Source organism: Herbiconiux sp. (assembly GCF_023264855.1).
GTDB lineage: Bacteria > Actinomycetota > Actinomycetes > Actinomycetales > Microbacteriaceae > Herbiconiux.
On record NZ_JAHFUW010000013.1, the window covers coordinates 1 to 55,894 of the forward strand.

At 69.6% G+C, this 55,894-nt stretch carries 56 protein-coding genes and 1 tRNA gene (1 of these 57 cut by a window edge); 18 read left to right on the forward strand and 39 right to left on the reverse strand.

What is annotated here, in order from left to right; translation table 11 throughout:
* On the reverse strand, positions 1-461 hold a 461-nt coding region (locus Q0D75_RS07185; protein WP_291051060.1), incomplete at its 3' end, for a PucR family transcriptional regulator ligand-binding domain-containing protein.
* Positions 462-621: 160 nt separating this feature from the next.
* On the opposite strand from Q0D75_RS07185, the gene gabT reads away from it, so the two are divergent.
* Complete coding sequence (gene gabT, locus Q0D75_RS07190) at positions 622-2,004, forward strand: 4-aminobutyrate--2-oxoglutarate transaminase (protein WP_291051065.1); 1,383 nt, start codon at positions 622-624, stop codon at positions 2,002-2,004.
* Between the two features lie 90 nt (positions 2,005-2,094).
* Entirely contained in the window at positions 2,095-3,873 is a 1,779-nt protein-coding gene (locus Q0D75_RS07195; RefSeq protein ID WP_291051073.1) for a M1 family metallopeptidase, read from the forward strand.
* 1 nt (position 3,874) lies between these two features.
* On the opposite strand, the gene Q0D75_RS07200 is transcribed toward Q0D75_RS07195, so the two are convergent.
* The 4 genes from Q0D75_RS07200 to Q0D75_RS07215 all read right to left on the reverse strand — a co-directional run bounded on the left by Q0D75_RS07200 (position 3,875) and on the right by Q0D75_RS07215 (position 10,188).
* Positions 3,875-5,035: a cystathionine gamma-synthase gene (locus Q0D75_RS07200; RefSeq protein WP_291051076.1), complete on the reverse strand. Its 1,161-nt coding sequence runs from the start codon at positions 5,033-5,035 to the stop codon at positions 3,875-3,877.
* 50 nt (positions 5,036-5,085) lie between these two features.
* Positions 5,086-6,453, reverse strand: coding sequence for a cystathionine beta-synthase (locus Q0D75_RS07205; RefSeq protein ID WP_291051079.1), 1,368 nt, complete (start codon positions 6,451-6,453; stop codon positions 5,086-5,088).
* 157 nt (positions 6,454-6,610) lie between these two features.
* Entirely contained in the window at positions 6,611-8,056 is a 1,446-nt protein-coding gene (locus Q0D75_RS07210; RefSeq protein ID WP_291051082.1) for a mechanosensitive ion channel domain-containing protein, read from the reverse strand.
* Positions 8,057-8,070: 14 nt separating this feature from the next.
* The gene (locus Q0D75_RS07215) at positions 8,071-10,188 is read right to left on the reverse strand and encodes an adenylate/guanylate cyclase domain-containing protein (RefSeq protein ID WP_291051083.1); all 2,118 of its coding nucleotides are present in this window, start codon (positions 10,186-10,188) and stop codon (positions 8,071-8,073) included.
* A 213-nt stretch (positions 10,189-10,401) separates the two neighbouring features.
* Between Q0D75_RS07215 and Q0D75_RS07220 the strand changes: the two genes are divergently transcribed.
* Positions 10,402-12,147, forward strand: coding sequence for an Ig-like domain-containing protein (locus Q0D75_RS07220; protein ID WP_291051085.1), 1,746 nt, complete (start codon positions 10,402-10,404; stop codon positions 12,145-12,147).
* 49 nt (positions 12,148-12,196) lie between these two features.
* Here the strand turns inward: Q0D75_RS07220 and Q0D75_RS07225 are convergent, their stop codons facing one another.
* Complete coding sequence (locus Q0D75_RS07225) at positions 12,197-14,893, reverse strand: LuxR family transcriptional regulator (protein WP_291051086.1); 2,697 nt, start codon at positions 14,891-14,893, stop codon at positions 12,197-12,199.
* A 4-nt stretch (positions 14,894-14,897) separates the two neighbouring features.
* Positions 14,898-15,284 (reverse strand): group 1 truncated hemoglobin, encoded by a 387-nt coding sequence (locus Q0D75_RS07230; protein ID WP_291051089.1) that lies wholly within the window; start codon positions 15,282-15,284, stop codon positions 14,898-14,900.
* A gap of 134 nt (positions 15,285-15,418) precedes the next feature.
* Here Q0D75_RS07230 and mgrA point away from each other — a divergent pair, with 134 nt between their 5' ends.
* Positions 15,419-16,459: an L-glyceraldehyde 3-phosphate reductase gene (gene mgrA / locus Q0D75_RS07235; protein WP_291051092.1), complete on the forward strand. Its 1,041-nt coding sequence runs from the start codon at positions 15,419-15,421 to the stop codon at positions 16,457-16,459.
* 6 nt (positions 16,460-16,465) lie between these two features.
* Here the strand turns inward: mgrA and Q0D75_RS07240 are convergent, their stop codons facing one another.
* The gene (locus tag Q0D75_RS07240; RefSeq protein WP_291051095.1) at positions 16,466-17,680 is read right to left on the reverse strand and encodes an MFS transporter; all 1,215 of its coding nucleotides are present in this window, start codon (positions 17,678-17,680) and stop codon (positions 16,466-16,468) included.
* Positions 17,681-17,704: 24 nt separating this feature from the next.
* Complete coding sequence (locus Q0D75_RS07245) at positions 17,705-19,570, reverse strand: ABC transporter ATP-binding protein (RefSeq protein ID WP_291051296.1); 1,866 nt, start codon at positions 19,568-19,570, stop codon at positions 17,705-17,707.
* Between the two features lie 267 nt (positions 19,571-19,837).
* Here Q0D75_RS07245 and Q0D75_RS07250 point away from each other — a divergent pair, with 267 nt between their 5' ends.
* From Q0D75_RS07250 to Q0D75_RS07265, 4 genes are read left to right on the forward strand one after another with little or no spacing between them, the layout of a single operon-like run.
* Positions 19,838-20,956 carry a glycosyltransferase family 1 protein gene (locus tag Q0D75_RS07250; protein ID WP_291051098.1) on the forward strand — a complete coding sequence of 373 codons (1,119 nt, stop codon included), beginning with the start codon at positions 19,838-19,840 and terminating at the stop codon, positions 20,954-20,956.
* On the forward strand, positions 20,953-22,029 hold the full coding sequence (locus tag Q0D75_RS07255; RefSeq protein ID WP_291051100.1) for a glycosyltransferase: 1,077 nt from the start codon (positions 20,953-20,955) through the stop codon (positions 22,027-22,029). Before Q0D75_RS07250 ends, Q0D75_RS07255 begins: the two co-directional genes overlap by 4 nt.
* A gap of 46 nt (positions 22,030-22,075) precedes the next feature.
* Complete coding sequence (locus tag Q0D75_RS07260; RefSeq protein WP_291051102.1) at positions 22,076-23,146, forward strand: glycosyltransferase; 1,071 nt, start codon at positions 22,076-22,078, stop codon at positions 23,144-23,146.
* Positions 23,143-23,997: a galactosyltransferase-related protein gene (locus Q0D75_RS07265; RefSeq protein ID WP_291051105.1), complete on the forward strand. Its 855-nt coding sequence runs from the start codon at positions 23,143-23,145 to the stop codon at positions 23,995-23,997. The genes Q0D75_RS07260 and Q0D75_RS07265 overlap by 4 nt, the downstream gene beginning before the upstream one ends.
* Before the next feature lie 126 nt (positions 23,998-24,123).
* Here Q0D75_RS07265 and Q0D75_RS07270 read toward each other — a convergent pair whose 3' ends face one another.
* From Q0D75_RS07270 to Q0D75_RS07280, 3 genes are all read right to left on the reverse strand, one after another.
* A complete protein-coding gene (locus tag Q0D75_RS07270) occupies positions 24,124-25,107 on the reverse strand; it encodes a carbohydrate ABC transporter permease (RefSeq protein WP_291051108.1) in 984 nt (327 codons plus the stop codon).
* Positions 25,104-26,234 carry a sugar ABC transporter permease gene (locus Q0D75_RS07275; protein WP_291051111.1) on the reverse strand — a complete coding sequence of 377 codons (1,131 nt, stop codon included), beginning with the start codon at positions 26,232-26,234 and terminating at the stop codon, positions 25,104-25,106. Before Q0D75_RS07275 ends, Q0D75_RS07270 begins: the two co-directional genes overlap by 4 nt.
* 151 nt (positions 26,235-26,385) lie before the next feature.
* Positions 26,386-27,711 carry an extracellular solute-binding protein gene (locus tag Q0D75_RS07280; protein ID WP_291051113.1) on the reverse strand — a complete coding sequence of 442 codons (1,326 nt, stop codon included), beginning with the start codon at positions 27,709-27,711 and terminating at the stop codon, positions 26,386-26,388.
* Between the two features lie 299 nt (positions 27,712-28,010).
* Between Q0D75_RS07280 and Q0D75_RS07285 the strand changes: the two genes are divergently transcribed.
* A complete protein-coding gene (locus Q0D75_RS07285) occupies positions 28,011-29,036 on the forward strand; it encodes a LacI family DNA-binding transcriptional regulator (RefSeq protein ID WP_291051116.1) in 1,026 nt (341 codons plus the stop codon).
* Here the strand turns inward: Q0D75_RS07285 and Q0D75_RS07290 are convergent.
* Entirely contained in the window at positions 28,993-29,385 is a 393-nt protein-coding gene (locus Q0D75_RS07290) for a DUF952 domain-containing protein (RefSeq protein ID WP_291051118.1), read from the reverse strand. The genes Q0D75_RS07285 and Q0D75_RS07290 overlap by 44 nt on opposite strands.
* 70 nt (positions 29,386-29,455) lie before the next feature.
* On the opposite strand from Q0D75_RS07290, the gene Q0D75_RS07295 reads away from it, so the two are divergent.
* Positions 29,456-30,076, forward strand: a complete 621-nt coding sequence (locus tag Q0D75_RS07295) for a TetR/AcrR family transcriptional regulator (RefSeq protein ID WP_291051121.1) — start codon at positions 29,456-29,458, stop codon at positions 30,074-30,076.
* 103 nt (positions 30,077-30,179) lie between these two features.
* Here Q0D75_RS07295 and rplL read toward each other — a convergent pair whose 3' ends face one another.
* From rplL to Q0D75_RS07320, 5 genes are all read right to left on the reverse strand, one after another.
* Positions 30,180-30,563: a 50S ribosomal protein L7/L12 gene (gene rplL, locus Q0D75_RS07300; protein WP_291051124.1), complete on the reverse strand. Its 384-nt coding sequence runs from the start codon at positions 30,561-30,563 to the stop codon at positions 30,180-30,182.
* A 51-nt stretch (positions 30,564-30,614) separates the two neighbouring features.
* Positions 30,615-31,130 (reverse strand): 50S ribosomal protein L10, encoded by a 516-nt coding sequence (rplJ, locus tag Q0D75_RS07305; RefSeq protein ID WP_291051127.1) that lies wholly within the window; start codon positions 31,128-31,130, stop codon positions 30,615-30,617.
* Between the two features lie 277 nt (positions 31,131-31,407).
* Positions 31,408-31,572 carry a hypothetical protein gene (locus Q0D75_RS07310; RefSeq protein ID WP_291051130.1) on the reverse strand — a complete coding sequence of 55 codons (165 nt, stop codon included), beginning with the start codon at positions 31,570-31,572 and terminating at the stop codon, positions 31,408-31,410.
* 79 nt (positions 31,573-31,651) lie between these two features.
* On the reverse strand, positions 31,652-33,085 hold the full coding sequence (locus tag Q0D75_RS07315; protein WP_291051133.1) for a HAMP domain-containing sensor histidine kinase: 1,434 nt from the start codon (positions 33,083-33,085) through the stop codon (positions 31,652-31,654).
* A 31-nt stretch (positions 33,086-33,116) separates the two neighbouring features.
* Complete coding sequence (locus Q0D75_RS07320) at positions 33,117-33,884, reverse strand: response regulator transcription factor (RefSeq protein ID WP_291051298.1); 768 nt, start codon at positions 33,882-33,884, stop codon at positions 33,117-33,119.
* Positions 33,885-34,019: 135 nt separating this feature from the next.
* Here Q0D75_RS07320 and Q0D75_RS07325 point away from each other — a divergent pair, with 135 nt between their 5' ends.
* Both Q0D75_RS07325 and Q0D75_RS07330 read left to right on the forward strand, forming a co-directional pair.
* Entirely contained in the window at positions 34,020-34,646 is a 627-nt protein-coding gene (locus Q0D75_RS07325) for a YqaJ viral recombinase family protein (protein ID WP_291051300.1), read from the forward strand.
* A 58-nt stretch (positions 34,647-34,704) separates the two neighbouring features.
* A complete protein-coding gene (locus Q0D75_RS07330) occupies positions 34,705-35,478 on the forward strand; it encodes an alpha/beta fold hydrolase (RefSeq protein ID WP_291051136.1) in 774 nt (257 codons plus the stop codon).
* On the opposite strand, the gene Q0D75_RS07335 is transcribed toward Q0D75_RS07330, so the two are convergent.
* Positions 35,418-36,185 (reverse strand): DUF998 domain-containing protein, encoded by a 768-nt coding sequence (locus Q0D75_RS07335; protein ID WP_291051139.1) that lies wholly within the window; start codon positions 36,183-36,185, stop codon positions 35,418-35,420. The genes Q0D75_RS07330 and Q0D75_RS07335 overlap by 61 nt on opposite strands.
* A gap of 291 nt (positions 36,186-36,476) precedes the next feature.
* Between Q0D75_RS07335 and Q0D75_RS07340 the strand changes: the two genes are divergently transcribed.
* Complete coding sequence (locus tag Q0D75_RS07340) at positions 36,477-37,439, forward strand: NADP-dependent oxidoreductase (RefSeq protein ID WP_291051303.1); 963 nt, start codon at positions 36,477-36,479, stop codon at positions 37,437-37,439.
* Between the two features lie 54 nt (positions 37,440-37,493).
* Here the strand turns inward: Q0D75_RS07340 and Q0D75_RS07345 are convergent, their stop codons facing one another.
* From Q0D75_RS07345 to Q0D75_RS07380, 8 genes are all read right to left on the reverse strand, one after another.
* Entirely contained in the window at positions 37,494-38,552 is a 1,059-nt protein-coding gene (locus Q0D75_RS07345) for a cell wall-binding repeat-containing protein (RefSeq protein WP_291051141.1), read from the reverse strand.
* A gap of 74 nt (positions 38,553-38,626) precedes the next feature.
* Positions 38,627-39,199 carry a GNAT family N-acetyltransferase gene (locus Q0D75_RS07350; protein WP_291051144.1) on the reverse strand — a complete coding sequence of 191 codons (573 nt, stop codon included), beginning with the start codon at positions 39,197-39,199 and terminating at the stop codon, positions 38,627-38,629.
* An 83-nt stretch (positions 39,200-39,282) separates the two neighbouring features.
* A complete protein-coding gene (locus Q0D75_RS07355) occupies positions 39,283-40,554 on the reverse strand; it encodes a cell wall-binding repeat-containing protein (protein WP_291051146.1) in 1,272 nt (423 codons plus the stop codon).
* Between the two features lie 151 nt (positions 40,555-40,705).
* Positions 40,706-41,395, reverse strand: coding sequence for a 50S ribosomal protein L1 (rplA, locus tag Q0D75_RS07360; protein ID WP_291051149.1), 690 nt, complete (start codon positions 41,393-41,395; stop codon positions 40,706-40,708).
* 14 nt (positions 41,396-41,409) lie between these two features.
* Positions 41,410-41,841, reverse strand: coding sequence for a 50S ribosomal protein L11 (gene rplK, locus Q0D75_RS07365; RefSeq protein WP_137837775.1), 432 nt, complete (start codon positions 41,839-41,841; stop codon positions 41,410-41,412).
* Positions 41,842-41,966: 125 nt separating this feature from the next.
* Positions 41,967-42,875 carry a transcription termination/antitermination protein NusG gene (nusG, locus tag Q0D75_RS07370; protein WP_291051156.1) on the reverse strand — a complete coding sequence of 303 codons (909 nt, stop codon included), beginning with the start codon at positions 42,873-42,875 and terminating at the stop codon, positions 41,967-41,969.
* 86 nt (positions 42,876-42,961) lie between these two features.
* The gene (gene secE, locus Q0D75_RS07375) at positions 42,962-43,234 is read right to left on the reverse strand and encodes a preprotein translocase subunit SecE (protein WP_291051159.1); all 273 of its coding nucleotides are present in this window, start codon (positions 43,232-43,234) and stop codon (positions 42,962-42,964) included.
* Between the two features lie 27 nt (positions 43,235-43,261).
* Positions 43,262-43,334 (reverse strand) — tRNA-Trp (locus Q0D75_RS07380).
* Positions 43,335-43,498: 164 nt separating this feature from the next.
* Between Q0D75_RS07380 and Q0D75_RS07385 the strand changes: the two genes are divergently transcribed.
* Both Q0D75_RS07385 and Q0D75_RS07390 read left to right on the forward strand, forming a co-directional pair.
* Entirely contained in the window at positions 43,499-44,533 is a 1,035-nt protein-coding gene (locus Q0D75_RS07385; RefSeq protein WP_291051161.1) for an AI-2E family transporter, read from the forward strand.
* A gap of 46 nt (positions 44,534-44,579) precedes the next feature.
* Positions 44,580-45,785 (forward strand): pyridoxal phosphate-dependent aminotransferase, encoded by a 1,206-nt coding sequence (locus Q0D75_RS07390; RefSeq protein WP_291051163.1) that lies wholly within the window; start codon positions 44,580-44,582, stop codon positions 45,783-45,785.
* Positions 45,786-45,895: 110 nt separating this feature from the next.
* On the opposite strand, the gene Q0D75_RS07395 is transcribed toward Q0D75_RS07390, so the two are convergent.
* From Q0D75_RS07395 to Q0D75_RS07435, 9 genes are all read right to left on the reverse strand, one after another.
* On the reverse strand, positions 45,896-46,069 hold the full coding sequence (locus tag Q0D75_RS07395) for a CsbD family protein (RefSeq protein WP_291048524.1): 174 nt from the start codon (positions 46,067-46,069) through the stop codon (positions 45,896-45,898).
* A gap of 222 nt (positions 46,070-46,291) precedes the next feature.
* Positions 46,292-46,897: a hypothetical protein gene (locus Q0D75_RS07400; protein WP_291051166.1), complete on the reverse strand. Its 606-nt coding sequence runs from the start codon at positions 46,895-46,897 to the stop codon at positions 46,292-46,294.
* A complete protein-coding gene (locus Q0D75_RS07405) occupies positions 46,894-47,472 on the reverse strand; it encodes a DUF6286 domain-containing protein (RefSeq protein ID WP_291051168.1) in 579 nt (192 codons plus the stop codon). The genes Q0D75_RS07400 and Q0D75_RS07405 overlap by 4 nt, the downstream gene beginning before the upstream one ends.
* Positions 47,469-47,864 (reverse strand): hypothetical protein, encoded by a 396-nt coding sequence (locus Q0D75_RS07410; RefSeq protein ID WP_291051170.1) that lies wholly within the window; start codon positions 47,862-47,864, stop codon positions 47,469-47,471. The genes Q0D75_RS07405 and Q0D75_RS07410 overlap by 4 nt, the downstream gene beginning before the upstream one ends.
* Positions 47,861-48,058, reverse strand: a complete 198-nt coding sequence (locus Q0D75_RS07415) for a DUF2273 domain-containing protein (RefSeq protein ID WP_291051173.1) — start codon at positions 48,056-48,058, stop codon at positions 47,861-47,863. Before Q0D75_RS07415 ends, Q0D75_RS07410 begins: the two co-directional genes overlap by 4 nt.
* Positions 48,055-48,492: an Asp23/Gls24 family envelope stress response protein gene (locus tag Q0D75_RS07420; protein ID WP_291051176.1), complete on the reverse strand. Its 438-nt coding sequence runs from the start codon at positions 48,490-48,492 to the stop codon at positions 48,055-48,057. The genes Q0D75_RS07415 and Q0D75_RS07420 overlap by 4 nt, the downstream gene beginning before the upstream one ends.
* Before the next feature lie 157 nt (positions 48,493-48,649).
* Positions 48,650-49,414, reverse strand: coding sequence for a hypothetical protein (locus tag Q0D75_RS07425; RefSeq protein ID WP_291051179.1), 765 nt, complete (start codon positions 49,412-49,414; stop codon positions 48,650-48,652).
* Positions 49,411-50,442 carry a hypothetical protein gene (locus Q0D75_RS07430; RefSeq protein WP_291051181.1) on the reverse strand — a complete coding sequence of 344 codons (1,032 nt, stop codon included), beginning with the start codon at positions 50,440-50,442 and terminating at the stop codon, positions 49,411-49,413. Before Q0D75_RS07430 ends, Q0D75_RS07425 begins: the two co-directional genes overlap by 4 nt.
* The gene (locus Q0D75_RS07435; protein WP_291051184.1) at positions 50,426-51,097 is read right to left on the reverse strand and encodes a sigma-70 family RNA polymerase sigma factor; all 672 of its coding nucleotides are present in this window, start codon (positions 51,095-51,097) and stop codon (positions 50,426-50,428) included. Before Q0D75_RS07435 ends, Q0D75_RS07430 begins: the two co-directional genes overlap by 17 nt.
* A gap of 146 nt (positions 51,098-51,243) precedes the next feature.
* Between Q0D75_RS07435 and Q0D75_RS07440 the strand changes: the two genes are divergently transcribed.
* Both Q0D75_RS07440 and Q0D75_RS07445 read left to right on the forward strand, forming a co-directional pair.
* Positions 51,244-52,140 carry an ABC transporter ATP-binding protein gene (locus Q0D75_RS07440; protein WP_291051187.1) on the forward strand — a complete coding sequence of 299 codons (897 nt, stop codon included), beginning with the start codon at positions 51,244-51,246 and terminating at the stop codon, positions 52,138-52,140.
* Positions 52,137-53,009, forward strand: coding sequence for an ABC transporter permease (locus Q0D75_RS07445; protein ID WP_291051189.1), 873 nt, complete (start codon positions 52,137-52,139; stop codon positions 53,007-53,009). Before Q0D75_RS07440 ends, Q0D75_RS07445 begins: the two co-directional genes overlap by 4 nt.
* Before the next feature lie 24 nt (positions 53,010-53,033).
* On the opposite strand, the gene Q0D75_RS07450 is transcribed toward Q0D75_RS07445, so the two are convergent.
* Both Q0D75_RS07450 and Q0D75_RS07455 read right to left on the reverse strand, forming a co-directional pair.
* The gene (locus Q0D75_RS07450) at positions 53,034-53,795 is read right to left on the reverse strand and encodes an ABC transporter permease (protein ID WP_291051192.1); all 762 of its coding nucleotides are present in this window, start codon (positions 53,793-53,795) and stop codon (positions 53,034-53,036) included.
* Between the two features lie 2 nt (positions 53,796-53,797).
* Positions 53,798-54,763 (reverse strand): ATP-binding cassette domain-containing protein, encoded by a 966-nt coding sequence (locus Q0D75_RS07455; protein WP_291051195.1) that lies wholly within the window; start codon positions 54,761-54,763, stop codon positions 53,798-53,800.
* 112 nt (positions 54,764-54,875) lie between these two features.
* On the opposite strand from Q0D75_RS07455, the gene Q0D75_RS07460 reads away from it, so the two are divergent.
* Positions 54,876-55,583 (forward strand): PadR family transcriptional regulator, encoded by a 708-nt coding sequence (locus Q0D75_RS07460; RefSeq protein ID WP_291051198.1) that lies wholly within the window; start codon positions 54,876-54,878, stop codon positions 55,581-55,583.
* A 66-nt stretch (positions 55,584-55,649) separates the two neighbouring features.
* Here Q0D75_RS07460 and Q0D75_RS07465 read toward each other — a convergent pair whose 3' ends face one another.
* On the reverse strand, positions 55,650-55,894 hold the final stretch of the coding sequence (locus tag Q0D75_RS07465) for a UDP-N-acetylmuramate dehydrogenase (RefSeq protein ID WP_291051201.1). Its footprint extends 934 nt past the window's final position; 245 of the gene's 1,179 nt are visible here — the last part of the coding sequence; the start codon falls outside the window, past its right edge; its stop codon occupies positions 55,650-55,652.

A 55,894-nucleotide genomic window follows, 5' to 3' on the forward strand; every position in this document is an offset into this window, starting at 1 on the left:
CGCGAGACGGCCTCCTGCGAGACCAGGGTCCACTCCAGCTGCTGCCGGGCCTCCGCGGCGAGGCGGTCGGCGATCTGGCGGCTCACCGCGATGAACGGGGTCGCGTAGGGCACCTCCAGCAGCGGCATCCCGGCCCGGCCGCAGGCGTCGACGAGTTCGGGCGGCGTCACCCGCAGCACCTCGGTGCCGAAGCCCAGCGCCACGACACCGGCTCGCTGCAGCCGCCCGACGTAGTCGCGGTATTCGTCGGCGTCGTGGAACTCGGAGAACTGGCGTCCCGTGGTCAGCAGCAGCTGCCCCGGTTCGAGGAAGGGGCTGGGGTCGTCGAGGTCGGAGGAGTGCGACCAGAGCAGCTCCGGATCGGCCTGCGCCTCGACGGGCGCCGGCGTGGGCGCCGGCTCCGTGAGCAGTGCCAGGTTCAGCGCGGGGGTCGCGAGGAGTTCGCTCAGTGTGACCGGCATCCGTTCTCCTCTTCTTCTGCACCCAGCTTCGCCGTGAACACCCACCCGACCACGGTGCCACTCCGGCAGCCCCACCTGAGCATAGCGCCGATCTGGCAACCGGCAGGCGGATGCCCCGGCCCTACCGTGAGAGCACCTGACCGTGCCTCTGGAGACCGCCATGACATCCTCACCCGCCCCTGCCACCGACTCGATCACGCCGGCCACGACCGCCCGCATCGCCGGTGGGCCGGGTCTCCCCCAGCGCCGCGAGCTCGTGACCGCCATCCCCGGCCCCAAGTCGCAGGCGATGCACGCCCGCAAGACCGCGGCCGTGGCCGACGGCGTCGGCGTGATGCTGCCCGTGTACGTCGAGTCGGCCGGGGGCGGCGTCATCCGCGACATCGACGGCAACACCCTGATCGACCTCGGATCGGGCATCGCGGTCACGGGCGTCGGCAACTCCGCCCCCGCCGTCGTCGAGGCGGTGCAGCGCCAGGTCGAGGCCTTCACGCACACCTGCTTCACCATCACCGGTTACGAGGGCTACGTGGCCGTGGCCGAGAAGCTCAACGAGCTCACCCCGGGCGACTTCGACAAGCGCACCGCCCTGTTCAACTCCGGCGCCGAAGCGGTGGAGAACGCGATCAAGATCGCCCGCCACTTCACCGGCAAGCAGGCCGTGGTCGCCTTCGACCACGCCTACCACGGCCGCACCAACCTCACGATGGCGCTCACCGCCAAGGCGATGCCGTACAAGAGCGGCTTCGGGCCGTTCGCCCCCGAGGTGTACCGCGCTCCCCTCTCCTACCCCTTCCGCGACGGCGGCCTCTCCGGTGCCGAGGCGGCCACCCGCGCCATCGACCAGATCGAGAAGCAGATCGGCGTCGCCAACCTCGCCGCGCTGATCGTCGAGCCCATCCAGGGCGAGGGCGGCTTCATCGTGCCGGCCGAGGGCTTCCTCAAGGCGCTGCTGGACTGGGCCCGCGCCAACGACGTGGTGTTCATCGCCGACGAGGTGCAGACCGGCTTCGCGCGCACCGGCGACTTCTTCGCCAGCGAGCACGAGGGAATCGACCCCGACCTGATGGTCACCGCCAAGGGCATCGCGGGCGGCCTCCCGCTCTCGGCGGTCACCGGGCGCGCCGACATCATGAACTCGGCCCACTCCGGCGGCCTCGGCGGCACCTACACCGGCAACCCGATCGCGTGCGCCGCCGCCCTGGCCACCATCGACAGCTACATCGACGGCGACCTGCTGGCCCGCGCCCGCGCGATCGGAACCCTGCTGCGCGGCAAGCTCAACGCCCTGCGCACGGTCGACCCGCGTATCGGCGACGTGCGCGGCCGTGGGGCGATGATCGCGATCGAGCTGGTCGACCCCGTGACCGGGGCTCCGGATGCCGCGCTCACCGCGAAGGTGGCGAAAGCCGCGCACGCCGAAGGCGTCATCCTGCTCACCTGCGGCACGTACGGCAACGTGATCCGGTTCCTCCCTCCGCTCACGATCAGCGACGAGCTCCTCGAAGACGGCCTCGCCGTGCTCCGCTCCGTTCTCGCCTGAACCGTGGCCACCCGCCCCACCCGCCACCGGGGCAGGTGGACAGGGGTGCCCCGGCTCGGATAGGTTCCTCGCAAACAGGATGGGGAATCCGTGACGAACTGCGTGCTCGCCGCAACAGGTTTCGAATCGTGGCCGCTGATGCTGGCTCTGGCACTGGGGGCGGTGGGGGCCGGCACGGCCTGGCTGCTCGTGCGCCGCGGGCGCCGCAAGGCCGCCACCTTCGCGGCGGCACCTCTGCTGGTGCTGGCGCTGCTGGCATCCGGGGTCGGCGCACCCCCGGCGAGCTTCGCCAATGCGGCGGACTGCCCCGGGGGCACGCCCGCACCCGGCCCGACGGCCGCTCCCACCCCGGTGCCGACCACTCCGCCCACGGAGTTCACCGCAGGTGCCGCCGGCATCGGCGACGCCTACTACCCGCTCGACGGCAACGGCGGCTACGAGGTCGACGATTACTTCATCGACGTCTCCTACGACCCCGCTACACACGTCATCGCGGGCGGCACCATCGTGACCGCCACGGCCAGCCAGAACCTCTCCAGCTTCAACCTCGACTTCGACACCCGCGGCGTCGACGGCACCGACTCGATCGTCATCGACCGCGTCAGCATCGATGGCGCCGACGCGACCTGGAGTCTCGCCAGCACGCCGATCAGCATCGTCACCGGCCAGCCGCAGGCACCCGGTTCCACCGACGGCGACGCCACCCCGCCGCGCACCGAGCTGACCGTGGTGCCCGCAGCCGGCATCCCCGCCGGGACCACCTTCGGGGTGCGCGTCGACTACGCCGGCGTGCCCATCACGATCGACGACGCGTTCGGCCCGGCCGGGGTGTTCCAGTCACCGGATGGCGCCGTGATCGTCGGGCAGCCCCGCGTGGCCGCCACCTGGTTCCCGGCCAACGACCACCCCTCCGACAAGGCCACCTTCCGCACCCGCGTCGAGGTTCCGACCGGACTGCAGGTGGTCGGCAACGGCCGCCTGAACGACGAAGAGGACAACGGCGACGGCACCACCACCTGGGACTGGGTGATGGACGAACCGATGGCCACCTACCTCGCCACCGCCACGATCGGCGACTACCGGATCGACACCGACACGGATCCCGCCACCGGCATCACCTACTACGACGCCATCGACCCCGAGCTGTTCGAGCGCGAGGCCGACGGCGGCGGAACCACCGTGGGCGACGTGGCGAGCGCCATCTTCGGCGCCGAGCCCGAGGTCATCCGGTTCCTCTCCGGCTCCTTCGGCGACTACCCGTTCCGTGAGGCCGGCGGCATCGCCATCGGCGAGATCGCACCCGGCGAAGACCTGCCCTACGCGCTGGAGAACCAGACCCGGCCGATCTACCCGGCCTGGGCGTTCCCGGCGGATGCCGACGCCTCGGTGGTCGTGCACGAGCTGGCGCACCAGTGGTACGGCGACAGCCTGTCGATGAGCCGCTGGTCGGACATCTGGCTGAACGAGGGCTTCGCCACCTACGCCGAGTGGCTGTGGGCCGAGCACACCGGTGGGCCCACGCCGCAGCAGCAGTTCGACTCGTACTACGCCAACACCGACTGGGACGGCGACGGCGAGCCCGACGCCGATGGCGGTGCGTCGTTCTGGTCGACCGAGGCGGCCGATCCGGGATCCGCCGGAATCTTCGACTCCCCGGTCTACACCCGCGGCGCGATGACCTTGCAGGCCCTGCGCACCGCGGTCGGCGACGACACGTTCTTCGCGATCATCAAGGGCTGGGCCCAGGACCACGCCGGCACGGCGGTGTCGACCGAGCAGTTCATCGCGTATGCCGAACAGCTCTCCGGCGAGGACCTCGACGCCCTCTTCACGTCGTGGCTCTACACCCCGACCAAGCCCGCCCTCTGAGCTACTTGCGGGGGAGGGCGCGGTCTAGGTCGGCGAGGAGGTCGTCTAGGGCCTCGATGCCTACCGAGAGGCGGATGACGTTCTCGGGGACCTCGAGGGGGGTGCCCTTGACGGAGGCGTGGGTCATCTCCGAGGGGTAGCCGATGAGGGACTCGACACCGCCGAGGGATTCGGCGAGCTGGAAGAGCTTCGTCGACTCGGCGAACTTGCGCGCCGCCTTCGGGCCGCCCTTGAGGGCGAGGGAGATCATGCCGCCGAAGGAGCGCATCTGGCGCTTGGCGAGCTCGTGGCCCGGGTGCGTCGGCAAGCCGGGGTAGTACACGGCATCGAGGGCCGGATGCCCCACCAGGTGCTCGGCGATGGCCTGCGCGTTCGAGGAGTGACGGTCCATCCGCACGGCCAGCGTCTTGATGCCCCGCGAGGTGAGCCAGGCATCCATCGGCCCGGAGACGCCGCCGCCCGCGAACTGCAGGAAGCGCACCTTCTCCTCGAGCGCGTCGTCGTTCAGCACGACCGCGCCGCCGAGCACGTCCGAATGCCCGCCGAGGTACTTGGTGGTGGAGTGCACCACGATGTCGGCGCCGAGCGCGAGCGGCTGCTGCAGGTAGGGCGAGGCGAAGGTGTTGTCGACCACGACGAGCGCGCCGGCCGCGTGACCGATCTCGGCCAGCTCGGCCACATCGCTGATCTTCATCAACGGGTTGGAGGGGGTCTCCAGCCAGAGCAGCTTGGTGCGGCCGCCGGCCACCGCCTTGCTGACCGCGGCGAGATCCGACATCTCGACGACGACGTTCTCGACACCCCACTTGCCGTGGATCCGCTCGATCAGGCGGTGCGTGCCGCCGTAGACGTCGTTGCCCAGCACGATCCGGTCGCCCGGCTCGAGCACCGCGCGCAGCAGCGCATCCTCGGCCGCGAGGCCCGACGCGAACGAGAGGCCGTGCTTCGCGCCCTCGAGGGCGGCGAGCTGCGTCTCGAGCGCCGTTCGGGTGGGGTTGCCGCCGCGGGTGTACTCGTAGCCGTTTCGGAAGCCGCCGATGCCGTCTTGCACGAAGGTGGAGGTGAAGTAGACGGGCGGGATGATCGCGCCGGTCGTGGGGTCGAAGTCTTGACCCGCGTGGATGGCGCGGGTCTCGAAGTGGTCGCTGTTCTGGGAAGCCATGAGTTCGTTCTTTCGGGAAGAGGAGGGGAGAGACCGAGGGCTGAGCCCGCTCAGGCCTCGCTGAGGAAGGTGAGCAGATCCTGCCGGGTGATCACGGCGACGGGCTTGCCGTCGTCGCTCACCAGTAGCGCGGCAGCCTGCGTGAGCGCCTGCCGTGCGGCCGAGACGGGCTCGTTGATGCCGATCAGCGGCAGCGCGGGCGCCAGGAAGTCGCCGACCTTGTCGGTCATGGCCGCCTTGCCGCCGAACACCTGGTCGAGCAGCGTCTGCTCGTCGAGCGAGCCGACGACCTCGCCCATCACGACGGGCGGCTCGGCCGAGAGCACGGGCAGCTGCGAGACGCCGTAGGTGGTCATGATCTCGATGGCGTCGTGCACGGTGTCGCTCGGGTGACCGTGCACGAGGGCGGGCAGGCCGCCGCTCTTGCGGTCGATCAGGTCGCGCACCGTGGAACCCTCGCTCTCGGCGGCGAAACCGTAGGAGCGCATCCACTTCTCGTTGAAGATCTTGCCGAGGTAGCCGCGCCCGCCGTCGGGGAGCAGCACCACGACGACGGCGGATGCCGGCAGGTCGCGTGCGGCCTTCAGCGCGACGGAGACGGCGAGGCCGCTGGATCCGCCCACCAGGAGTCCCTCTTCGCGGGCGAGGCGGCGCGTCATCTCGAACGACTCCGCATCCGTCGACGCGATGATCTCGTCGACCACGGTGGGGTCGTAGGCCGAGGGCCAGAAGTCTTCGCCCACGCCCTCCACGAGGTAGGGGCGCCCGGTGCCGCCGGAGTAGACCGAGCCCTCCGGGTCGGCGCCGACGATCTGCACGCGGCCGTCGGAGACCTCCTTGAGGTACTTGCCGGTGCCGCTGATGGTGCCGCCGGTGCCGACGCCGGCCACGAAGTGCGTGATCTCGCCCTCGGTGTCACGCCAGATCTCGGGGCCGGTGGTCTGGTAGTGGCTGAGCGGACCGTTCGGGTTGGAGTACTGGTTGGGCTTGAAGGCGCCGGGGATCTCGCGCGCGAGCCGATCCGACACCGAGTAGTAGGAATCCGGATCCTCCGGAGCCACCGCCGTGGGCGTCACCACGATCTCGGCGCCGTAGGCCGTGAGCACGTTGCGCTTGTCCTCGCCCACCTTGTCGGGCAGCACGAACACGCAGCGGTAGCCGCGCTGCTGGGCGACGAGGGCGAGGCCGATGCCGGTGTTGCCCGAGGTGGGCTCGACGATGGTGCCGCCCGGCTTGAGCAGGCCCTCGCGCTCGGCGGCGTCGATGATGTTGGTCGCGATGCGGTCTTTGGAGGAGCCGCCGGGGTTGAGGTACTCGATCTTGGCGAGAACCGTGGCCTGGATGCCCTCCGTCACGCTGGTGAGCTTGACGAGCGGGGTGTTACCGACGAGGTCGATGACGCTTTCTGCGTACTTCATGCGGGTGTCCTTGACTGGGCCTCGCGACCGCTTCGTGCACGAACGGCACGGCGCGCGCAGCGAGAGCGGCGGCTGGGGCGGTGACGAATCGGGTCTGTGAAAGGAGGTTCGTCGCTCAGCGACGACAACAGAGGAGATTCACGAACACCCTCACAGTCTAGTCCAGAGTCGCGGTGCCGTCGCCGATCAGCACGATTCCGGATGCGCCGCGCGCGGCCGCCACGGCGTCGTCGGAGATCTGCTGCCGGTTGTCGAGCTGTTCGCCGATCCGCCGGGCCAGGGGCGGGTTGAGTCGAACGGCGGCGTCGACCGCGTCACGGGGCACCCGCAGCATCACCACGGGGCCGCCGGCCACCGCGTAGTACGAGGTGGGCTGGCGGGTGAGCGAGGTGAGGCCGATCGACTCGCCCGGGTCGAGGCGGCCGAACTGCAGCCGGCTCGTCTCGAAGGGCGTGGAGAGCAGCAGCCGCCCCTCGATCACGATCCGCAGCGAATCGGGCACCACTCCCGGAACCTGCAGGGTCTCACCGGCGCCCCACTGCTCGAGCCGGCAGGTCGCGGCGATGGCGTCGAGGTAGTCCTCGTCGAGTCCGAACGAGGGGCCGACCAGCGAGAGCGCCTCGCGAACGCGCTCCGGGGTGTTCACCGGATCGGTGGAGTCGCCGTCGAGGGCGAGGTCGTTGCGCCTGGCCGCGTACCAGAGCCAGCCGAGGAAGAGGGCGGTCGCCTCACCCTCCACGGCCGGACTGACGACCGGCAGACTCACGCTGTAGGCCGCGTTGCCCGCGTAACTGACGCCCGGCTTGTCGAGCGGGTCGAGCATGGGCAGGCCCGCCGCCACCGTGGCGAGCATCGCCGACACCTCGTGCGGTGCGTCATCGGTGGTGAATTTCACCGGAACCGTGGCCACGTAGGCGCCGGCCGGCTGGCTGAGATTCGTGAACGAGGCGCCCGCCAGAGTGGCGTTCGGCATGATCTGGATGCCGTTGCCGGTGTCGATGTGCACGGCACGCCAGTTCACCTCCACCACCCGGCCGCGGCCGCTCGGGGTGTCGAGGAAGTCGCCGAGCTTGAACGGCTGCTCGAACAGCAGCAGCAGTCCCGAGATGACCGAGCCGACCGCGTTCTGCAACGCGAGGCCGATGACGATGGAGGTGACGCCCAGTGCGGCGACGAGCCCGCCGACATCCGCGCCCCATACCCAGGAGAACAGGATGGCGAGACCCACGAGGATGAGCGCGAGCCGAGCCAGGTCGATGAAGATCGACGGCAGCCGCTTCTGCCAGCTGCCCTCCGTGGCGTTCGTGAACAGGGCGACGTTGAAGGCCGAGAGCAGCAGCAGGATGAGCAGGAAGCCGAGCACGGTGCCCACCACCCGAACCCAGGTGACATCGAACTGCTGGTCGGAGGCGAGGGTCATCAGCAGGAACAGCGCGAGCACGGGCACCACGAGGTTGCGCAGCAGACGCACGGGCTTCGCGGCCGCGCTCCCGCGCCGCACCAGCGCGCCGTAGACCTCGGTGAGCACGACCAGCACGACCGGCAGACCGATGGCGAGCCCCACGGCCCACGGGAACCACGGCTCTTTCCAGATCTCGAACATCGTCTACCCCCGCCTCAGGAGACTTGCCAGACGGCCTGCTCGGCGCCCTTGATCTCCAGCGATCCCACCTCGACCAGCCCGGTCGTGTCCGGCAGCCGGTCGCGCACCCGCTGGGTGAGGAAGATGCCGGGCTTGCCGGCCAGCTCCTGCACCCGGTTCGCGATGCTCACGGCGTCGCCCCACATGTCGTAGGCGATGCTCGCCTTGCCCACGATGCCGCTGGTCACGGTGCCGCTGTCGATGCCGGCACGGATCGAGACCTGCGCGTCGTACTGGGCGTTGAAGCGCTCCACGATCCGCACCATCTCCACCGCGAAGTCCACCGTGCGCCGCGAGCTGTCGACCCGGGGCACGATCAGGCCGCAGCTGGCGAGATAGCCGGTGCGCAACGTCCGCACCTTCTCCACACCCGCGGTCGCCGCGGCGTCGTCGAACTGCCGCATCAGCTCGTTCAGGATGCCCAGCTCCCTGTCGGTGCTGAGCGAGGAGGCGAAATCGTCGAAACCGATCAGATCGGCGTAGATGACCGCCACGTCCTGGTGGCTCTCCGCGATCGTCTCCTCGCCCTCCTGATAACGGCGCGCCACCTTCTCGGGCATCACGCTCAGCAGCAGGCGATCCGTCTCGGCCTTCTGCTGGTCGATCAGCTGCTGCTTCACCTGCAGCGAGCGGCTCATGTCGTTGAAGGCCGTGGAGAGGTCGCCGAACTCGTCCCGGGTCTTGGAGGTGACCTCCACCCCGAGATCGCCGCCCGCGACCTGCCGCACCGCCCCCACGAGCGTGCGCACCGGCCGGGCGAACACCTGCGCCAGCAGCAGAGACAGCAGCGAGACGGCCACGATGATCGCGAGGATGGCCAGCGCGATGTTGCGGGTGAACTCGTCGACGGGCGCGAAGGCCTCGGCGGTGGTGATGCTCGACACGATCACCCACTGCACGCCGTTCACGTCGACCGGGGCGTAGGCCGAGAGGGTCTCCCGGCCGAGATAGCTGGTCGCGAGAACCGTGCCGGATTCTCCGGCGAGGGCGCGAGCGACCGGAACCGTGTCGACCCGCTGGAGCTCGACCGTGCCGCCCACATCGACCATCCGCTGGGCGACGGCCGGAGACGTCCCGCCGGTGACGGTGAGCTTCTGGAACTCCTCCGGATCCTCCAGCAGGAGACGCGAGACCGAGCGCATCGTCTTGTCGGGCCCCACGAGGTACGACTCCCCGGTCTCGCCGAGGCCGTCCTGCGCCCACCCCTGATCGCCGGTCATCACGTCGTTGATGGCCGAGATCGGCAACTGCACGGCGAGCACGCCGTTCACCACGCCGTTCTCGCCGATCGGCGAGACTCCCCAGGCGGTGGGCACGCCGAGCGAGGGCTGATACCGCTCGAAATCGGTGATCTCGCTGTAGTTGATCACGTTCGAATTGAGCGCGTCGCTGTAGGCGGTGCTCAGGATGGTGCCCTTGTAGGGGCCCGTCAGCACGTTCGTGCCGAGGTCCACTCCCTTGTAGACCGAGTAGACGACGTTGCCCTCGGTGTCGAGGATGAGGGCGTCCTCGTACTGGTAGCTGGTCACCATCTCACGGAAGTACGGGTTGTACTTCGCGTTGACCGCCGACCAGGCGCTGCCGTCGCCGGCGTCGTCCACCAGCGAGGCGGCGTCGAAGTCGGTCGGCGGCACCGTGTACTTCGCCTGCAGATAGGTCTGGGCGTTGCTCGTGGGCTCGAAGACCGAGGGATCCGACTCCTCCCCCGTGCGCGCCTCGAGCTCGGGGATGAAGGTGTCGGTGTAGTACGCATCCACCGCCGCGGTCTGGGCGGGATCGGTCGGCTGGGTGTTCAGCTCGGCGAAGGCCGCCGCGAACTCCGTGGCGGCCTGATTGCCGGTGGCGCCGCTGGAATCCAGCCGCAGCCCGCCCTCGATGTTCGTGAAGAGCGCCTGAATCGCGTCGGCCTTGGTCTCGCGCACGGTGGTGAGCTGGTCGTAGGCGGCGTCGCGCAGGCTGTCGCGGCCATTGACGTACCCCACCCAGCCCACCACGAGGGTGGAACCGATGCTCACCGAGAGCAGCATGATCAGCAGCTTCGACTGGATGCCCAGCCCGCGCCGCTTGCCGGCCACGCCCTTCGCCGCTTTCACGGATACTCGATCGCGCGCCATGGGCCCCCCGCCCTCCGGTCGCCGCAGGCGATGCGACGTACGAGTCAAATATAGGTCACGGCCCACGCATCCCCGGCACCGTAGCCGGGTACGTCAATCACCGTAGCGCCCACGGTGACCGCCGTGCACGCGCCTTTCTACAGTCGGACCATCAGCCGAATCCGGCAGCCGAATGAAAGAAAGAGTCCCGTCATGTCCAGCCCCCTCCGACCGAAACCCCCGATCCGCTCCCGTGCGGCGTTCGTGGCCGCCGGCACCGCCGCGCTGCTCGCCTTGGGGACGCCTGCCTTCGCCTCGGCCGCCGAGCCGGTCATTCCTCCCGCAGCATCAGCCACGACCCAGCCGACTCCCGCGCCGGCTCCGACGGCTCCCGCAACCCCTGCCGCGCCCGCACCGGCCACGCCCGCCCCTGCCACGCCAACCCCTGCCGCACCCGCCCCTGCCACGCCCGAACCGGCAACCCCCACCCCTGCCGCACCCGCACCGGTCGCGCCCACCCCGACCTTCACGGCCCAGGCCGAGGTCGTCGGGAACTCCCTGCCGATCGCCTACGACGACGCCTACTCGGTCGCCGCCAATCACACGCTCACCTTCACCTGGGCATCAGTGCTGAAGAACGACGTCGACCCCGACGGAGGCACCGTGCGCCCGGCGAGCGCGAAGGAGCCGCTGCACGGGTCCGTCGACTACGCCGGACTCCTGCCCGGCGCCTCCATCACCTACACCCCCACCGCGAACTTCACGGGTTCCGAGACCCTCAGCTACACGATCAGCGACGAAGAAGGCGGGAAGAGCATCTACGCGGGGAACATCACGATCACGGTCGTGGCCGACCACACCCCGGTCGCCGTCGCCGACACCTACTCCGCCACCTCGGGTGTCGCGCGCACCGTCGCCAAGCCCGGACTGCTCAAGAACGATTCCGATGCCGACGGTGACCTGTCCGGCGCCACCGTGAGCGTCACTTCCTTGCCCTCCCACGGAACCGTCGCTCTGACGGGCAACGGCGGCTTCACCTACACCTCCACCGCGGGCTACGTGGGTCAGGATGCGTTCTACTACCGGGTGTTCGACGGCCACGGCCGCCTGAGCGCCGTCACCCCGGTCACGCTGAACGTGTCGAAGACCGCCTTCACCACCACCGCCAAGCCCACCATCACGGGCACGGCGCAGGTCGGCCAGCCCCTCACGGCCCATACCGGAACCTGGGCGCCGGCGCCCACCGCGTTCAGCTACCAGTGGATGCGCTCCGGCGTCGCCATCGCCGGCGCCACGGCGTCGACCTTCACGCCGACCGCCGCCGAACTCGGCAAGGCGATCTCGGTGAAGATCTCCGCCTCGAAGCCCGGCTACATCACCGCCTTCGCGACCAGCACCGCCACCGGTGCGGTGAAGGCCGGCGAGCTCATCTCGAGCGTGCCGTTCCTGCACGGCGGCGCCGCCATCGTCGGCGAGACCATCACCACCAACGTGAACTGGGGCCCGAAGCCCGTCACGATCGTGTACCAGTGGACCCGAAACGGTGTGGCGATCGCGGGCGCGACCGGCCCGACCTACAAGCTCGTGCTCGCCGATGCGGGCGCGCACGTGGGAGTCACGGTGGTGGGTACCAAGGCCGGTTACGCCACCATGATGCGCAGCAGCACACCCACCGCAGCCGTTCAGAAGGCCTTCGTGATGGTCAAGCCCACGATCGCCGGAACCCTCAAGGTGGGCAAGACCGTCTCCGCGGTCACCGGCACCTGGTCGCCCACGCCGAGCTCGTTCACCTACCAATGGCGCCGAGACAACGTCCCGATCGCCGGAGCCACCAAGTCGACCTACAAGATCGTCGCCGCGGATGCCGGCCACGCACTGAGCGTCTTCGTCACCGGTCACAAGCCCGGGTACTACTCCGGCAGCATCGACAACGACTGGATCTACTTCCCCACCAAGTAGCGCGCCAGCCGCGCCCGCCCCGGCACTCCCCCGCTCGGCGCGGCCGCCCTCATCCGGCGGCTGCGCTGAGCTGTGCCAGCTCCACGCGATTGGCCACACCGAGTTTGCCGAAGGCCGACTGCAGATAGCTCTCCACGGTGCGCACCGAGAGGTGCAGTGCGGCCGCGATGTCCCGGTTCGACATGCCCTGGGCCACCAGGGCCGACACATCGCGTTCGCGCTTGGTGAGTCCTTCGAAACGGGAGGTCAGTCCGGCCTGCTTCGTGCGCTCGCCGAGCACGAGATCGGCCTCGCGCACCACGGCTGCCGCCCGTTCCACGAACTGGGGCGGCGCCGTCTCCATCACCCGGGCCGCCACCTCGCGGGCGAAGAGCGCGTTGCCGATCGCGTGAAGAGCCTCGGCAGCCTGCAGCTGCAGGGCGAAATCCTCGCCCCGCACGCCGTCGACCCAGTCGTACACGGCGGCCGGCAGGGGGCCGGGCTGCGGCATCCGGTCGGTCGCGAGCATCTCGAAGGCGTCGCTGGAGCCCAGTCGCGCCGCCGCGGAGGCGAGCAGCAGCGAGTCGGCGGCAAGCCCCCGGCCCCGGTATTCCTCGGCCACGGCGAGCATGCGGGCGGCGACCTCGGAGTCCTCGTCCAGCAGCGCCTCGGTGCTGAGCGAGAGATAGGTGGTCGACGCCACGGCTCCCCAGTTGGAGAACACCCCGGAGCGCGACTCGGTGAGGTAGCTGCGGGCCAGGTCGAGATCGCCGTCGAGCGCCGAGGAGTACGCCAGGGCCGCCAGGATCTCGCCGCGCCCGTTGTCGACGTCGCGTAACCGGATCTGGCCGAGGGCGCTCATCAGGTAGCTGCGGCCCAGGCGGGAGGCCCCGCCGAAGAGGTGGCCGACGCCCAGGGCGCTGTCATCGCCGCTGCCACGGTAGAGCTCCCGCCCGAGGGCCCCGCGCACGCCACGCGCGATGATGTCGCGACGCTTCTGCCACTGACCGGTGCGCAGGTACACCAGCGCCAGGGCGGCCCGCACCTCACCGAGCGACTCCTCGGCGAGGTCGGTGTGGCCGTCGGCATCTTCGAGCCCGGCCACCAGCGCCAGGGCGTCGTCCTGCCGTCCGACGGCGCAGAGGCACTCCGCCAGCATGCTGGCGATGCGTACGGCGTAGTCGGAACTCTCGTCCACCCCGCCGGCGGCATACCGGTCGTAGGCCTTCTGCACCTGATCGAGAGCGGCGGCGTAGTCGCCCGATCCGAGTGTCAACGACCAGCCGGCGAGCTCGAGTCGCTGGTAGAGCGCCTCGGCTTCGGCCCCGTGAAGGCTTCCGGCGATCCGTTCGAGGACCTCCGCCCTGAGCGGGCCGAACTCGCCGAAACCCGGTACCAGGCCTTCCACCCGGGCGACCTCCTGCACGAATTCCACGAACTCGTCCAGACTCTCGCCTTCTCGGGCGGCCGGGGTGAGCCGGCGCAGGATCTGGCCCGCGTTCGCCGGCCGGCCGAGCATCCGAAGCGCCCGCGACTTTTGGATGCCGGCCACCACCGAGAGCTCGCCCGAGACGGACGAGGCCACCCGGATGGCGAACTCGGGGTCGAACAGGCGGTTGGCCAGCCGCGCCGCGCGTACCGCGAGGGCGGGCTCGAGCCGGGCGCCGCACTCCAGGGTCCATGCCGCGAAGGCCAGCACGCTCTGGTAGTCGTCGTCGTGCGGGTCGGCGAAGAACGGCGCCACCCGTTCGCGCAGCTGCCGTCGGCGCAGAAACGGCACGCTCGCGCGCACCACGTCGGCGATCAGCGAATTGGCCACCCGGATCCGCGGGCTCCGGTCACTCAGCACGTCGAGTGTTCCGGTGTCCAGCAGCTCGGCGATGCGCTCGGAATCCACCAGCTGCTCCAGCCGGTCGAGTTCGATCGAGTCCATCAGCGCCACGATCTCCAGCACCTCGCGCTGCTCGGGGGTCCACTGATCGATCCTGGTCTTCAGCATGCCGATCAGGCGTTCACTCGTGATCGACGCGCGACCCGAGAGCATCCAGAGCCCTTCGCGCCGCACCAGCAGCCCTGCCTCGAGTTGTTCGATCACGAGGTAGTTGAGGAACAGCGGGTTGCCCCCGGAGCGCTCGGTGAGATACCGGGCGGCCGCCGCGACGACCGGCGCATGGAGGTAGCTGGTGAGGATGCCGGAGACCTCATCGGCGTCCAGCGGCGGAACGACCTGCATCGACAGCAAGCCGTCGCGCCACAGATCCAGGAACGCCTCGGGGAGCTCGTCGAGGTCGGGGGCGGCCAGCAACAGCCGGATCGACCGGGTGGACGCCAGGTGGGAGAGCGCGTGGGCGCTGAGTTCGTCGCACAGGTGGGCGTTGTCGACCACGATGGAGGGCACGGCCGGGGTGGTGCCGGCCTCGGCGGCGGCGGTCTGAGCGGAGATCGCCTCGGACAGCGCGGAGTGGAACGCGGCGGAGTTGGCGAACGCGTCGGTCTCGCTGTTCTTCAGCAGGCCGAAGAGCACGCCGTACGGGATGGAGCTGCCGAGCACGCTCCCCCGTAGGCGCACGAAGCCGTCGGTTCCCCCGTTGAGTTCGCGCGCCGCGGCCACCACCGTGGTGGTCTTGCCCGCGCCGATCTCGCCCACGATCGCGGCCCCGATGACCCGGCCCTCGCGGATCGGTGCGGTGATGGCCCGGATCAGATCGTGTCGCTCCAGGGTCGGCCACTCGGTGGGGCTCTCGATCGGGTTCTCGACGGTCGTCACGGTCTCACTCCCGCGGTGCGGTGCCGGTGCCGGTGTCGGTGTCGCCGATCACGTCGGAGCGCAAGCTGCCCACCCGGTCGAGGATCACGGCCACTCCCTCGGGCTCCACGCCGAGGTCTTCGATGATCTCCCGCAGATGCTCCAGCAGCGCGTCGAAGGCGACGCCGGTGATGGCCAGCCCGTCGTGCGCCTGGGCGATGGTGCGGCCGTTGAACTCGTCGGCGCCGCCGAGAGCCACGGTGAGGAATTCGCGCTGGTGGGCTTTGAGTTTGCGAAGGTCGATGCCGTCGAACCAGGGCGCCAGCAGCGGATCGGCCGTCACCCGGTCGTACAGCACGGCGACCGTGGCGCTCACCACCGGTGTTCCGCCGATCGCATCGAAGATACTCACCGCACACTCCCCCGCGTCATCGCGTCGCACCCGACTGCGGCACAGCGCGAGGTCACCGTAGCAGAATCGGCGCTCGCGGCGACGGATCTTCTCGTCCGGACTCGTCGGGAAAGCAGAAGGGGCAGACTTCTCATATGGACTATCTCGCCTCCCCCACCCGCTACGACTCCTTCCCGTACCGCCGCACCGGGCGCAGTGGCCTGCTGCTGCCGGCGGTGTCGCTAGGCCTCTGGCAGAACTTCGGGGGCGACAAGCCGCTCGAGACGCAGCGCGCCATCCTGCGGCACGCGTTCGACAGCGGAGTCACCCACTTCGACCTGGCCAACAACTACGGGCCGCCCTACGGCAGCGCCGAGTCGAACTTCGGGCGCATCCTGGCCGAGGACTTCGCCGGCTACCGCGACGAGCTCGTGATCAGCACCAAGGCCGGCTACGACATGTGGCCAGGCCCTTACGGGAACCACGGCTCGCGCAAGTACATGCTCGCCTCGCTCGATCAGAGCCTGGAGCGGATGGGCCTGGACTACGTCGACATCTTCTACTCGCACCGCGCCGACCCCGACACCCCGCTGGAGGAGACGATGGGCGCACTGCACACCGCGGTGCAGTCGGGCCGGGCCCTCTACGCCGGAATCTCGAGCTACTCCCCCGAGCGCACCCGCCGGGCGGCCGAGATCCTCGCCGACCTGGGTACGCCCCTGCTCATCCACCAGCCCTCGTATTCGATGTTCAACCGGTGGATCGAAGACGGTCTGCTCGACACCCTCGGCGAGCTGGGCGTCGGCTGCATCGCCTTCTCGCCGCTGGCGCAGGGCCTGCTCACCGACCGCTACCTCGACGGGGTGCCCGCCGACTCCCGGGCGGCACGCGACGGATCGCTGTCGAAGCGGATGCTGAGCGACGAGACCCTCGAGCGCGTGCGCGGCCTGAACGACATCGCCTCCTCGCGCGGGCAGTCGCTGGCCCAGCTCGCGCTCGCCTGGGCGCTCCGCGACGAGCGGATGACCACGGTGCTGATCGGCGCCTCCTCGGTGCAGCAGCTCGACGACAACCTCCAGGCGGTGCAGAACCTGTCGTTCAGCGCCGAGGAGCTGAGCCGCATCGACGAACTGGCCGGCGAGCGCGACATCAACCTGTGGGCGCCGTCCAGCGCGGTGACCGCCACGCAGTCGTGAGCGGCGTCACGCCGACGGCTCGGCCGGTGCGGTCCGGCTGCCGAGAAGCAGGGTCGCGAGCAGCCCGGCGGCGAGCACCAGCGCGATGATGATCGCGGCCACGGCGTTCCAGCCGGCGGCCGCGAGCGCCACTCCGCCGAACCAGCCGAACAGGCTCGATCCGGCGTAGTAGGCGAGGTTGTAGAGCGAGGCGGCCTGGGCCTTCCCCACGGTCGCCTCGCGGCCCGTCCAGCCGGATGCCACGGCGTGCGCCGCGAAGAACCCGGCGGTGGCGATCAGCAGGCCCGCGAACACCACGACGATCTGGTCGATCATGGTCAGCGCCGCACCGGCCGCCATCACGAGACCCGATCCCACCAGAACCCGCTGGGAGCCCCAGCGGGCGGCGAGCGCGCCGGCCCGCGAGGCCGAGACCGTGCCGCCGAGGTAGGCGAAGAAGATCAGGCTCACCACGAGCTGCGGCAGGTCGAACGGCGCGCCGATCAGCCGGAAGCCGAGGTAGTTGTACAGCGCCACGAACGCGCCCATCAGCAGGAAGCCCTGCGCGTAGAGCACCAGCAGCCGCGGCGAGCGCAGGTTCACCGCGAGGCGGTGCGCCAGCCCCGCCGTGCCGGTGCCGGGCAGGTGCCGCACGAAGCCGCGGGGCCGCGGCACCAGCAGCATGAACGCCACGGTCGAGAGCGCACAGAGCACGGCGACGGTCAGGATGCCCACCCGCCACGACACCGCCTCGCCGATCGGGCCGGCGACCACCCGGCCCAGCAGTCCGCCCACCGAGGTGCCGGCCACGTAGATGCCCGCGGCGCGCCCGGAGTCGGTGCGGTGGATCTCCTCGTGCAGGAACGCGATCGCCGCCGCCGGCACCCCGGCGAGGAACACGCCCTCCAGGAAGCGGCCGGTGAGCAGCAGCGGGATGCTCGGCGCCAGCGGCATCAGGATGCCCAGCAGCGAGGCCCCCACCAGCGAGATGGTCATCGCCCGCACCCGGCCGACCCGGTCGGCGAGAACCGACCACGGGATGACGCCGGCGGCGAGCCCGATGGTCGCGACCGAGAGGGTCAGAGCCGCGGTCGAGGGCGCGATCCGCAGCTCGTCCGAGATCTCGGGCAGCAGCGCCTGAGGCGAGTAGAGCTGCGCGAAGGTAGAGACGCCCGCGAAGAACAGTCCCGCGAGCACCCGCCGATAGGCACGGCTCCCGCGCTGATGACCGTCCCACTCCACCTCGCGAGCGTATCGCGCCGGCGCTCAGGCGCTGGTGAGCTGCTGCTCGTAGAGCCGTGCGTAGGCGCCGCCGCGGGCGAGCAGTTCGGCGTGCGTGCCCGACTCCACGATGCGGCCGGCGTCGACCACGAAGATCACGTCGGCGTTCACGATGGTGGACAGCCGGTGCGCGATGGCGATCGTGGTGCGCCCGTCGGCAGCGGCGTCGAGGGCGTCTTGCACCACCCGCTCGGAGATCGAGTCCAGTGCGCTCGTGGCCTCGTCGAGGATGAGCACGGCCGGGTCTTTCAGCAGCACCCGGGCGATCGCGATGCGCTGCTTCTCGCCGCCGGAGAGCCGGTAGCCCCGCTCGCCCACCACGGTGGCGTAGCCCTCGGGAAAGCTCATCACCCGCTCGTGGATGTTGGCGCGCCGGGCCGCCTGCTCGAGCTCGGCATCCGTGGCCGTGGGCTTGGCATAGCGCAGGTTCTCGGCGATCGTGGCGTGGAAGAGGTAGGTCTCCTGGCTGACGATGCCGAGCCGGGCGATCAGCGACTCGTGCTTCAGCGTGCGCACGTCGTGCCCGTCGACCTTCACGGCGCCCGAACTCGCCTCGTACAGTCGCGGCACGAGGTACGACACCGTGGTCTTGCCGGCGCCGGAGGGCCCGACGAAGGCGGCGAACTGCCCGGGCAGCACCGTGAACGACACGTCGTCGAGGGTCGGATGCTCGGGCTCGCCGTCGGGGTACACGAAGCCCACGTGCTCGAACTCCACCCGGCCTGCGGTGCCGCTCTCCGGCAGCGTCACCGCATCCGGGGCGTCGGCGATGGCCGGCTTCAGGTCGAGGTATTCGAAGATGCGCGCGAACAGCGCACCCGAGGTCTGCAGGTCGAGCCCCACGCGCATGAGGCCCAGCAGCGGCCACATCAACCGCGCCTGCACCGTGGTGAAGGCCACGATGGTGCCCGCCGTGATGTCGGCGCCCCCGGTGATGAGGTAGGCCGACACCAGGTACACGATGGCCGGCACGATCGACAGCACGATCTGCACGATGGCGAAGAACCACTGGCCGCTCATCTGCTGCCGTACCTGCAGGGCGATCTGGTTGTCGTTCTCGGCGGAGTAGCGCGCGACCTCGGCGCCCTGACGGTTGAAGCTCTTGGCCAGCAGGATGCCCGAGACGCTCAGCGTCTCCTGCGTGATGGCCGTCATGTCGCTCAGCGATTCCTGGGTCTGCGAGGCGATGCGCGCCCGCACCTGCCCCACCCGCCGCTGCACCGACACGAGCAGCGGCATCAGGATGACGGCCACCAGCGTGAGCTGCCAGCTCAGCAGCAGCATGGCCACCAGCGCGGCGATCACGGTGACGGTGTTGCCGAGAACGCTCGCCACCGTGTTGGTGAGCACGCTGGCCACGCCGCCCACGTCGTTCTGCAGCCGCGACTGGATGATGCCCGTCTTGGTGCGGGTGAAGAAAGCCAGCTCCATCCGCTGCAGGTGCGAGAACAGACGGATGCGCAGATCGCCCATCACGCGGTTGCCCACCCGGGCGGTGAGGTAGGTCTGCCAGACGCCGAGCGCGGCCGACACCACCCAGATCAGCACCATCAGCCCCACCAGCTCGGCCAGCACCGGGATGTCGGGCTTGCCGCCCGCGGGGAAGAGGCCGAGGTCGAACGCCTGCTGGGTCAGCAGCGGCGGGATGACGGTGAGCGCGGCCCCCACGAGCACGAGCGCGGCGGTGACGATCAAGGCGGGCCGATACGGCTGGAACAGCTCGCTGATGCGGCGCAGCAGATGCGGGATCTTCGGGGCCTGCTCGTTGGCGGCCCGCTGCGCCCGCGCGTCGCTGGAGGACACCCGTCCGCCGCCCGCACCCCGGCCCCCGGCGGCGGCTGCCGCGCTCATCCGGCCACCGCCTGTTCCGCTCATGCGCTCACCCTACGCCGGGCCTGCGACACCGCCGCCGCGTATCGCCGAGGGCGGAATGCTGCGCAGGCCCGGGTGAACGGCGCTCCCCGGATGCCGTGTCAAGCCCGGTGCCAAGAATTCATTCCGGGGTTCGCTTGATCCGTGCGAGAGTGGCAGCAGACCGAGCGGAGATCAATCACACGCGTGAGAACGACCGGGAGCCCTGCTCCGTCTGAACCGGACACGTCGGCTTCTGCGGTGCGGGTGGCATCAGTCCCCTCCGGACACGTCTACGTGCGACACCTCTCCCCCGTCGACTCGCCGCGCGCCACCCCCGGGCCCGCCGTGCGCCGGCTGGCCGATCCCGATCCCGACGACCCGCGCCGCTCGGCGGTGTCGCGCTGGTGGCCGCCGGCGATGCTCGAGCCCTCGTGGGTGCGCTCGCACGACGAGTTCGATCTGTTCCACCTGCAGTTCGGCTTCGACGCCCGCTCGCCCACCCAGCTGAGCGAGCTCGCCGAGGCCCTGCGGGACACCGACCGGCCGCTGGTGTACACGGTGCACGATCTGCGCAACCCCCATCACACCACCCCGCACGAGCACGATGCGCAGCTCGACGTGCTGATCCCCGCGGCGGATGCCCTGATCACCTTGACCCCCGGAGCCGCCGCCGAGATCGAGCGGCGGTGGGGACGCACGGCGACCGTGCTGCCGCATCCGCACGTGGTCGACTTCGAGACGATGGCGGCCGTGCAGGAGCGGCGGGCGACCGGGGGCGGCGGGCGCCAGGCGGGCGCGTTCCGGGTCGGCGTGCACGTCAAGAGCCTGCGGGCGAGCATGAACCCGCTGCCGGTCATCCGGGTGCTCACCGAGACGCTGCGCGGGATCCCCGGGGCGGTGCTGCAGGTCGACGGACACTCCGACGTGCTGCTGCCGAGCGGTCCGCGACACTCGGCCGAACTCGCCGACTTCCTCACCACGGCCTCGGACCAAGGGCTCATCGACCTCCGGGTGCACGACTACTTCAGCGATGCCGAGCTGTGGGACTACCTCTCCTCCCTCGATGTCTCGGTGCTGCCCTACCGCTTCGGCACCCACTCCGGCTGGCTCGAAGCCTGCCGCGACCTCGGCACCACCGTGCTCGCACCCAGCTGCGGCTACTACCGCGAGCAGGGGCCGGTATTCGAGTACGGCAACGACGACGACGGATTCGACGCCGCCTCGCTCGCCGCGGCCGTGCACGCCGCCCACGCGGCCGGCCCGGCTGTTCCCGCCACGGTGGCCGAGCGCCGGATGCAGCGCCGGCAGGTCAGCGCTGCGCACGCACAGCTCTACGCCGGCCTGCTCGCATCCGCACCGACCGCATCCGGTCCGCTCGCATGAGGCCCCTGCGGATCTGCCTCATCGCCTCGAGCCGCTTCCCGGTGGCCGAGCCCTTCGCCGGCGGCCTCGAGGCCCACACGCACTCGCTCGCGCGCGCGCTCATCGCCCGCGGGCACGAAGTGTCGCTCTTCGCCGCGCCGGGCTCGGACCCGGCGCTGAACGTCGAGACGCTCGACGTGGCATCCGTGTCGCTCAGCAGCCGCGCCCGGAGCGACGTGGGTGCTCCGCCCGAGGCCTGGATGCAGGAGCACCACGCCTACCTGGCCCTGCTGCTCGGCCTCGCGGCCACCGGGCACGAGCGCTTCGACATCGTGCACAACAACAGCCTGCATCATCTGCCGATCGCGATGTCGTCGGCGCTCGAGGTGCCCTTCGTGACGACCCTGCACACCCCGCCCACCCCCTGGCTCGAGTCGGCGATGCGTTTCGCGGCTCCGTCGGCCCGCTTCGTGGCCGTGTCGCAGCACACCGCCGAGGAGTGGTCGCACGCGGTGGCGGCCGACGTCATCCCGAACGGCATCGACGCCGGCCGCTGGAAGGCGGGCCCGGGCGGCGAGCGCGCCATCTGGTTCGGCCGGCTGGTGCCCGAGAAGGGCGTGCACGTGGCCATCGACGCCGCACGCCTCGCCGGGGTGCCCCTGGATCTCGCCGGCCCTGCGCACGATCCCGAGTACTTCGACCGTGAGATCGCACCGCGACTCGGCCCCGACGTGCGCTACCTGGGCCACCTCCCCTCGGCCGAGCTCGCCCATCGGGTGGGACACTCGTCCGTCTGCGTGGTCACTCCGCGCTGGGAGGAGCCCTACGGATTGGTCGCCGCCGAGTCGATGGCCTGCGGCACCCCGGTCGCCGGTTTCGCCCGCGGCGGGCTCGTCGACGTGGTCGGCGCGGCCGGTGGCCGGCTCTGCGCGCCCGACGACGTCGGCGGGCTGGCCTCGGCCATCCGTCTGGCCTCGCTGCTCCCGCGCGACGCCGTGCGCGCCCACGCCGTGGCCCATTGCTCGCTCGACCGCATGGTCGAGGCCTACGAGCGTCTCTACGACGACGCGCGCGGTCTCGCGCTGGCCGCGTGAGTGCGGTCGGAGCCCCGACTGCGCGCCGTGATCATCGGTTGCGGTCGTGATCGGCTACTACGTCCACCATCAGGGTCGAGGGCACGCCTCGCGGGCGGCGGCCATTGCGGCGCAGCTGGATGACGAGGTCACAGGCCTGTCCTCCCTCCCCCGCCCCCGCGACTGGCCGGGCGACTGGGTGCAGCTCGCCCGCGACGACGAGGGCCCCACCCCGCTCGACCCCACGGCCGGAGGCCACCTGCACTGGGCACCGCTCGGCGACGACGGTCTCCGAGAGCGGATGGCCGCGATCGCGGCGTGGATCGATCGCGCCGACCCCTCGGCTCTGGTGGTCGACATCTCGGTCGAGGTCGTCGCACTGGTGCGCCTGCTCGGCGTGCCGGTGATCACCTTCGCGCTCCCCGGCGTGCGCGATGACCCCGCCCACCACCTCGGCTACGACCTGGCCACGACCGTGCTCGCCGCTTGGCCCACGGGCATCCCGCCGCTCGCTCAGGGGCTGACACCGGCGACGCTCGCCAAGCTGGTGCCCGTCGGCGCCATCTCGCGCTTCGCGCCCGTCCCCGCCGGCACCGACGCCGACTTCACGGGTGCCGGCACCGGCGACGGTCGAGTGCTCGTCTTGAACGGAGCCGGTGGCGGGGGCTTCGATGCCCGCGCGCTGGATCGCGCACGCACCTCGAGTCCCGGCTGGACCTGGGAGGTGCTCGGCGGGGCGGACGGCCGGTGGTCCGACGACCCCTGGCCCAGCATCCGCAGCGCCGACGTGGTGATCACGCACGCCGGACAGAACGCCATCGCCGAAGTGGCGGCCGCCCGCCGGCCGGCGATCGTGCTCCCCCAGCCGCGTCCCCACGACGAGCAATCCGCCACGGCCACCGCCCTCGCCGCGGCGGGCTACCCGGTCATCGCGCTCGATCACCTCCCCGACGACACCGACATGACCCGGGTCGACTGGTCGCCCCTCCTTGATCGGGCCCGCTCCCTGCCCACCACACGCTGGTCGCACTGGAACGACGGTCACGGAGCCGAGCGAGCGGCCCGCGCCATCGAGCGCGTCGCACGCCACCGCGCCCAGGCCACGTCGGCGACCGGGCCGGGCGAGGAGAGCGGATGACGCGCGTCGCCCTGATCACCGTCGTGCACGGCCGGCACGACCACCTCGCACGGCAGCGGGAAGCCCTCGCGCGCTCGTACCCCCGTCCCGACGACCACGTCATCGTGGTGATCGACGACCCCGCACTGGAAGCGCTCCTCGCCCGGGATGCGGCCGCAGCATCCGTCGCCGCCCCGGGCCCTTCCACCCCTCGGGTCGTCACGATGACGGCCTACGACGGCGGCCTCCCTCTCGCCGCCGCCCGCAACCGCGGAGCCGACACAGCTCTTGCCGCAGGTGCCGACGTGCTCGTGTTCCTCGACGTCGACTGCCTGCCCGCTGAGGAGCTCGTCGGGTCATATGCCCGAACGGCTATGGACCCGTCCACCCGCGGCCGCCTGCTCTGCGGCCCCGTCGCCTACCTCCCGCCGCCGCCCCCCGCCGGCTACGACCTCGACGCCCTGCCCGCGGCCAAGCCGCATTTGGCCCGCCCCGCTCCCCCACCTGGTGACGTCGAGCTGGGCGGAGATCACGACCTGTTCTGGTCGCTCTCCTTCGCCGTCACCGCGGAGACGTGGCGCACGATCGGCGGCTTCCACGAGGGCTACGTGGGGTACGGCGGAGAAGACACCGACTTCGCGCACATGGCCCGCGCCGCCGGCGTCGAGCTCGCCTGGGTCGGCAGCGCCCGCGCATTCCACCAGCACCACCCGGTCGAGTCACCCCCGGTGCGCCACCTCGACGCCATCCTCCGCAACGCCGCGCTCTTCCACGAGCGCTGGCACCGCTGGCCCATGCGCGGCTGGCTCGACGCCTTCGAGGCCCAGGGCATCATCACCCGCACCCCCGAGGGCACCTACCGCCGCGCCTGACCCCCGCCCGTCTCGCTGTGCCCTTAACCAAAACGAAGGAGATTTCCCCGCCACACCGCGTGATTCACGCGATCAGTGCGGCGTTGCGGGAAAACCTCCTTCGTTTCGGACAGCGCGAGCCGGGCGTCAGCCCTTCGTCGAGCCGGCCAGCAGGCCTCGTACGAAGAAGCGCTGCAGGGCGAAGAACACGATCAGCGGCACCACGATGGCCACGAACGCGCCCGCCGTGAGCAGGTACCAGTCCTGACCACGAGAACCCGTGATCTCGGCCAGCAGCTTGGTGATCGGTGCCACCCCGCCGTCGGCGAAGATCAGCGCCACCAGCAGGTCGTTCCACACCCACAGGAACTGGAAGATCGCGAACGACGCCAGCGCCGGCATGGTGAGCGGCAGGATGATCCGGAAGAAGATCTGCCCGTGCCCGGCGCCGTCGACGCGGGCCGCCTCGATCACCTCGCGCGGGATCTCCGACACGAAGTTGTGCAGCAGGAAGATCGCCAGCGGCAGCGCGAAGATCGTGTGCGCGATCCACACCTGCGAGAACGTGCCGTTGGAGGGGATGCCTGAGAAGAGGTAGTCGTTCCCCACGACCAGACCGCGGGAGAACAGCGACAACAGCGGCACGAGGGCCATCTGGATCGGCACGATCTGCAGGGCGAACACCCCGATGAACAGCCAGTCCTTGCCCTTGAAGTCGATCCAGGCGAAGGCGTAGGCCGCCAGCGCCGCGATCACCAGCGGGATGAGGGTGGCCGGGATGGTGATGGCGATCGAGTTCACGAACGACGAGGCGATCGTGACCTGCGAGTTGCCGGCCCCCAGCACCTCGGAGTAGTTGTCGAGCGTGAATCCCCAGTTGGAGAAGATCGTCCACCACCCGGTGGTCTGGATGTCGTTCCGCTCGCGGAACGAGGAGATCAGCAGACCGAAGGTGGGGATGGTCCAGATCACCGCGATGACGAGCGCCGCCGCGGTGGCGCCCCGGCTGGTGAGCCGCCGCTTGGTGCGGCGCACCGTGGTCTCGCCGCGCTCGAGGGCTTTCTCGCCACTGCGCAGCTGCTGCTCGGTCGACTTGTCGATCGGCAGGTCGATCGGCTGGACGGCGCTCATCGGATCTCCCTCTGCTTCTTGATCTGCCTGGCGTTGTAGATGACGATCGGCATCACCAGGATGAACAGGATCACGGCGAAGGCCGCCGAGCGCCCGTATTCGAAGTTCTTGAACTGCGTGTACATCTCATTCGCCAGCACGCTGGTGTCGTTGGCGCCCGCGGTCATCGTGCGCACGATGTCGAAGACCTTCAGCGACGCGATCGAGATCGTGGTGATCACCACGATCAGCGAGGAACGGATGCCCGGAACCGTCACGTTGGTGAAGCGCTGCCAGGCGTTGGTGCCGTCGAGCTCGGCGGCCTCCAGCTGCTCGGTCGGAACGCCCTTGATGGCGGCGGAGAGCACCACCATCGCGAATCCGGTCTGGATCCAGATCAGCACGATGATGAGGAAGAAGGTGTTCCACGGCGACTCCTGGAGCCACTGCACCGGCTGCCCGCCGAGCCACATCACCACCTGGTTGAGCAGGCCGATCTGGTTCTCTTCGGCGGGACGGTAGGTGTAGACGAACCGCCAGATGATCGAGGCCCCCACGAAGGAGATCGCCATCGGCATGAACACCAGGATCTTGAAGAACTTCTCGCCGCGGCTCTTGTCGATGAACACCGCGTAGGCGAGGCCGAAGATCGTCGAGGCGGCGGGAACCACGAGCACCCAGATGATGGTGTTCAGGATGACCCGGAGGTTCTGCGGGTTGGTGAGCACCCACACGAAGTTGTCGAGACCGACGAAGTTGCCACGGCTGGAGAACAGCGAGTCGACGGCCGTCTTGATGGTCGGGTAGATGAGCCCGATCAGCAGCAGGATGATCGCGGGTGCGAGGAAGCCGAACAGCTGGAAGAGGTAGCCGGCGCCCTGCTTGGAGCGGCGGTCGAGCACGAAGAACAACGCGCCCAGTGCGGCGGCGATCAGGGCCGCCCACCAGACCGAGCCCAGCAGCAGGAGAACGAGGGTGGGTGCGAGCACGCAGACCGCGAAGCGGATGATCGTGTACTTACGACCCGAGCGCGGCGCGATCTCCACGAAGAACAGGATCAGCGCGACGACGATGCCGAAGGCGATGACCACGATGGGGATCTGCGCCAACGGCGGCAGTTTCCCCACCCACAGGAGGAATTCCGACATGACAACCTTTCGAGTGCGACTCTGAACTCAGGAACGGTCCGGCGCGCCTGGGCGCCGTGCTGACACCGTACACGAGGCGGGGGGAGGGGGTGCGAGGAGGCCGCCCGAATCTCTTCGGGCGGCCTCGTGGCATCCGTTCGGATGGACCGGCCTAGTTGGTGGGCCAGCCGCCCTCGATCGAGGTCAGCACGTCGGCCTGCGGCGTGCCGTTGATCCAGTCGACCATGCCCTTCCAGAAGGTTCCGGCGCCGACGGCACCGGGCATCAGGTCGGAGGCGTCGAAGCGGAAGGTGGTGTCAGGGTCCTGGAGGATCTTGATCGCCTCCTGCAGGATCGGGCTCTTCGCGTTGGCCGGGTCGAGACCCTTGTTCGCGGAGATGACGCCACCGAGTGCGACACGGCTGTTCGCCCAGTCGGAGCTGGAGAGGTACTCCTGCACCTTCTGGGTGTCGGCGTCGTTGGAGAAGGCTCCGACGATCTCGCCACCACCCGTGACGGCGGTCTCACCCTCGGTCACTGCCGGGGTCACGAAGGCCCAGATGTCGGCGTCGGGGCCGACGGTCGCGCCGGCGTCGGTGAGGAAGCCGTCGAAGAACGAGGCCTGGTGGGTGAGCGAGCAGGTGCCGTCGGCCATCGCGTTCGCAACGTCGCCGAAGGCGGTGGCGTTGATGGACGTGACGTCACCGAAGCCGGCGTTGACGTAGCTCGGGTTGAGCAGGATGTCGCCCACCGAGGTGAAGGCGTCGGAGATCTGCGGGTCGGTGAACTTGACCTCGTTCTTCACCCACTGGTCGTAGACGTCGGGGCCCGCCTGGCGCAGCACCAGGTCTTCGACCCAGTCGGTGCCCGGCCAGCCGGTGGCGTCGCCGGAGCCGAAGCCCGCGCACCACGGTGCCTTGCCGGTGGTGGACTGCATCTTGGCGGTGAGGTCGAGCATCTCCTGGTACGTCTTCGGCACAGCCCAGCCGTTGTCGGCGAACTGCTTGGGCGAGTACCAGACGAAGCCCTTGACGCTTGCCATCAGCGGCGCGCCGTAGAAGGTGTCGTCGACCGTGCCGTAGGCCTTCCAGTCGGCCGACCAGTTGTCGTCGACGTTCTTCTCGACGCCCTCGGGGGCCGGCTGGATGAAGCCGCGCGACGCGAGGTCGGCCAGGAGGCCCGGCTGCGGGAAGATCGCCAGGTCGGGCGGGTTTCCTCCCTGGGCACGGATGCCGATCTGCGACTCGAACTCCTTCGACGATTCGTACTGGATGTCGATGTTGTTCTCTTTCTCCCAGTCCGCCCAGGACTGTTCGAGAAGCTCGGCCTCGGTGTCGGCGATGGTGCCGTACACGGTGACGACGCCATCGGCTTCGCCGACGGTGTCGCTGCTGCCGGAGCCGCCGCCGGCGTTACCGGAACAGCCGACGAGCGTCAGTCCGAGAGCCGCTGCGATGGCGATGGGTGCTGTGACACGGCGGTGCGAAAGTGACCGCATTTCTCCTCCTCATTGAGTAGTTGTGACGCGGGGGGAAACCCGGCCACGGTGCCGATCCGATGATCGGTCTAGGACGTTACGCCCCCGTTGTGGTGCCACCGGCGGCGTGTGTAGGGAAACCTTTCCACAACCGACAGCAAACCACAACTCGATCTCCGGAGAGATCCAAAACATAACGATTCGGTTGCAGAGAGCGCTCTCACGGTAACAGATCCGGGCGCTCGCGCCAAGCCTGGGTTTCACTTCGTGACGGAACTGACGCTAGGATTCTGGAAGCGTTTGCAGACGAGGGGGTCGCCGTGTCGGGTATCGAAGACGTCGCGAGTCTCGCCGGCGTGTCCAAGGCCACCGTGTCGCGCGCCCTGAGCGGCCGCGGCTACGTGTCCGCCGAGACGCGCCTCAAGGTGTCGGATGCCGCGGCGAGCCTGGGCTACGTCGTCTCCTCCAGCGCCTCCAGCCTCGTCACCGGGCGCACGAACAATGTGGGCGTGATCATCCCGATGATCAACCAGTGGTTCTTCGCGAGCATCCTGGAGGGCGTCGAACGGGCCCTCCTGGATCGCGGGTACGACCTGATGCTCTACAACGTCACCAAGACGGTCGAGGAGCGCCTCCGGGTGTTCGAGTACTTCCTGGTGCGCAAGCGGGTGGATGCGGTGATCGCGGTCACGCTCGAGATCACCGCGAGCGAGACCGAACGGCTGCTCGCCCTCGGCAAGCCGATCGTCGGCATCGGAGGTCCGCTGGCCGGCATCCCCACGCTCAGCATCGACGACATCGCCGCCGCCCGCCTCGCCACCGAGCACCTGCTGCTGCTCGGTCACCGCGACGTGATGCACGTCGGCGGCGACATCGACGAACAGATGGACTTCCACGTGCACTCCAAGCGTCTGATGGGGTACCAGGAGGCGCTGACCGCCGCCGGTGTTCCGCACGACGAGCACTCCTACGTGGCCGCGCGCTTCGACATCCCCGGCGGCTATCGCGTGGGCAAGCAGATCCTGGGTGATCCCCGCCGCCGTCCCACGGCGATCTTCGCGGCCTCCGACGAGGTGGCGATCGGGGTCATCCTGGCGGCTCGCGAACTGGGACTCTCGGTGCCCGACGATCTCTCAGTGATCGGGATCGACAACCACCCCCTGGCCGATCTCTTCGGCCTCACCACGATCGAGCAGCGCCCCGACCTGCAGGGCGAGCAGGCGGTGGCCTGGGTCATCCGTCAGCTCGAAGAGCCCGGCTGGACTCCTCCCGGCGAGCACACCATGCTGCCCTCGCAGCTCATCATCCGTTCGTCGACGGCTCCCCCGCGCCCGCGAACGGTGTGAGGTCGGGCAGCACGAAGTCGCCCGCGGACCGCTCGATCGGCAGCACGGCCACGACGGCCTCCCCGTCGGTCGGGATGGGGCCGCCGTGGATGTGCGGGAAGCCCGCCGTCTCCTCGGTGACGGTGAGACCGCCCGCGGCGAGCGCATCCGTGTCGAGAAGCACGAGCACCAGCGCGAACCGCGCGTCGGAGTAGAACTCGTCGAGCACGCCGCGAACACCGTGCAGCACGACCGCGTGCACGAAGCCGGCTTCGGCCAGGCTCACGCCGCGCGTGGACACCTCGTACTCGCCCAGGTTCCGCGCCGACTCCCAGTCGTCGAGGATGGCGATGTGGGCGATCAGGGCCATGGCTGGCGTCCTTCCCTCAGTTAATGACACTTCACGGTATCATTAAGAGAACGGATGCGGGGAGGCACGGGTGGGAACACCACGGATGGCGAAGCGCGGCAGACCGACCGCCGACGAGCGCGCCCGGCGTCTGACCCGCATCCTCGATGCCGCGGTCGACTCGTTCGCGGTGAACGGCTTCGCCGGGTCGAGCCTCGACGAGATCGCCGCCAGCGCGGGCGTGACCAAGCGCACGATCTACACCGATTACGGCGACAAGGCCGCGGTCTTCGACGCCGCCGTCGAACGTGAGCACGACCGCATCCGCGCCAGCGCCATCGAGGGATCGTCGCTTCAGGATGTGGCCGCCGAGCTCGTCTTCGTGCTGCACTCCGATGCCGCGATCGCGCTGCATCGCTCGGTCATCGCCGAGGCCCCGCGCTTCCCCGAGCTCGCCCGCCGCTTCTACGAGGCCGGCCCCGGCCACTCCATCGCCCTGCTCGCCCGTTACCTGCCGGATGATGCCCCCGAGGCGCCGACGGATCCGGCAGCCGCAGCATCCGTCGCCCCCGCTACGGCCCGCGCCGAAGCGCTCTACGCCCTCCTGCTCGGCGAACGCCACCGCCGCCGCCTCCTGGCGCTCGACCCGGCCCCCTCCCCCGCCGTCGCCGCAGCTCACGCCGCATCCTGCCTGCCCCTCGTGATCCCCTGAACCGGCCTCCCACGTGGTCCGGAGGGCGAACAGGCGAGGGGCGCGGTTAACGGCAGAAGCCCCACACCTCTCGGTGTGGGGCTTCTGTGCGTAGTGGCTGAGACTACTTGAGGGTGACGGTGGCGCCGGCCTCTTCGAGCTGAGCCTTGGCCTTCTCGGCGGTCTCCTTGTTGGCGCCCTCGAGGACGGCCTTGGGAGCGCCGTCGACGAGTGCCTTCGCCTCACCGAGGCCGAGGCTGGTGAGGGCGCGCACCTCCTTGATGACCTGGATCTTCTTGTCGCCGGCAGCCTCGAGGATGACGTCGAACTCGGTCTTCTCCTCGACCTCTTCGGCGGCAGCAGCCGGACCGGCGGGGCCGGCGACGGCGACGGGGGCAGCCGCGGTGACCTCGAAGGTCTCCTCGAACGCCTTGACGAACTCGCTCAGCTCGATGAGCGTGAGCTCCTTGAAAGCCTCAAGCAGTTCCTCGGTGGAAAGCTTTGCCATGATGTTCTCCTTGGTTTGGTAGTTAGTTCAACCGCGATCCGAAGCCGAAGCTCAGGAAGCGGACTCCTGCTTCTCACGCAGCGCATCGACCGTGCGAACGGCCTTCGACAGCGGTGCGTTGAAGAGATATGCGGCGCCGAACAGCGAAGCCTTGAAGGCACCGGCGAGCTTCGCCAGCAGCACTTCACGGGATTCGAGGTCGGCGAGCTTGGTGACCTCTTCGGCAGTCAGGGCGTTACCGTCGAAGTAACCGCCCTTGACGACGAGAAGAGGGTTTGCCTTGGCGAAGTCACGCAGCGACTTGGCGACGGCCACGGGGTCACCGTGGACGAACGCGATCGCGGACGGGCCGACGAGCTCGTCGTCGAACGACGAGATGCCGGCGTTGTTCGCCGCGATCTTGGTCAGCGTGTTCTTCACCACGGCGTATGACGCGTGCTCACGGATGTTGCCACGCAGCGTCTTCAGCTGCGCGACCGTGAGACCGCGATACTCGGTCAGCAGAACGGCGGTCGAGCTCTGGAAAAGTTCCGTGAGCTCGGCAACCGAGGCTTCCTTGTTCGCCATGGCGCTCCTAATGATGATTGGTTTTCAGCCGGGGCGACCGTCGTGCGAGAGAAGGCAGGCAAGAAAAAAGCTCCGGCACAGGAGGCCGGAGCGAGAACACCGCGCGAGGCGGGACTTACTTCGATCACCTGCGTGGGACTTCGCACCTGCGAATCTTCGATCGATGCTCCCGCCGGGGCGAGCACACCGATGACCTACGGTCTTTGGCTCCGTACAGACTAAACGGCCCGGCCCCCGGATGCAAATCCGGGAGACGGGCCGTCGAGCAGAAGCGGGGTCAGACCTTGCGGTTGCCCGAGATCATCCGCACGAGGAAGACGATCACGGCGAACACCAGCAGGATGACGCCGACCCAGAGCAGGAAGTTCAGCGACGACACGAAGCCACCGGTGAAGAGCAGGACGATGGCGATCACGGCGATCACGATAAGCAGGATATTCATTGGTTTCCCAACCTTTCGGGCTCGGGGTGGTGCCCCCTCGGCTGTGTTGCCGTGATCTTCACCGTACCCCGATCGGGGGTCAAACGGACTTTTCGACCGCCGCACCTCCGGCGGACGGGATGGCCACGATGAACTCCGTCTGCCCCGGCACGCTCTGCACGCGCACCTCGCCGCCGTGCGCATCCACCACCGCTTTTACGATCGCGAGCCCCAGGCCCGTGCTCCCTGCGTGGCGCGAGCGCGAGGCGTCGCCCCGCACGAAACGCTCGAACAGCGTCGGGGTGAGGGCGGGATCGATGCCCGGCCCGTCGTCGGCGATCCGCATCACGGCGACGTCGTTCTGCTCCGCCAGCGACACCCGCACGGTCGACCCGGCGGGCGTGTGCACCCGCGCGTTTGCCAGCAGGTTCGCCACCACCTGGTGCAGGCGATGCGGGTCTCCGGATACCGTCACCGGCTCCTCGGGCAGATCGAGCTCCCACACGTGGTCGGGCCCCGCGACGTGGGCGTCGCTGACCGCGTCGACCAGCACGAGCGAGAGGTCGACCTCCGTCATCGCCAGCTCGGGCTTCGCGTCGAGGCGCGCCAGCAGCAGCAGGTCTTCGACCAGCGTCGTCATCCGGGTCGCCTCGGACTCGATCCGGCCGAGCGAGTGCGCCACGTCCTCGGGCAACTCGGGCGCCGTGCGGCGGGTCAGCTCGGCGTAGCCGCGGATCGATGCCAGCGGCGTGCGCAGCTCGTGGCTGGCATCCGCCACGAACTGCCGCACCTTGTTCTCGCTGCGCTGTCGTGAGGTGAGAGCGGATGCCACGTGCTCGAGCATCCGGTTGAAGGCGAGACCCACGCGCCCCACCTCGGAGCGCGGGTCGGTGTCGGCCAGCGGAACGCGTTCGGCCAGGGCCACATCGCCCCGATCGAGAGGGAGCTCGGCCACCCGGCTGGCGGTCGCGGTGACCCGCTCGAGCGGCCGCAGGGCGAGCCGCAGGATGAGCAGGCCGACGACGCCCGCCACCAGCATGACGCCGAGGGTCACGATCACGGTCACCACGATCTGACCCGAGATGGTGCTGTTCACATCGGCCAGAGGCAGACCCGTCACCACGATGTCACCGGCGGTGGTGACGGTCTGCGCCTCGATCCGGTAGCTGCCGAGCCCCTCGATCGACACCGTGGCCGGAGCCCGGCTCGCCACGACACCGTCGAGCGAGGTGAGCTCGGCCGCGGTCATCGACTGCGCCTGCCCGTTCTGATCGAGCACGATGCCATCCGTCGCCGTGCCGCCCGACACGACGACCACCATGGTCCCCGCGGCCTGGCCGAGCGAGAACCCGGGCTGCGGACCGTTCTGGCTGGTGACCTGCATGATGGTGCGGTTGGAGGCATCCCGCAGCTGGTTGTCGAGCTGCGTCAGCAGCACGCCGTTCAGCGCCAGTGTGCTCACCAGGCCGATGATCACGCCCGCCAGCGCGATCAGCCCCAGCACGCTCAGGATCAGCGTGCGGCGGAGGGTCACGGCGTCGGCTCGTTCGCGCCGGGCTCGGCGCTCACAGCGCGGGCTTCAGCATGTAGCCGGCGCCGCGCACCGTGTGGATCATCGCGGGACGCCCGGCATCCACCTTCTTGCGCAGGTAGGAGATGTAGATCTCCACCACGCTGGACTTGCCGCCGAAGTCGTAGCTCCACACCCGGTCGAGGATCTGCGCCTTGCTCAGCACGCGGCGCGGGTTGCGCATCAGGTAGCGCAGCAGCTCGAACTCGGTGGCGGTGAGCTCGATCGGCTCGCCGTCGCGGAACACCTCGTGGCTGTCCTCGTTCAGCTCGAGGTCGCCCACGGTGACGATGGGGTCGTCGGCGTCGGCCACGACGAGGGTGGAACGGCGGATGAGGCCGCGCAGCCGCGCGACCAGCTCCTCCAGGCTGAACGGCTTGGTGACGTAGTCGTCGCCGCCGGCGGTGAGCCCGGCGATGCGGTCGTCGAGCGCATCCTTCGCGGTGAGGAAGAGCACGGGGGTCTCGTTGCCGTCGCCGCGCATCCGGTTCAGCACCTGCAGGCCGTCGATGTCGGGCAGCATCACGTCGAGCACCACCACGTCGGGGCGGAACTCGCGGGCGATGGTGATCGCCTGGCGGCCCTCGCTGGCGGTCTTCACCTCCCAGCCCTCGTAGCGCAGCGCCATCGAGAGCAGGTCGGTGAGCGTGTTCTCGTCGTCGACCACGAGCGCGCGCACCGGCGAGCCGTCGGCGCGTCGGAGCCGGGGCTGCTTGGCCGCGTTGGAGGAGGAGCCGTTGCCGGAGATGAGGGAGCCGTCGATAGTCACATTCACCAGTATTGGCAGTTTGCTATGAGGAGTCTATGAACAGCCGAAGCGCCGTCTGAGAATCGCGCGACCGGCGGTTCGGGCGGGAGCGTCGGCGGCAGCAGGCAGAATGGATCTGTGACGGATCTGATGCTCTCCTTCCCCTGGGAGGAAGACCAGACCTTCGTCGCGCCCGCCCCGCCGCACCTCTCCCGGGTGGTCGCGCACTCCACCGATCGCGTGGCCTGGCTGCGAGCGCGCAGTCGGGGCGTGACGGCGACGGATGCGGCCCGGCTCGCCAGCGACAAGGCCGTGGCGGCCGTCGCCTGGGAGAAGTTAAACGGCACCGGCTTCGGGGGCAACGCCTTCACCGACCACGGCCGCGCCCGGGAGCCCGAGATCGCGGCCTGGGTGCGCACCTGCTACGAGATCGAGCCGAGCGTGACGCTCTTCCACGCCGCCCGCGAGAAGCGGCACCTCGCCACGCCCGACGGCATCCGGGTGGCGCCCGACGGCTCGGTCGAACTGGCCGAGATCAAGACCACGTCGAAGCCGTGGCGCAGCATCCCGCGCGGCTACCTGCGCCAGGTGTGGTGGCAGCAGTACGTGCTGGGCGCCGAGCGCACCCTCGTGGTGTGGGAGCAGCACACCGATTTCGTGCCGGTGCAGGGCGATCCGCGCTGCCAGTGGGTCGACCGCGACGAGTCGGAGATCGAGCTGCTGGTTCGCCGCGCCGACGCACTGCTGGCCTGGATGCGCGGCGAACGCGCCGCATGAGCCCCGAGCCGAGGCCGGGCCGGCTGTGTCCGGCGGATGCTGCGGCGGTGGCCTCCGCATGACCACCGTCCTGATGCTGCACGGCCTCGGCAACGACCGCGCGAATCCGCTGGCGCTGTTCTCACCGATCGTTCCGCCGGGGTCGCTCGTGATCGCTCCGGATGTGCGCGCCCACGGCGACGACGACCGGATCGGCCCGCCCTCCGCCTTCGCCCTCCCTGCTCTGGCCTCCGACGTCGCGGCGCGGGTTCGGGCCGAGCAGGCCGCTGCCGGGCGCGAGGGCGAGCCCTTCACCGTCATCGGCATCTCGATGGGGGCGGCCATCGCGTTACGGCTGCTGCTCTCCGGTGAGCTGCCCCTCGAGCGCGCCGTCTTCGTGCGGCCCGCCTTCACCGAGGTGTCGCTGCCCGAGAACCTGAGGGCCTTCCCTGTGATCGGCGAGCTGCTGGCGGCCCGTGGTGCCCGGCAGGGCGAGGAGGAGTTCCGCCGCACGTCCTTCTACGCGCAGGCCGCCGCCTCGTCCACGCGAGGCGCCGCCGGGCTGCTCGAGCAGTTCCGCTCGCCCGGTGCCGCCGCGCGCGCCGTGCGGCTGGTCGAGATCCCGCGCAACCCGGCCTTCACGGCCGCCGACGACCTCGCCGCCCTCGGCGCCGCGGTACCCACGGCGGTCGCCTGGGCGCCGCGCGATCCGGTGCATCCGGTGGCCGTGGCCGAGTCGTGGATGGCCCGGCTCGGAGCCCCGGGCATCCCGCTGCCGGCGCGCGACGAGAACTACTCGGCGTATGTTGCGGCGACCCGGTCGGGCGTCGCCGGATGGCTCGGCTGGAGCTGACCGGTCCCGGCCGACGGGCGAACCGAGCGCGCGGTCTCCACCGCCAGCAGCACGGCGAGGCCCACCAGCCAGAGCAGGGCGATCGTGGTGGCCACGAACTCGAGCACGCCACCGACCTGCGTGCCGAAGCGCAGCAGCGAGAGCAGGCCGCCGACGCCGGCGATCACCGCCACCGAGACCGCCGAGAACGCCGAGAACCGGGCGAGGCGGCGGAAGCGGGTATCGGATGCCACCTGCAGCATCACGAAGGCGGCTCCGGCGAAGCCGATCACGGCCGAGACGGTGTGGATGAGGTCTTGCCAGGTGAACGCGGGGCCCACCGGCAGCGGGCAGTACTGGGTGCAGGTGACCTGCGAGGCGACGCCGAAGGAGACGGCAGCCACCGCGAGTACCACGCCGGGAGGCACCGCGGTGAGCAGGCGGGTTCGCGGCGACATCCGGGGGGCGGCGACGGCCACCAGCGCCGCTCCTGCGGCCACGCAGGCGAGAGCGACCCGGAACACCTCGGCGGTGGGTTCGACGGCGGCGCCCAGCTCGCTCACGTACAGGAAGCGGTCGGCCGAGAGACGGGCCACCCAGATCAGCACGAGGCCGGTGGTGGCCAGGGCCGCGGCGACCCAGAGCACGGCGGCACGCACCCTGGGCGGCACGATGGCGCGGGGCGGCACGGCAGCGCGCGAGGCGGGCGGGACGGTGGTCTGACTCATGATCGGGCCACGGCTCGCGAAGGGGGCATCAGGTCGGATCTCCGGAACGGGCCCACGTGCTCAGACGTTCTCTCACGCGCGGCCACTGAGTTTGCACCCCAGTGACGAGACTGTAACACCGGTGAATCATTCACCCAATAGCGTGGCTGCTAGCCGATGAGGCGACGCAGCGAGGCGGGTGGCCCGATCCCTCCCCTGCGTGTTCAGATGATCTACGGAAGGGCAGCGATGATCGAACAACGGAGTGGATCGTCGGGCGTCTCCAGCCCTACTCTCACGCACCCGAAGACCATGTCCGCCGCCGTGATCTCCGGATTCGGCGGTCCCGAGGTGTTCTCGGTGGCCGAGGTGCCCACCCCGGAACGGATCAACGCCGAAGTGCTCGTCAAGGTGGCCGCCGCGGGCATCAACCCGATCGATGCCAAGACCCGCGCGGGCAAGGGTGTCGCCGCCGCGGTCTCGAGCTTCCCGTGCATCCTGGGCTACGACTTCGCCGGCGTGGTGGTGGAGACGCCTTTCGCGGGGCATCCGCTGAACGTCGGCGACGAGGTGTACGGCATGATGTCGGTGCCGCGCGGCGACGGCTCGTACGCCGAGTACGTCTCGGTTCCGAGCCTGCAGGTGGCGCGGAAGCCCCGCGCCCTCTCGCTCACCGAGGCCGCAGGGGTTCCGCTGGCCGCCCTCACGGCCTGGGGGCTCGTGGTCGACCTGGCCAAGGCGCACGAAGGCCAGCGGATGCTCATCCATGCGGCCGCGGGCGGCGTGGGACACTTCGCGGTGCAGTTCGCCGCCTACTTCGGTGCGCGGGTGACGGCCACCGGATCCGCGCGCAATCAGAACTGGCTGCGCGAGCTCGGCGCCGGCACGGTCATCGACTACAGCGCGACGCCGTTCGAGAGCGTGGCCTCGGGGATGGACGTGGTGATCGACCTCGTCGGCAACACCCACGGCGACACCGGCAGCCGCTCCCTCACGACCCTGCGCCCCGGCGGCCTCATCGTCAACGCGCCCACCGGCAGCTGGCCGACCTTCGACGACGAGGCGGCGGCGGCGGGGGTGCGCGCGACGACGTACAAAGTGGCTCCGGATGCCGCGACCCTCGCCGTGATCACGCGCCTTATCGACTCGGGCGACGTGCGCGTGCACATCGACGAGGTCTATCCGCTCTCCGATGTGGCCGAGGCGCACCGCGCGCTCGAACGCGGCCACACCCGCGGCAAGCTCGTGCTGCAGGTCGGCGCGCTCCCCTTCTGACGCGCGGCCCGGCCCCGGATCGGAACGAACGCGCTCACACCGCGGGGCGCGCGCTCAGCACGGGCGGAGGGCGTCGACGCCGGGGCCGAGGGTGGCGGGCCCGCCGAGCACCACGATGCGGGTGGGCGCGAGCCGGGCCAGCTCACCCAGAACGGCGGCGGGCACGCAGTTCTGCGGCACCACGTAGAGCGGTGCGGACTGCAGGGCCGCGAGCGGGCCGCCGCTCAGCGCATCCGGAAAACTCGCCGCGCTCGCCAGATACACGGTCGACGCCGAGTCGAAGTCCGCGCGGTTGACGGCGACACCCACCTCGTAGCGATCGGCGCCCGCGATGCGCGACACCGCCATCGTGCTCCGCAGCTCGGCCTCGAGCGCCGAGCCGACCGATCTCGGCCCACCGACGATCGTCACCGCACGCACTCCCAGCGCACGCATCAGCTCCGTCTCGGCGGCGCTAGGAGCCGCCTCGCCGCCGTCGACGAGCAGCACCGGCGCGTGCCGGTGCACCGCCGCCGGCGAAGCCGTCAGCGCGTCGGGGAAGTCGGCCCCGGATGCCAGGTACAGCTCGCTCGCGTGCGGCACCCCCACCACGGGGTCGACCACCAGCGCGCGTGACACCTCGTAGCGGTCGGCCCCGTCGACCCGCACCACGGTCGCCCCGGTGACCTGACGGGAGATGGCCTCCAGCACGCCGTCCGACACGGAGAGCGGCCCGCCCACCACCACGACCGTCCGTGGCGTCAGCCGGACGATCTGGGCCAGCACCGTCGGAGGCACGGTATCGGCCGCGGTGAGCAGCAAGGGCGAGCCGTGGGCGCCGGCGACCGCCGACGCACTGAGCGCATCCGCGAACTTCTCTCCGCTGGCGAGGTAGACGGTGTCGGCCGAACCGAAGGCCGACGCCGCCCGCACGGCCTGGTCGTAGCGGTCGGTGCCGGCGAGCCGCACCGGCGTAGGAAGCAGTTCCGCCGCCGCCGCGCGAGCCGGAGCGAGATCTCTACCGCTCCCCACGACCCCGCCGGCCACGACGGCGACGACGGTGACGATGAACAGCACGATCAGGAAGCCGGGAGACACACGCCCGACCCGGCGAGGTGTCAGCGTGTGGACCATGGCTACCGGCTTCCTGATCGCGGTGCCTCGATGATCCCCCGGAACCGCTCAGGTGTGGCGTGAGTAGTTGCTGCTCAGCGGGTGCCGGTGTCTCCCACCGGCGCCTCGTCGGCATCCGGCAGCCGCTTCTCCATCACGAAGTCGTCGTGCAGTTCTTCGCCGACGTAGAAGCCCTTGCGGCCCACCTTCGCGAAACCGTTCTTCTCGTAGAAGCGCTGAGCGCGGGCGTTGTGCTCGTTCACGCCCAGCCACACGCTCGCGGCCCGCAGCTCCCCCGCCAGCTCGACGGATGCCTCCATCAGCGTGCGCGCCACCCCCTGGCCGTGGAACGCCGCACGCACGTAGCACTTGCTCAGCTCGACGGTCGGCCGGGCGGTCACGGCGGCGGCGACATCGGCGTCCGCCGGCTCGCCCGACACCAGCATCGTGTAGCCGGCGATCTCGCCGTCGACGTCGGCGAGCAGGATGCTGTGGGTGTCGCCAGCCAAGTAGCCCGAGAACCGCGCTTCCGACAGATGCGCCGCGATGAACGCCTCGATGTCTTCCCGCTTGGTACCGGGAGGGCACGCCATCTCGAACGTCTCCGCCGCGACGGCGGCGACGATCCCCGCGTCTTCCACCCGCGCCCGGCGAACCCTAGTGACCATCCCCCCACGCTACTGCCGAACGCCGCCGAACCCGGTTCGCCCGGCGGTGAACGACCGGATCGCTCCCCGCCGGGCGGTTCGGCTCAGTCGAGCCCGCAGGGCTTGAGCGCCTCGACGTCGGCGCTGAGGGTGTTCGTGCCGCCGAGCACCACGATCTTCTCGGGCGCCAGACGCCCGATCTCGAGGTACACCTGGTTGTCGAGGCAGGTCGCCGGGGTGACGTAGACCGGCGCCTTGGCGAGTCCTGCGGGAACTCCCCCGCTCAGCGCATCGGCGAATGCCGACCCGCTGGCCAGTACGAATGAACCCGGCGCGGTGAAGGCGGCACGGTTGAGGTTCACGCCGACGGCGTAACGGTCTGCACCGGCGAAACGCGTGACGGTGAAGCCGGCAGACAGGCTGGTCTCGAGGGCGGCGGAGACAGAGTTCGTGCCGCCGGCGATGAAGACCTTCTTGGCACCCAGCTTGGTCAAGAGCGCGGACTCTAGCGCGGTCGGTGCCGCCTCGGATCCGTTCACGAGCAGCACCGGTCCTCGTGCGGCGATCGCCGCCGGCGAGGCTGTGAGCGCATCGGGGAAGTTCGCGCCGGTCGCGACGAACACGTTCTCGGCGGTCGCGATGCCGACCGTCGGGTCGGAGATCAGATTGCGCGACACCTCGTACCGATCGGCTCCGCTGATGCGTGTGACGGTTCGGCCGGCGGCCTTCAGCTGAGTGAAGGTGGTGGCTGAGATGGTGTTCTCACCGCCCACCACGACGACCTTCGTCGCGCCGAGTCGGGTGATCTCCGCCAGCAGCCCGGTGGGCAGCGATCCCGAAGGGGTGAGAAGCAACGGCGCCTTGTTCGCGGCGGCGACCGCTGTGGCGCTGAGAGCATCCGGGTACTTCTCACCGCTGGCTACGAACACCGTGATGGCGGTGGCGAACTGTGCAGACACCTTCAGCGCCTGCTGATAGCGGTCGCTGCCCGCGATCCGCGTGACCGTGGGCGCCGGTTTCACCGTGATCGCGCACTCCTTCTCGACCTCTGCGGGAGGTGCCGAGGGGAACGTCGCCGTGAGGGTGAACGTCGAAGCCTGAACGGTGGTGGGATCTCCGGCCAGGTGGAACCCGCCCTCGCTCGACACGCTGACACCGGCCGGAAGCGTTCCCGACTTCACCGAAAGCGCCGTCGCCCCCTTCGCGAGCTCTCCGAAGTCGACGGGGAACCCGACGGCGGCAACCGTGGACGGACAGGTGATCGCCGGCGCTATGAGCGCGTCGGCGTGTGCGGCAGACACCACACCACCTGCGGCGAGTGTCGTCAGTGCGAGCGTGGCGACGGTGAGGCGGGACAAGATGGGTCGGTGCGACATGGGGTCCTTCGAATAGGGCGGGAAGATCCCAGTTTGAGTCGCCGCACAGCCCCGCAGTTATGAGCAGTTTCTACTCAGTCGCACCTTCGTGAAACGCCGAAAGGGCCCGCCGTGTGGCGAGCCCTTTCGGGTGGTGCGGGTTCGAGGTGAACTAGATGGCGTTCACATCGAGGGGGATGCCGGGACCGAAGGTCGTCGAGACGGCGCCCTTCTGCACGTAGCGGCCCTTCGAGGAGGAGGGCTTCAGACGCATGATCTCTTCCAGCGCCGCCAGGATGTTCTCGTCGAGCTGCTCGGCGGTGAAGCCGGCCTTGCCCACCGGGAAGTGCACGTTGGCGTGCTTGTCGGTGCGGAACTCGATCTTTCCGCCCTTGATGTCGGACACGGCCTTGGCCACATCCGGCGTCACGGTTCCGGTCTTCGGGTTGGGCATGAGGCCACGCGGGCCGAGCACCTTACCGAGACGACCGACCTTGCCCATGAGCTCGGGGGTCGAGACCGCGGAGTCGAACGAGGTGTAGCCGGCGGCCACCTTCTCGATCAGCTCGTCGCCACCGACCTCGTCGGCGCCGGCGGCGATCGCGGCCTCAGCGGCCGGACCCGTCGCGAACACGATGACGCGGGCGGTCTTGCCGGTGCCGTGGGGCAGGATGACGGTTCCACGAACCATCTGGTCGGCCTTGCGCGGGTCGACCCCGAGCTTCAGCGCGACCTCGACGGTGCTGTCGAACTTGGCCGAGCCGGTCTCGCGGGCGAGCTGCACGGCTTCGGACGGGGTGTAGTACTTGCCGGCTTCGATCTTCTCGGCCGCGGCCCGGTAGGCCTTTGACTTCTGTGCCATTTCCAGCCTCCTCCTTATGCCTCGACCGTGATGCCCATGGAACGGGCGGTGCCGGCGATGATCTTCATTGCAGCGTCGACGTCGTTCGCGTTCAGGTCGGCCTGCTTCTGCTCGGCGATCTGACGCACCTGCTCTTTGGTGAGCTTGGCGACCTTGACGGTGTGGGGGGTGGAGGAGCCCTTGGCGACTCCGGCGGCCTTCTTGATGAGCTCCGCGGCGGGCGGGGTCTTCAGGATGAAGGTGAACGAGCGGTCTTCGTAGACCGTGATCTCCACGGGGATGACGTTGCCGCGCTGCGACTCGGTCGCGGCGTTGTACGCCTTGCAGAACTCCATGATGTTCACGCCGTGCTGACCCAGCGCAGGCCCGATGGGCGGTGCGGGGTTGGCGGCGCCGGCGTTGATCTGAAGCTTGATCAGACCTGTGACCTTCTTTTTCGGTGCCATTTCTTCTCTTCTCTTTCGTGCCGCGCGAAGGCGGCTCTCCCACCACAGGGCTTCTCCCTGCAGTGGTGGTGATCGGATGCCCCGAAGGGCAACCGCACAATCTTAGCTGATGAAGGCGGAAAGCCCTACAGCTTGGTGACTTGGTCGAAGCTGAGCTCGACCGGGGTCTCGCGCTCGAACAGGGAGACGAGCACCGTGAGCTTGCCGCTCTCGGGCTTGATCTCGCTGATCGAACCGGGCAGGCCCGCGAACGAACCCTCCTTGATGGTGATGGTCTCGCCGATCTCGAAGTCGACCTCGGCCGGGATTGAGCGCTGAACGGCCTTGCCGCCCTTGCCGCCCGAGCTCTTGGCGGGAGCGACCTCGGCCACCTCGACCAGGCTCTTCAGCATGTTGAAGGCCTCTTCGAAACGCAGCGGGGTGGGGTTGTGCGAGTTGCCCACGAACCCGGTGACGCCCGGCGTGTGACGCACGACCGACCAGCTGTCTTCGTTGAGGAACATGCGCACCAGCACGTAGCCGGGGATGCGCACACGGGTGACCAGCTTGCGCTGGCCGTTCTTGATCTCGACGACGTCTTCCATCGGAACCTCGACCTGGAAGACGAAGTCCTCCATGCCCATCGAGGTCTTGCGGCTCTCGATGTTCTGCTTCACGCGCTTCTCGAAGCCGGCGTAGGAGTGGATGACGTACCACTTGCCCGGGAGGGTGCGGAGCTCGGCGCGGAAGGCGTCGTACGGATCGGCCTCGACCTCTTCGGCTTCCTCGGCGTCGCCTTCGGCCTCCACGGCGGTCTCGGCCTCGGCGACCTCGTCGGCCACGACATCGGCCGATTCGGCGGCGGCGACGGACTCGCCGTTCGCCTCCGGGTCTTCGAGAACGTCGAGCACGGCGGCGGCCTCGTCGAAGTCGTCGATGTTCAGTGCGTCGTCGACCACCGCATCCGCTTCGGGGTCGGCTGCCTCGTCGATCGCCTCGAGGAGGGCGTCGAGGTCAGCCGGGACACCGGCTTCTTCGGGCTTTGCGTCAGACAATGAATTCGTTCCACTTTCTCAGTTGACCGTGTTGGGGTTCGTCGTGCGGGGGCGGCGGTGTGCCGCTACAGAGTCGGGGCAGAGGATCAGGCGGGATCGCCGAAGACCACGATCGCGAGCCAGCCGAACAGTTGGTCCAGCCCCACGACGATCGCCATCATGATCACGACGAACACCAGCACCACGAGGGTGTAACTGATCAGTTCGCGCCGGGTCGGGGTGACGACCTTCTTCAACTCCGTGAAGACCTGCCTGATGAACAGGGCGATACGGGCGAACGGGTTGCGCTTGGCCGCCCGGTCTTTCTTGGCGTTCTCGACGACGTCCTCGGAAGGTTCGTCGATTACTTTTCGTGCCACCGTGTCGTTACCTTTCACAAGCAGGAGCAGGGCGGACAGGACTTGAACCTGCAACCTGCGGTTTTGGAGACCGCTGCTCTACCAATTGAGCCACCGCCCTAAGCATCGAAATCGCTTCGCTTCGCTACACTCGCCCTAAACGGGAGCCCGGCCGGAACCGGATCCCGAAAAATGGGCAGAGAAAAGCTTGGCAGATTTCTACTACCGACAGACAGTGTAGGTCACATCCAGTGCGACCGCAAAGGCGAGCGAGACGGAGCACCCATGCGAACAGGCGCCTTCAGGATCGGGTTCGTCGCCACGTTGGGCGGCCTCATCGCCATCGCCCTGGGCTTCGCGTTCACGCAGCTCTCGACCGTCGTCATCTGCATCATGGCCTCGCTGTTCCTGGCTCTGGGCCTGGATCCGCTGGTGCGCTGGCTGACCCGCCGCCACATCCCACGGGGCTGGTCGATCGTGATCGTCTTCGTCTTGGTGATCGCCTTCGCGGTGCTGGTGTTCTTCCTGGTCATCCCCGCGGTCGTCGACCAGACCACCGAGCTGATCACGAATCTCCCGGGCGAGGTCAAGGCGATCACGCAGGAGCAGTGGTTCACCCAGGTCTTCGGTGATTCGGTCGACACCAAGAAGCTCGTCGAAGACCTGGAGAACTTCCTGTCCGACCCGAACAATCTCGCCACCCTCGGCGGCGGCGTGCTGAAGATCGGCGTGGCCCTGATCAACGGGCTCTCCGGAGGCATCCTGGTCGTGGTGCTGACCCTGTTCTTCCTGGGTTCGCTGGAGGCCGTGAAGTCGAGCTTCTACATCCTCGTGCCGATGTCCAAGCGCCAGGGCGTCGTCTCGATCACCGACCAGATCGTGAACTCGATCGGCAAGTACGTCAGCGGTCAGGTCATCCTGGCCGGCACGAACGGCGTGTTCGGCTTCATCGCCATGATGATCGTCGGGGTCCCGTACGCGGGCGCCCTGGCGGTGGTGGCGTTCCTGCTGGCCCTGATCCCCCTGGTGGGCACCATCATCAGCGCGATCCTGGTGACCTTCATCGCCCTGACCGTCTCGCCCGTCACCGCGGTCGCGATCGGCATCTACTTCCTCGTCTACATGCAGGTCGAGGCCTACGTGTTCAGCCCCCGCATCATGAACAAGGCCGTCGACGTGCCCGGCATCCTGGTGGTGATCGGCGCCCTCGTGGGAGGCACCCTGCTGGGTGTGCTGGGGGCTCTGATCGCCGTTCCCGTGGTGGCGTCCCTGCTCATCATCATCAAGCAGGTGGTCGTTCCCCGGCAGGCGGAGTTGTAGGCGCATTCCCGGATCGCACGGGGGTGGCCGGGTAGGCTTGATCTCCGTGACGGAACGACGCATCTCCCAACGAATCGCAGCCATCGCCGAGTCGGCGACGCTCAAGGTCGACGCCAAGGCGAAGGCCCTCCAGGCCGCCGGCCGGCCGGTGATCAGCTACGCCGCGGGCGAGCCCGACTTCTCCACCCCGGCGAACGTCGTGGAGGCGGCATCCCGAGCCGTGCTCGATCCCAAGAACTACCGGTACACGCCGGCGGCGGGGCTTCCGGATCTGCGCGAGGCGATCGCGGCCAAGACCCTGCGCGACAGCGGTCTCGAGGTCGCGCCGTCGCAGGTGATCGTCACCAACGGCGGCAAGCAGGCCGTCTACGAGGCCTTCGCGACCCTGCTCGACCCGGGCGACGAGGTGCTGCTGCCCGCCCCCTACTGGACGACGTACCCCGAGGCCATCGCCCTCGCCGGCGGCGTGCCCGTCGAGGTGTTCGCGGGCAGCGACCAGGACTACCTCGTGACCGTCGAGCAGCTCGAGGCCGCCCGCACCGAGCGCACCAAGGTTCTGCTGTTCGTCTCCCCCTCCAACCCTACGGGCGCGGTGTACTCCCCCGAGCAGACGAAGGCGATCGGCGAGTGGGCCGATTCGCACGGACTCTGGGTGATCAGCGACGAGATCTACCAGAACCTGGTCTACGACGGCCTGCGCGCCGTGTCGATCGTCGAGGCCGTGCCGGCGCTTGCCGACCGCACGCTGCTGCTGAACGGCGTGGCCAAGACCTACGCGATGACCGGATGGCGGGTCGGCTGGATGGTCGGCCCCCTGGATGCGATCAAGGCCGCGTCGAACCTGCAGTCGCACATGACCTCGAACGTGTCGAACATCTCGCAGCGCGCCGCGATCGAGGCGCTGACCGGCCCGCAGGACACCGTCGAGGTGATGCGCTCCACCTACGACCGGCGTCGTAAGCAGATCGTCGAGGCGCTCAACACCATCGACGGCGTGCACACCCCGCTGCCCGAGGGCGCGTTCTACGTCTATCCCGACGTGACCGGCCTGCTCGGCCGCAGCTGGGGCGGCGTGACGCCGACCACCTCGCTCGAGCTGGCCGACCTCATCCTCGACCAGGTCGAGGTGGCGACGGTTCCCGGCGAGGCCTTCGGTCCGAGCGGATTCCTGCGGCTCTCGTACGCGCTCAGCGACGAGAACCTGCTCGAGGGCGTCACGCGCCTGCAGAAGCTGTTCTCCGCCGAGTCCTGATCTGATCGTGTGCGCACCGCGGTGTGCACAGAGGTGTGGCCGCCACCCCGGGGTGACGGCCACACGACGCTGATGCCCGGCGGATGACCGCGGGCGCTCAGTGCCCGGTGTCAGTGCTTGAAGGCGTCCTTGACGTTCTCGCCGGCGCTCTTGACGTCGGACTTCGCCTGGTCGGCCTTGCCCTCGGCCACGAGCTCGTCGTTGTCGGTGACCTTGCCGACGGCCTCCTTGGCCTTGCCGGCGAGGTCTTCGGCGGCGTTCTTGATCTTGTCTGCTGCGCTCATGATGAGCTCCTTCCGTAGCGGTTTCTTCGTGGGGATCGGCTACCGCGGATGCGGGAACCGGGTGGGGTCAGTGACGTTTCCGGGCGATCTTCTTCGCCGTGTCTTTGGTGGCCTGGGCCCGGGTGCCGAGCACGTAGCCGGTGACACCGAACGCGATCGCGACGACCCAGACGAGTGGTTTGGACATGATTCCTTCTTTCTGCCCCGGAGGGGTCGAGCCCGCTATTGCAGCCGGGTGGTGGAGGTGATGCGGGCCCGGAATCCGCCGCTGATCTGCACCAGCGCCGGCAGCTGCCGGCCGAGCAGCAGGTCGAGGGCGCGCACGGCGTCCTCCACGATGACGGCGGCATCCTTCGGAGACACGCCCCGGCGGCAGGTGACCGAGATCTTCAGCACCGGGGTGCGCTTCACGCGGTAGGTGCTGACGTGCGAGGCGACGAACTCGGGTCGGCCGCCGATCGCATCCTGCAGCACCTGCTCGGCGACGGCGGACTCGACCACCGTGGCGCCGTGCTCGCTCGTGCTCTCCCGCACCGCGATTCCGGTGTGGCCGCGGCCCTGACGCACGATGAACACGATCAGCAGGATGACCGCCAGCACGGCGAGCACGAGGAGTGCCGGCAAGATCCAGCTCACCCCGGTGTCACCGAGCGGCGTCTGCTGCAGCCATTCGGACACCTGGGCGGTGACCTGGCCGGTCGCATCCTTGCAGCCGTCGCGCACCACGGGGATGAGCACGGCAGCTGCGGCGGCCGCGCCCACGACGAGCAGGAGCAGGCCGACGAGCAGGATCAGAAGCCGGTTCGCGGCTCGATTGGTGCTGTTCATGCGCCGATCCTCCCGTTCTCCGAGATGCGCACCCGGGCCCGCACCGGCGGCGTGAGCCGGTACGACTCGAGCTGCCGGGCCACCTCGCCGGTCACCGCGTCACGATCGACGGGGATGCCCGACGTGGGCGTGAGGTGCACCGCCGCGTGCCGGTGCGAGACCGAGACGGAGGCGTTGTCGGGATCGACGGAGCCGGCGACGGAGGAGTGCCGGGCCAGGGCCGAGGCGATCACCTCGTTGTCGACGACGACGACGGTGCGCTCGGACTGCAGCAGGTGCCGCGCCCGGCGCCCCGGGGCGATCGCCGCGATGATCAGGACGAGCCCGATCACTGCGGCGACGATGCCGGCGGCGGCCACGATACCTGCGGGAGCCTGCACGAGGTTCACCGCGGAGGTGAACGTGTCGACCGGGGCCACCAGCAGGGCCGGTGCTCCCAGCAGCGCGATCACGATCTCGGTACCGAGCCAGGCGATGACCACGATCAGCAGCACCGCCAGCACGATCGCGAGCAGCGAGCGGGGCGAGTGCGTCTCGCGCCGCGCGATGCGACGGTAGATGCCGGGCGTGCTCATCGCACCCTCTCCTCTTCTTGGATGTCGGCGGCCGAGAGCCGCACGACGACCCGGCCGATGGCCGAGCCCGTGATGTCTGAGACCCGGTCGCGGATCGTCTCCTGGGCACGGGCCGCCCGGTCCAGGACCGTACCGCCTGCGCGGTCGATCACGCCGGGGCCGGAGTGCACCCGTGCCAGCGACACCACGCGGATCGGCGTGGTGACCGTCAGCACGAGCAGGCCCTTCTCGTCGGCGAGGTCGACACCGACACGCTTGGGTGCGACCCCGAGCGCGTCGGCCGTGACCGCCGCCACGACGCGGCTGAGCGCCTTGGACGTGATGCGGTTGCGACCTCGGTTCGACTGCGGAGGGGTTCCCGCCGCGACAAGGTTCGTCGCGGCGGCGCTCATGAGGAGGAGCGCTTTCCGCGGAAAGCGCCGACCAGGGCCGACACGTCGAGCTTGCCCTCGACGATCCGGCCGATCACCGCGCCGATCGCCATGGCGATCGCGACGAAGAAGAAGGCCCAGAAACCGACGACGACCCAGGTGAGGGCCAGGACCGCCCCCACCAGGATTCCGGTGCGGGTTGCGGAGGAGGTCACTGGACTCGCGCCTCAGCAGCCTCGTCCTTGTCGTCGGAGGGCAGGTGCACGTCGTTGACGGTCACGTTCACCTCGGTGACCTCAAGACCCACGATGGTCTCCACGGCGCGGATGATGTTCGCACGCACACCATCGGCGACATCCTGCAGCGGGGTGGGGTAGTCGGCAACGATCGTGACGTCGACCGCGACCTGGGTCTCGCCGACCTCCACGCTGATGCCCTGGGTCTGGTCGGTGCCGGCCACGGCCTCACGGATGGCACCGAACGCGCGGGCCGCTCCGCCACCGAGGGCGTAGACGCCGCGCGCCTCGCGGGCGGCGATACCGGCGACCTTCGCCACGACGCCGTCGTTGATGACGGTCTTGCCGAGCGCGGTCTGAGTGGAGGTGGGGGTGTTCACGGCCGGGGTGGCGGGGGTGGTAGGCGTTGCCATGGTGTTCTCCTTCGGGTCGTCCCCGGAGCTGTCCGGGGTTCTACGTGGTTACGCAGATGAGACGGGACGAACGGGTGATTCGTCACACATCCCAGTTGAAAAGATTTCGCTGCCGACGCCGAACCGGATTGCCCGGGGTACAGATCTCAGTAGTCGGCTACCGGAACGGGGTGGGCAGGGTGCCGAGCACCGCGCCGTCGAGCATCACCGTGACGTCGTCGTAGATCGAGACGCCGACCGGGAGGCTCGTGATGTAGTTCGCGATGCGGACTTCGCTGGAGCAGGCACCGGTGGTCTGCGATCGGGTCTCGCAGTCGACCGTCGTGGCGTCGATCAGCACCACGTCCCGGAGCGTGGGGCTGCAGCCTCCGCCGATGGTGGTCCACAGAACGGTCAGCGCGCTCTGGTCGGCCCAGCGCACCCCGGGCTGCGAGTCCTCGGCGCCGACCGGCCGCCAGGGCCAGGCGCCGGCCGGTGGTCCGCCCAGGGGCTGGGGGCCTTCGGATGCGGGCAGGAGCTCACCGACGACACGTCCGTCGAGCGAGACGAGCACGGGGACCGCGCGGTCGAAGCCGGCCGGAAGCACCGTGACGAAGGCCTTCAGCTTCCCCGCCAAGGGACAGTCCTGCTCCACCGTGCTGGTGACCACGTCGGCGCCGGACGGGCCCAACTCGACCGCCTCGAGCACCTCGGTGCAGTAGGCGTAGCCCCTGACCGACATCCGGAAGACGCCCGCCTCGGCATCGACCCACTCGACCGGCGGACGGGCCGGGTCGTACGTGGTCTCCTCCCAGCGGACGCCCGCATCCGCGGTGGGTCTCGGAGACGGATCGGCGGTCGCGGGAACGCACGCGGTGAGGAGGGCCGTCAGGGCGAGAGCGGCGGTCGCGACGAAAGGCGCCCGTCGGCGTGCACTTCTCACGACCCGACGCGCTCGAGCCGGGCGAGTTCGACGCCGGCCGCGTCGAACGCTACGAGGATTCCATCGGCGATCGCGATGGAGCGGATGCTCGCCGGGTCGAACGCGAGCGATGGGCTGCAGAGACCGGAGTCGGATGGGAGAAGAGGCGCGAGGAACAGGGTGCCGTCGCCGGTCCAGGCGACACCCTTCCCCGCAGGGGGCTCCGGATGGTTTGCGGAGTGGCAGTCGTCGACCAGATAGTCGTCATCGCGGAAGGTGACGGTCGCTCGGTCGTCTCCGGAGCCACCCTCAACGGCCCACGTGCCGAGCAGGTCCTCGTGCGATGCGGGCGACCACCCAGGGCCGAGCGGAGCAGGGTCATCGAGCCGGCTTCCGGGGGTCTCGTCCGAAGGAATCGACGAGGCAGTCCCCTCCGTGGGCGCCGAGAGCCGGCCGGCCACCGTGCCCGCTCCGTCGAGCAGCTCCCAGCCGCCCTCTACCGCTCGATAGCCGCGCAGGGTCTCGCCCCAGCTCGTGTCGGGGTTCAGCGGCTGCAGGTCGTCGGTCAGAAAGCAGGCCTGGTCTCCCCCCGCGCCGCTCACGGCCAGGAGGCCGCCGGCCGCCGCGAACTGCCAGAAGATCTGGCCGCAGTCGCGTTGCACCGTGATCGTCTGTGCGTCGATCCGGACGGTCTCCGAGTCCGCTGACGGGGCATCCGTCAGCGTCCAGGAGCCCAGCAGGCCGAGCGCCGACTCCGTAGCGGCGGAGGAGGAGGTTCCGGATGCCGCGGAATCCCCGGAGAGAGCCTCCCCCTGCGGTCCCATCGACGAGGCCGACTGCGACGGAACGGGCGCCGGTGCAGCTTCGGGGGCCACCGGCAGCGAGGTGGTCACGATGAGGACGGCGCCGGCGGCCAGTGCGGCCACGGCGAGCCCGGCGGCGGCGAAGCCGAGGCGGCCGCGGAGGGCGCGAGGGCGCGCCGGCGAGGGATCGGCGTGCTCGACGGCGAGCGCGCGGATGGCGTCTCGGCGGTCAGGATCGAGCGTCATCGGGCACCTCCAAGGGGTCAGCGGCGGGATGGAGATGTGGATCGGGCAGGGGATGCGGATCGGGCAGGCGGGGCGCATCGGGCAGCGGGCGCGGATCGAGCTGGTCACCGAGCGCGGTGGAGAGGCGTTTTCGGGCACGGGCCAGCCGTGACTTGACGGTGCCCTCGGGCACGTCGAGCAGTTCGGCCGCGGCCGAAGCGCTCAGCCCCTCGACCAGGCAGAGCACCAGCACCTCGCGGTCGCGGGCGGACAGCGTGGAGAACTCGGCGCGCATCCGCTCGTCGAGCTCAGCGCGGTCCAGGCGGTCGGCGACGTCGTCGGCGTGGTCGGGGTGCACGGCGGGCTCGGGCAGCCTCTCGAGCAGGGCGCCGTAACGGCGGCGCGAACGGGTGAGGTTGCGCGCCACGTTCGTAGTGGTGAGCAGCAACCAGCCGATGATCGACCCGTCGACCACGCGCACCCGGTCGCGCAGGCGCCAGCACTCGAAGAACACCACCGCCGTCACCTCCTCCGCATCGTGCACCGAACCGGTCGCCTGCAGGGCCCGCCCGTAGACCCGCGCGTAGTGCGCATCGAACACCTGGCCGAACGCCCGACCGCCGCTCGCCTTGGCGGCGCGCCACAGCGCGGTCTCGTCGATCTCCCCGATGCCCACACCTAAGAATGTCCGCTCGGCACGGATCGGGTCCATCCGCCCCGAGATCGCCGGCCGGGTCGTGCGATCACGTGCTTACGGCAGGTTTTCGACGGGATCGCGCTACCCGGGTGGTGGTGGGAGCGCGCAGCCGCCAGCATGGAGTCATGAGCGAGCAACCTGCGGTGAGCGTGCGAGGGCTGCGTAAGCAGTACGGGACGTTCACGGCCGTGGACGGGATCGGGTTCGAGATCGCGCGGGGCGAGACGTTCGCGCTGCTCGGGCCGAACGGGGCCGGCAAGAGCACGACCGTCGAGATCCTCGAGGGCTACCGCGACCGCGACGCCGGCGAGGTGAGTGTGCTGGGGGTCGACCCGCAGCACGCGACGCTCGCCTGGAAGGCGCGCATCGGCATCGTGCTGCAGCAGACCGGCGAGAGCGGCACCGTGACCGTGCGCGAGCAGCTGAGTCACTTCGCGAGCCTGTACCCGCATCCGCGCGACATCGACGAGGTGATCGCCGCTGTGGGGCTCGAGGCGAAGGCCAAGACCCGCATCAAGGCGCTCTCCGGCGGCCAGCGACGGCGGGTGGATGTCGCCCTCGGCGTGATCGGCCGGCCCGAGCTGCTCTTTCTCGACGAGCCGACCACGGGTTTCGATCCCGAGGCCCGGCACCAGTTCTGGGAGCTCATCCGCTCGCTCTCGCGGGAGGGCACGACGATCGTGCTCACGACGCACTACCTCGACGAAGCGGCTCAGCTGAGCGATCGCGCGGCCGTGATCGCGGGCGGGCGGATGCTCGACATCGGTCCGGTCGACACGATCGGCTCCGAGCAGGCGCGGGTGCCGCTGGTGCGCTGGCGCGACGACTCCGGTCTGCACGAAGAGCGCACCCACGAACCCGCGCGGCTCGTCGCGCAGCTGGTGGCGGCGCAGGGCGAACCGGTCGAGCTGGAGGTGATCCGGCCGTCGCTGGAGGACGTGTACCTCGAGCTGGTCGGCAGCGCCGAGGCAGAAGAGGCCACCGCGGGAGCCGCTGGAGCCGCGGCCGAGGTGACCGCATGAGCGCCCAGACGGATGCGCGCGCGGCCGCCGGCCGATCCGGAACCGCGTTCGGCCCCCTGCGGGCGCTGCGACTCGGCGCCGCCCGGATCGTCTACGAGACGCGGCTCTACTTCCGCGCCGGCGACACGGTGTTCTTCACGTTCCTGTTCCCCGTGGTGCTGCTGGGCATCTTCTCGGTGGCCTTCGACGGGCTCGGCAACGTGGGCACGAACGCCGACGGCAGCGGCGGCATCAGCCAGGCCGCCTACTACCTGCCCGGCATGATCGCCGCCGGCATCCTGCTGAGCGGGGTGCAGAACCTCGGCGTCGACATCGCGGTGGAGCGAGGCGACGGCACCCTCAAGCGCCTCGCGGGCACTCCCCTGCCGGTGCTGTCGTACTTCATCGGCAAGATGGGGCAGGTGCTCGTCACCTCGGCGGCGCAGGTCGTCTTGTTGCTGCTGCTCGCGCGATTCGCGTTCGGGGTGCAGCTGCCCGCCGATCCGCAGCACTGGATCACGTTCCTCTGGGTGTACCTGCTCGGCATCGTGACCGCCGCCGTGCTGGGCATCGCGATCTCGCGGCTGCCCCGCAGCGGCAAGAGCGCCTCGGCCGTGATCATCCCTCCGCTGCTGATTCTGCAGTTCATCTCGGGCGTCTACCTCAGCTTCGCGCTGATGCCCGAGTGGCTGCAGAACATCGCGAGCGTCTTTCCGCTCAAGTGGATCGCGCAGGGGATGCGCGCGGCGCTGCTGCCGGAATCGTTCGCCTCGGCCGAGCAGGGTGGCGACTGGAACCTCGTAGGCGTGGCGACCGCGCTCGGCATCTGGCTGGTGGCGGGGCTGATCCTGTGCCGCGTGACCTTCCGCTGGATCCGCAAGGACAGCTAGGCCTGCCCGACCGCGTCGAAGGCGCTAGGCGTTCTCCTTGCGGAACGTGCGGGTGCCGACGTAGAGGCCCAGGGCGAAGAGCACGATCGTCCAGATCACGCCCCACATGGTGGTGAGGGTGAAGAAGTTGCCGAGGAACAGCTCGCGGATGGCGTTCACGATGTACTTCGTGGGCATGAAGTCGGAGACCGTCTGCAGCCACTGCGGCCCCATGGTCATCGGCAGCAGGATGCCCGAGAGCAGCAGCACCGGCAGGGCGATGCTGTTGATCACCGGAGCCATCACGTCTTCGCTCTTCGTGGTGAGGGCGAGGGCGTTGGATGCCGCGGCGCAGGCCGCACCGAGCAGCACCGTGAGGATGAGGCCGAACACCATGCCGAGGATGGAGCCGGTGAGACCGAACAGGAACGCCAGCCCGATCAGCACGATGCCCTGCACGAACAGCTGCAGCACATCGCGCAGGATGCGCCCGAGCAGCAGCGCGGTGCGGCTGGCCGGCGTGACCCGCTCGGCCTCGATCACGCCCGCCCGCCACTCGGCGATGAGGCCGAAGCCGGCGAACAGGGCGCCGAAGAGGCCCAGCTGCACCAGCAGGCCAGGCACGAACAGCGTGTAGGCGTTCTGCGCCCCGAGCTGCGCGGCGATCGGCTCGAGCAGCGGGCCGAACAGCACCAGGTACAGGATCGGCTGCACGAGGCCGATGATGACCCAGGCAGGGTTGCGCAGCGCCATCCGGAGCTGACGGCGGAAGACGATGACGGTCTCTCTCCAGAACGATCCACGCATGACTAGGCATCCTCTCGGAGGGAGCGGCCGGTGAGGTCGAGGAACACGTCGTCGAGGGTGGGGCGGCGCACCTCGAGCGACTCGAGGGAGATGCCCGCTGCATCCAGTTCGCGGATGAGGCCGGCGATCTTGGTGCCGGATTCGCGCACCCGGGCACTGACCCCGGCGCCGTCGGTGGTGAGCTCGGCATCGGCGATGCCGCCGAGCAGTTCGGCCGTGCGGGCGGCCTGCTCGGTGTCGCCGACGACGAGCTGCACCAGGTCGCCCGACACCTGGCGCTTCAGCGCATCGGGGGTGTCGCTGGCCACGATCGTGCCGTGGTCGATGACGAGGATGCGGTCGCAGAGCGCATCGGCCTCGTCGAGGTAGTGCGTGGTGAGGAAGACGGTGGAGCCGAGGTTGGTGCGGAGGTCGGCGATGTGCGTCCAGAGGTTCGCCCTGGCCTGCGGATCGAGACCCGTGGTCGGCTCGTCGAGGAACACCAGCTTCGGGTCGTGCACGAGGCCCATGGCAATGTCGAGCCGGCGTCGCTGGCCGCCGGACATGGCGCGGGGCTCGCGCGTCCAGAGGCCCTCGAGGTCGAGCTGGCCGAAGAGCTCGCGGCCGCGGGCCTCGGCCTGCTGCTTGCTGATGCCGTAGAGCATGCCGTGATCCATGATCTCCTCGCCGGCGCGCGCCTCGGGCGAGGTGCTGCCGCTCTGCGAGACGTAACCGATGCTGCGGCGCACCTGCTGCGACTGCGTGGCCACGTCGAAGCCGGCCACCGTGGCCGAGCCGGCGGTGGGTTTGAGGAGGGTGGTGAGCATCCGGAGCGTCGTCGTCTTTCCGGCGCCGTTCGGGCCCAGGAAGCCGACGATCTCGCCCTCGGCCACGTCGATGTCGACACCGGCGACGGCCTTCACCTCGACCTTCTCCTTGCCCTTGCCGCGCCCCGCGAACGTACGGGCGAGGCCTCGTGCGTGAATCACCTGGTCTCCTTCGGTCGGCGTTTTCGGCGCGTGCGATCGCGTCCATTATTCAAACTTGAATAGGTGCTGTCAAGAGCTGGAGAAGGTCCATGCGCGCTCATATACTCGGGCCATGGCCACCCTGACGACCCGTGCCCTGCTGCTGGGTGTGGTGACCCTGTTCGAGCCGGCCAACGGGTACCAGCTGCGGCGCGAACTGCTGTCGTGGGGTGTGGAGGACTGGGCGCACATCAAGCCGGGGTCGATCTACTCGATGCTGTCGACGTTCGCCAAGCAGGGGCTGATCGAGCGCCACGACCTCGCCGAGGGCGAGGCGGCGGGGGGTGAGGGCGCTGGGGGCGCGGGCGCCGGGCGCACCGTCGCCGTGTACACGATGTCGGATGCCGGCCGCACCGAGCTGAACCGGCTGCTGACCGAGGCGGTGCTGACCGTGAACGCGATGGATCCCTCGGCGTTCCGGGTGGCGCTGAGCCTCGCGCCGCTGATGCCGCGCGACGAGATGGTCGCCGCGCTGCGGGCGCGCTCGGCGACCGCGGCCGCGGCGTGCGAGGCACTGCTGGAGAAGATCGGCTTCGTGGCCCGCGGCTTCGCGCCGCCCCACGTGGCGCACAGCCTCGAGCTCGAGCTTCGGCTGATCGAGACCGAGCGCGGCTGGCTGGAGGGCTACCTCGCCACAATCGAGGCGGGCGGGCTGGTGTTCGCGGGCGAGGCGGACTGGGCCTGGACTCCCCCGGCCGACGACGCCGGCTGGCAGATGGTGGGCGAGTCGGCCCGCTACCGCGAACAGATCGAGGCCGGCGGTTCAGAAGTGCAGAAATAACGCAGACCGACGCTGTATATGGGGTCGGTCGGCGTTATTTCTGCAGTTCTGAACCGAACAGGCGCCTCAGAGGGCGTGGCCGAGGAAGACCGGCTCGGGCTGCAGCAGCACGCCGAACTCGGCGAGCACGCGGCCCTGCACGAAGCGGGCGAGTTCGGCGATGTCGGCGGCCGTTCCGGCGCCGGTCGCGGCCGCCGTGTTCACCAGCGCGAGCGTGTGCTTCGACGAGATCGCCGCGGTGGAGCCGGGCAGGGCGAAGCCCTTGCGGATGCCGGCGTGCTCGATCAGCCACGCCGCGCTGAGCTTGACGT

Coding starts and splice junctions, on each gene's coding strand:
- Q0D75_RS07385 (WP_291051161.1), top strand. CDS start 43,499: ATGCGAACAGGCGCCTTCAGGATCGGGTTCGTCGCCACGTTGGGCGGC.
- Q0D75_RS07340 (WP_291051303.1), top strand. CDS start 36,477: ATGTCCGCCGCCGTGATCTCCGGATTCGGCGGTCCCGAGGTGTTCTCG.
- mgrA (WP_291051092.1), top strand. CDS start 15,419: ATGGACTATCTCGCCTCCCCCACCCGCTACGACTCCTTCCCGTACCGC.
- Q0D75_RS07280 (WP_291051113.1), bottom strand. CDS start 27,711: ATGCGGTCACTTTCGCACCGCCGTGTCACAGCACCCATCGCCATCGCA.
- gabT (WP_291051065.1), top strand. CDS start 622: ATGACATCCTCACCCGCCCCTGCCACCGACTCGATCACGCCGGCCACG.
- Q0D75_RS07395 (WP_291048524.1), bottom strand. CDS start 46,069: ATGAGCGCAGCAGACAAGATCAAGAACGCCGCCGAAGACCTCGCCGGC.
- Q0D75_RS07430 (WP_291051181.1), bottom strand. CDS start 50,442: ATGACGCTCGATCCTGACCGCCGAGACGCCATCCGCGCGCTCGCCGTC.
- Q0D75_RS07350 (WP_291051144.1), bottom strand. CDS start 39,199: ATGGTCACTAGGGTTCGCCGGGCGCGGGTGGAAGACGCGGGGATCGTC.
- Q0D75_RS07255 (WP_291051100.1), top strand. CDS start 20,953: ATGAGGCCCCTGCGGATCTGCCTCATCGCCTCGAGCCGCTTCCCGGTG.
- Q0D75_RS07210 (WP_291051082.1), bottom strand. CDS start 8,056: ATGTTCGAGATCTGGAAAGAGCCGTGGTTCCCGTGGGCCGTGGGGCTC.
- Q0D75_RS07245 (WP_291051296.1), bottom strand. CDS start 19,570: ATGAGCGCGGCAGCCGCCGCCGGGGGCCGGGGTGCGGGCGGCGGACGG.
- Q0D75_RS07310 (WP_291051130.1), bottom strand. CDS start 31,572: ATGAATATCCTGCTTATCGTGATCGCCGTGATCGCCATCGTCCTGCTC.
- rplA (WP_291051149.1), bottom strand. CDS start 41,395: ATGGCACAGAAGTCAAAGGCCTACCGGGCCGCGGCCGAGAAGATCGAA.
- rplK (WP_137837775.1), bottom strand. CDS start 41,841: ATGGCACCGAAAAAGAAGGTCACAGGTCTGATCAAGCTTCAGATCAAC.
- Q0D75_RS07265 (WP_291051105.1), top strand. CDS start 23,143: ATGACGCGCGTCGCCCTGATCACCGTCGTGCACGGCCGGCACGACCAC.
- Q0D75_RS07335 (WP_291051139.1), bottom strand. CDS start 36,185: ATGAGTCAGACCACCGTCCCGCCCGCCTCGCGCGCTGCCGTGCCGCCC.
- Q0D75_RS07330 (WP_291051136.1), top strand. CDS start 34,705: ATGACCACCGTCCTGATGCTGCACGGCCTCGGCAACGACCGCGCGAAT.
- Q0D75_RS07440 (WP_291051187.1), top strand. CDS start 51,244: ATGAGCGAGCAACCTGCGGTGAGCGTGCGAGGGCTGCGTAAGCAGTAC.
- rplL (WP_291051124.1), bottom strand. CDS start 30,563: ATGGCAAAGCTTTCCACCGAGGAACTGCTTGAGGCTTTCAAGGAGCTC.
- Q0D75_RS07345 (WP_291051141.1), bottom strand. CDS start 38,552: ATGGTCCACACGCTGACACCTCGCCGGGTCGGGCGTGTGTCTCCCGGC.
- Q0D75_RS07460 (WP_291051198.1), top strand. CDS start 54,876: ATGGCCACCCTGACGACCCGTGCCCTGCTGCTGGGTGTGGTGACCCTG.
- Q0D75_RS07275 (WP_291051111.1), bottom strand. CDS start 26,234: ATGTCGGAATTCCTCCTGTGGGTGGGGAAACTGCCGCCGTTGGCGCAG.
- Q0D75_RS07290 (WP_291051118.1), bottom strand. CDS start 29,385: ATGGCCCTGATCGCCCACATCGCCATCCTCGACGACTGGGAGTCGGCG.
- Q0D75_RS07205 (WP_291051079.1), bottom strand. CDS start 6,453: ATGAAGTACGCAGAAAGCGTCATCGACCTCGTCGGTAACACCCCGCTC.
- Q0D75_RS07355 (WP_291051146.1), bottom strand. CDS start 40,554: ATGTCGCACCGACCCATCTTGTCCCGCCTCACCGTCGCCACGCTCGCA.
- rplJ (WP_291051127.1), bottom strand. CDS start 31,130: ATGGCGAACAAGGAAGCCTCGGTTGCCGAGCTCACGGAACTTTTCCAG.
- Q0D75_RS07270 (WP_291051108.1), bottom strand. CDS start 25,107: ATGAGCGCCGTCCAGCCGATCGACCTGCCGATCGACAAGTCGACCGAG.
- Q0D75_RS07420 (WP_291051176.1), bottom strand. CDS start 48,492: ATGGCAACGCCTACCACCCCCGCCACCCCGGCCGTGAACACCCCCACC.
- Q0D75_RS07220 (WP_291051085.1), top strand. CDS start 10,402: ATGTCCAGCCCCCTCCGACCGAAACCCCCGATCCGCTCCCGTGCGGCG.
- Q0D75_RS07405 (WP_291051168.1), bottom strand. CDS start 47,472: ATGAGCACGCCCGGCATCTACCGTCGCATCGCGCGGCGCGAGACGCAC.
- Q0D75_RS07325 (WP_291051300.1), top strand. CDS start 34,020: ATGCTCTCCTTCCCCTGGGAGGAAGACCAGACCTTCGTCGCGCCCGCC.
- Q0D75_RS07200 (WP_291051076.1), bottom strand. CDS start 5,035: ATGGCTTCCCAGAACAGCGACCACTTCGAGACCCGCGCCATCCACGCG.
- Q0D75_RS07450 (WP_291051192.1), bottom strand. CDS start 53,795: ATGCGTGGATCGTTCTGGAGAGAGACCGTCATCGTCTTCCGCCGTCAG.
- Q0D75_RS07410 (WP_291051170.1), bottom strand. CDS start 47,864: ATGAGCGCCGCCGCGACGAACCTTGTCGCGGCGGGAACCCCTCCGCAG.
- Q0D75_RS07445 (WP_291051189.1), top strand. CDS start 52,137: ATGAGCGCCCAGACGGATGCGCGCGCGGCCGCCGGCCGATCCGGAACC.
- Q0D75_RS07400 (WP_291051166.1), bottom strand. CDS start 46,897: ATGAACAGCACCAATCGAGCCGCGAACCGGCTTCTGATCCTGCTCGTC.